At 60.2% G+C, this 56,645-nt stretch carries 51 protein-coding genes, 1 tRNA gene and 1 riboswitch (1 of these 53 running past the window's edge); of the genes, 31 read left to right on the top strand and 21 right to left on the bottom strand.

Annotation, left to right across the window (positions count from 1 at the left end; all coding sequences use genetic code 11):
- A protein-coding gene (locus tag CAY35_RS06965; protein ID WP_181377517.1) for a TetR/AcrR family transcriptional regulator crosses the window boundary here: on the bottom strand, positions 1–497 show its 5' portion. Its footprint begins 307 nt before the window's first position; the window shows 497 of its 804 coding nt (coding positions 1–497); the start codon lies at positions 495–497; its stop codon lies beyond the left edge, outside the window.
- Positions 498–755: 258 nt separating this feature from the next.
- Between CAY35_RS06965 and CAY35_RS06960 the strand changes: the two genes are divergently transcribed.
- The 4 genes from CAY35_RS06960 (at position 756) to CAY35_RS06945 (ending at position 6,944) form a co-directional block, all read left to right on the top strand.
- Complete coding sequence (locus tag CAY35_RS06960; RefSeq protein WP_109303923.1) at positions 756–2,030, top strand: MFS transporter; 1,275 nt, start codon at positions 756–758, stop codon at positions 2,028–2,030.
- A gap of 86 nt (positions 2,031–2,116) precedes the next feature.
- Positions 2,117–2,878 carry a phosphoribosylanthranilate isomerase gene (locus tag CAY35_RS06955; RefSeq protein WP_109303922.1) on the top strand — a complete coding sequence of 254 codons (762 nt, stop codon included), beginning with the start codon at positions 2,117–2,119 and terminating at the stop codon, positions 2,876–2,878.
- Positions 2,875–3,705, top strand: a complete 831-nt coding sequence (locus CAY35_RS06950; protein ID WP_109303921.1) for an ABC transporter ATP-binding protein — start codon at positions 2,875–2,877, stop codon at positions 3,703–3,705. The genes CAY35_RS06955 and CAY35_RS06950 overlap by 4 nt, the downstream gene beginning before the upstream one ends.
- Positions 3,702–6,944 (top strand): FtsX-like permease family protein, encoded by a 3,243-nt coding sequence (locus tag CAY35_RS06945; protein WP_109303920.1) that lies wholly within the window; start codon positions 3,702–3,704, stop codon positions 6,942–6,944. Before CAY35_RS06950 ends, CAY35_RS06945 begins: the two co-directional genes overlap by 4 nt.
- A gap of 75 nt (positions 6,945–7,019) precedes the next feature.
- Here CAY35_RS06945 and CAY35_RS06940 read toward each other — a convergent pair whose 3' ends face one another.
- Entirely contained in the window at positions 7,020–7,919 is a 900-nt protein-coding gene (locus tag CAY35_RS06940; protein ID WP_109303919.1) for a DUF7010 family protein, read from the bottom strand.
- A 35-nt stretch (positions 7,920–7,954) separates the two neighbouring features.
- Between CAY35_RS06940 and rlmN the strand changes: the two genes are divergently transcribed.
- Positions 7,955–9,193, top strand: coding sequence for a 23S rRNA (adenine(2503)-C(2))-methyltransferase RlmN (gene rlmN, locus CAY35_RS06935; protein ID WP_109303918.1), 1,239 nt, complete (start codon positions 7,955–7,957; stop codon positions 9,191–9,193).
- Between the two features lie 92 nt (positions 9,194–9,285).
- Positions 9,286–9,666, top strand: a complete 381-nt coding sequence (trxA, locus tag CAY35_RS06930) for a thioredoxin (RefSeq protein ID WP_109303917.1) — start codon at positions 9,286–9,288, stop codon at positions 9,664–9,666.
- A 294-nt stretch (positions 9,667–9,960) separates the two neighbouring features.
- Here trxA and purB read toward each other — a convergent pair whose 3' ends face one another.
- Positions 9,961–11,373, bottom strand: coding sequence for an adenylosuccinate lyase (gene purB / locus CAY35_RS06925; RefSeq protein WP_109303916.1), 1,413 nt, complete (start codon positions 11,371–11,373; stop codon positions 9,961–9,963).
- A 192-nt stretch (positions 11,374–11,565) separates the two neighbouring features.
- Between purB and CAY35_RS06920 the strand changes: the two genes are divergently transcribed.
- Both CAY35_RS06920 and CAY35_RS06915 read left to right on the top strand, forming a co-directional pair.
- Positions 11,566–11,808, top strand: a complete 243-nt coding sequence (locus tag CAY35_RS06920) for a hypothetical protein (RefSeq protein WP_143483939.1) — start codon at positions 11,566–11,568, stop codon at positions 11,806–11,808.
- Positions 11,808–13,109 (top strand): hypothetical protein, encoded by a 1,302-nt coding sequence (locus CAY35_RS06915; RefSeq protein WP_109303915.1) that lies wholly within the window; start codon positions 11,808–11,810, stop codon positions 13,107–13,109. Before CAY35_RS06920 ends, CAY35_RS06915 begins: the two co-directional genes overlap by 1 nt.
- 36 nt (positions 13,110–13,145) lie before the next feature.
- Here CAY35_RS06915 and CAY35_RS06910 read toward each other — a convergent pair whose 3' ends face one another.
- Positions 13,146–13,547 (bottom strand): phage holin family protein, encoded by a 402-nt coding sequence (locus tag CAY35_RS06910; RefSeq protein WP_101630892.1) that lies wholly within the window; start codon positions 13,545–13,547, stop codon positions 13,146–13,148.
- Positions 13,548–13,745: 198 nt separating this feature from the next.
- On the opposite strand from CAY35_RS06910, the gene CAY35_RS06905 reads away from it, so the two are divergent.
- The 7 genes from CAY35_RS06905 (at position 13,746) to CAY35_RS06875 (ending at position 21,055) form a co-directional block, all read left to right on the top strand.
- Positions 13,746–14,855 carry a histidinol-phosphate transaminase gene (locus CAY35_RS06905; RefSeq protein WP_109303914.1) on the top strand — a complete coding sequence of 370 codons (1,110 nt, stop codon included), beginning with the start codon at positions 13,746–13,748 and terminating at the stop codon, positions 14,853–14,855.
- Positions 14,856–15,089: 234 nt separating this feature from the next.
- Entirely contained in the window at positions 15,090–16,286 is a 1,197-nt protein-coding gene (locus tag CAY35_RS06900) for a thiamine pyrophosphate-dependent dehydrogenase E1 component subunit alpha (RefSeq protein WP_258265684.1), read from the top strand.
- A 17-nt stretch (positions 16,287–16,303) separates the two neighbouring features.
- Positions 16,304–17,269 (top strand): alpha-ketoacid dehydrogenase subunit beta, encoded by a 966-nt coding sequence (locus tag CAY35_RS06895; protein ID WP_181377522.1) that lies wholly within the window; start codon positions 16,304–16,306, stop codon positions 17,267–17,269.
- 21 nt (positions 17,270–17,290) lie between these two features.
- Complete coding sequence (locus CAY35_RS06890; protein WP_109303913.1) at positions 17,291–18,709, top strand: dihydrolipoamide acetyltransferase family protein; 1,419 nt, start codon at positions 17,291–17,293, stop codon at positions 18,707–18,709.
- A 131-nt stretch (positions 18,710–18,840) separates the two neighbouring features.
- Positions 18,841–19,686 carry an HpcH/HpaI aldolase/citrate lyase family protein gene (locus CAY35_RS06885; protein WP_109303912.1) on the top strand — a complete coding sequence of 282 codons (846 nt, stop codon included), beginning with the start codon at positions 18,841–18,843 and terminating at the stop codon, positions 19,684–19,686.
- Positions 19,686–20,801, top strand: a complete 1,116-nt coding sequence (locus tag CAY35_RS06880) for a lactonase family protein (RefSeq protein WP_146191934.1) — start codon at positions 19,686–19,688, stop codon at positions 20,799–20,801. The genes CAY35_RS06885 and CAY35_RS06880 overlap by 1 nt, the downstream gene beginning before the upstream one ends.
- A gap of 140 nt (positions 20,802–20,941) precedes the next feature.
- Positions 20,942–21,055 carry a glycine betaine ABC transporter substrate-binding protein gene (locus tag CAY35_RS06875; protein WP_258265683.1) on the top strand — a complete coding sequence of 38 codons (114 nt, stop codon included), beginning with the start codon at positions 20,942–20,944 and terminating at the stop codon, positions 21,053–21,055.
- Here the strand turns inward: CAY35_RS06875 and CAY35_RS06870 are convergent.
- The 5 genes from CAY35_RS06870 to CAY35_RS06850 all read right to left on the bottom strand — a co-directional run bounded on the left by CAY35_RS06870 (position 21,042) and on the right by CAY35_RS06850 (position 25,593).
- On the bottom strand, positions 21,042–21,695 hold the full coding sequence (locus CAY35_RS06870) for a DNA-3-methyladenine glycosylase I (protein ID WP_109303909.1): 654 nt from the start codon (positions 21,693–21,695) through the stop codon (positions 21,042–21,044). The two genes, CAY35_RS06875 and CAY35_RS06870, sit on opposite strands and share 14 nt — an antisense overlap.
- Positions 21,696–21,826: 131 nt before the next feature.
- Positions 21,827–22,333: a MarR family winged helix-turn-helix transcriptional regulator gene (locus CAY35_RS06865; protein WP_109303908.1), complete on the bottom strand. Its 507-nt coding sequence runs from the start codon at positions 22,331–22,333 to the stop codon at positions 21,827–21,829.
- A complete protein-coding gene (locus tag CAY35_RS06860) occupies positions 22,326–23,975 on the bottom strand; it encodes an MDR family MFS transporter (RefSeq protein WP_146191933.1) in 1,650 nt (549 codons plus the stop codon). Before CAY35_RS06860 ends, CAY35_RS06865 begins: the two co-directional genes overlap by 8 nt.
- Positions 23,976–24,209: 234 nt before the next feature.
- Positions 24,210–24,665, bottom strand: a complete 456-nt coding sequence (gene aroQ / locus CAY35_RS06855; RefSeq protein WP_109303906.1) for a type II 3-dehydroquinate dehydratase — start codon at positions 24,663–24,665, stop codon at positions 24,210–24,212.
- Positions 24,666–24,732: 67 nt separating this feature from the next.
- On the bottom strand, positions 24,733–25,593 hold the full coding sequence (locus CAY35_RS06850) for an NUDIX hydrolase (protein ID WP_109303905.1): 861 nt from the start codon (positions 25,591–25,593) through the stop codon (positions 24,733–24,735).
- Positions 25,594–25,750: 157 nt separating this feature from the next.
- On the opposite strand from CAY35_RS06850, the gene CAY35_RS06845 reads away from it, so the two are divergent.
- Positions 25,751–26,803, top strand: coding sequence for a YeiH family protein (locus tag CAY35_RS06845; RefSeq protein WP_109303904.1), 1,053 nt, complete (start codon positions 25,751–25,753; stop codon positions 26,801–26,803).
- Between the two features lie 39 nt (positions 26,804–26,842).
- On the opposite strand, the gene ald is transcribed toward CAY35_RS06845, so the two are convergent.
- On the bottom strand, positions 26,843–27,955 hold the full coding sequence (gene ald, locus CAY35_RS06840; RefSeq protein ID WP_109303903.1) for an alanine dehydrogenase: 1,113 nt from the start codon (positions 27,953–27,955) through the stop codon (positions 26,843–26,845).
- 306 nt (positions 27,956–28,261) lie between these two features.
- Between ald and CAY35_RS06835 the strand changes: the two genes are divergently transcribed.
- Positions 28,262–28,498, top strand: a complete 237-nt coding sequence (locus CAY35_RS06835; RefSeq protein WP_109303902.1) for a helix-turn-helix transcriptional regulator — start codon at positions 28,262–28,264, stop codon at positions 28,496–28,498.
- A gap of 94 nt (positions 28,499–28,592) precedes the next feature.
- Here the strand turns inward: CAY35_RS06835 and CAY35_RS06830 are convergent, their stop codons facing one another.
- Positions 28,593–29,450, bottom strand: coding sequence for a hypothetical protein (locus CAY35_RS06830; protein ID WP_109303901.1), 858 nt, complete (start codon positions 29,448–29,450; stop codon positions 28,593–28,595).
- 276 nt (positions 29,451–29,726) lie between these two features.
- Here CAY35_RS06830 and CAY35_RS06825 point away from each other — a divergent pair, with 276 nt between their 5' ends.
- Positions 29,727–30,971, top strand: a complete 1,245-nt coding sequence (locus CAY35_RS06825) for a variant leucine-rich repeat-containing protein (protein WP_109303900.1) — start codon at positions 29,727–29,729, stop codon at positions 30,969–30,971.
- A gap of 50 nt (positions 30,972–31,021) precedes the next feature.
- Here the strand turns inward: CAY35_RS06825 and CAY35_RS06820 are convergent, their stop codons facing one another.
- Positions 31,022–32,314 (bottom strand): CDP-glycerol glycerophosphotransferase family protein, encoded by a 1,293-nt coding sequence (locus CAY35_RS06820; RefSeq protein WP_109303899.1) that lies wholly within the window; start codon positions 32,312–32,314, stop codon positions 31,022–31,024.
- Between the two features lie 158 nt (positions 32,315–32,472).
- Positions 32,473–32,580: riboswitch (TPP riboswitch) on the top strand.
- Here CAY35_RS06820 and thiC point away from each other — a divergent pair.
- From thiC to CAY35_RS06800, 4 genes are all read left to right on the top strand, one after another.
- Positions 32,579–34,423, top strand: coding sequence for a phosphomethylpyrimidine synthase ThiC (gene thiC / locus CAY35_RS06815; RefSeq protein ID WP_258265682.1), 1,845 nt, complete (start codon positions 32,579–32,581; stop codon positions 34,421–34,423). It overlaps the preceding riboswitch by 2 nt.
- Before the next feature lie 225 nt (positions 34,424–34,648).
- Entirely contained in the window at positions 34,649–35,266 is a 618-nt protein-coding gene (locus CAY35_RS06810; protein WP_109303898.1) for a copper resistance CopC family protein, read from the top strand.
- Positions 35,267–35,293: 27 nt separating this feature from the next.
- On the top strand, positions 35,294–35,872 hold the full coding sequence (locus tag CAY35_RS06805; protein ID WP_109303897.1) for a copper chaperone PCu(A)C: 579 nt from the start codon (positions 35,294–35,296) through the stop codon (positions 35,870–35,872).
- A 60-nt stretch (positions 35,873–35,932) separates the two neighbouring features.
- The gene (locus CAY35_RS06800; RefSeq protein WP_109303896.1) at positions 35,933–37,195 is read left to right on the top strand and encodes a Dyp-type peroxidase; all 1,263 of its coding nucleotides are present in this window, start codon (positions 35,933–35,935) and stop codon (positions 37,193–37,195) included.
- Between the two features lie 27 nt (positions 37,196–37,222).
- On the opposite strand, the gene CAY35_RS06795 is transcribed toward CAY35_RS06800, so the two are convergent.
- Together CAY35_RS06795 and CAY35_RS06790 are read right to left on the bottom strand one after the other, a co-directional pair.
- Positions 37,223–37,828, bottom strand: coding sequence for a M48 family metalloprotease (locus tag CAY35_RS06795; protein WP_181377516.1), 606 nt, complete (start codon positions 37,826–37,828; stop codon positions 37,223–37,225).
- Positions 37,829–38,008: 180 nt separating this feature from the next.
- Positions 38,009–38,383 (bottom strand): BlaI/MecI/CopY family transcriptional regulator, encoded by a 375-nt coding sequence (locus CAY35_RS06790; RefSeq protein ID WP_109303894.1) that lies wholly within the window; start codon positions 38,381–38,383, stop codon positions 38,009–38,011.
- Between the two features lie 105 nt (positions 38,384–38,488).
- On the opposite strand from CAY35_RS06790, the gene CAY35_RS06785 reads away from it, so the two are divergent.
- Entirely contained in the window at positions 38,489–39,940 is a 1,452-nt protein-coding gene (locus CAY35_RS06785) for an NAD-dependent epimerase/dehydratase family protein (RefSeq protein ID WP_109303893.1), read from the top strand.
- A gap of 59 nt (positions 39,941–39,999) precedes the next feature.
- Here CAY35_RS06785 and CAY35_RS06780 read toward each other — a convergent pair whose 3' ends face one another.
- Positions 40,000–40,635 (bottom strand): mycothiol-dependent nitroreductase Rv2466c family protein, encoded by a 636-nt coding sequence (locus CAY35_RS06780; protein ID WP_109303892.1) that lies wholly within the window; start codon positions 40,633–40,635, stop codon positions 40,000–40,002.
- A gap of 199 nt (positions 40,636–40,834) precedes the next feature.
- Between CAY35_RS06780 and CAY35_RS06775 the strand changes: the two genes are divergently transcribed.
- On the top strand, positions 40,835–41,749 hold the full coding sequence (locus tag CAY35_RS06775) for a 3-hydroxyacyl-CoA dehydrogenase (protein ID WP_109303891.1): 915 nt from the start codon (positions 40,835–40,837) through the stop codon (positions 41,747–41,749).
- 103 nt (positions 41,750–41,852) lie between these two features.
- Here CAY35_RS06775 and CAY35_RS06770 read toward each other — a convergent pair whose 3' ends face one another.
- Positions 41,853–42,209 carry a DoxX family protein gene (locus tag CAY35_RS06770; RefSeq protein ID WP_109303890.1) on the bottom strand — a complete coding sequence of 119 codons (357 nt, stop codon included), beginning with the start codon at positions 42,207–42,209 and terminating at the stop codon, positions 41,853–41,855.
- Entirely contained in the window at positions 42,206–42,799 is a 594-nt protein-coding gene (locus CAY35_RS06765) for a TetR/AcrR family transcriptional regulator (protein ID WP_258265681.1), read from the bottom strand. Before CAY35_RS06765 ends, CAY35_RS06770 begins: the two co-directional genes overlap by 4 nt.
- Before the next feature lie 275 nt (positions 42,800–43,074).
- On the opposite strand from CAY35_RS06765, the gene CAY35_RS06760 reads away from it, so the two are divergent.
- Positions 43,075–44,232 carry an ImmA/IrrE family metallo-endopeptidase gene (locus CAY35_RS06760; protein ID WP_109303958.1) on the top strand — a complete coding sequence of 386 codons (1,158 nt, stop codon included), beginning with the start codon at positions 43,075–43,077 and terminating at the stop codon, positions 44,230–44,232.
- Positions 44,229–44,717: a DUF4411 family protein gene (locus CAY35_RS06755; RefSeq protein WP_258265680.1), complete on the top strand. Its 489-nt coding sequence runs from the start codon at positions 44,229–44,231 to the stop codon at positions 44,715–44,717. The genes CAY35_RS06760 and CAY35_RS06755 overlap by 4 nt, the downstream gene beginning before the upstream one ends.
- A gap of 36 nt (positions 44,718–44,753) precedes the next feature.
- On the opposite strand, the gene CAY35_RS06750 is transcribed toward CAY35_RS06755, so the two are convergent.
- A complete protein-coding gene (locus tag CAY35_RS06750) occupies positions 44,754–45,041 on the bottom strand; it encodes a YobI family P-loop NTPase (protein ID WP_219930461.1) in 288 nt (95 codons plus the stop codon).
- A gap of 761 nt (positions 45,042–45,802) precedes the next feature.
- On the opposite strand from CAY35_RS06750, the gene CAY35_RS06740 reads away from it, so the two are divergent.
- A complete protein-coding gene (locus CAY35_RS06740) occupies positions 45,803–46,096 on the top strand; it encodes an antibiotic biosynthesis monooxygenase family protein (RefSeq protein ID WP_109303887.1) in 294 nt (97 codons plus the stop codon).
- 53 nt (positions 46,097–46,149) lie between these two features.
- Here CAY35_RS06740 and CAY35_RS06735 read toward each other — a convergent pair whose 3' ends face one another.
- The gene (locus CAY35_RS06735) at positions 46,150–46,521 is read right to left on the bottom strand and encodes a hypothetical protein (RefSeq protein ID WP_109303886.1); all 372 of its coding nucleotides are present in this window, start codon (positions 46,519–46,521) and stop codon (positions 46,150–46,152) included.
- 29 nt (positions 46,522–46,550) lie between these two features.
- Positions 46,551–46,937 (bottom strand): TetR/AcrR family transcriptional regulator, encoded by a 387-nt coding sequence (locus CAY35_RS06730; protein ID WP_109303885.1) that lies wholly within the window; start codon positions 46,935–46,937, stop codon positions 46,551–46,553.
- Between the two features lie 263 nt (positions 46,938–47,200).
- Here CAY35_RS06730 and CAY35_RS06725 point away from each other — a divergent pair, with 263 nt between their 5' ends.
- A complete protein-coding gene (locus tag CAY35_RS06725) occupies positions 47,201–47,713 on the top strand; it encodes a hypothetical protein (protein ID WP_109303884.1) in 513 nt (170 codons plus the stop codon).
- A 152-nt stretch (positions 47,714–47,865) separates the two neighbouring features.
- Here the strand turns inward: CAY35_RS06725 and CAY35_RS06720 are convergent.
- Positions 47,866–47,938, bottom strand: a tRNA-Ala gene (locus CAY35_RS06720).
- 262 nt (positions 47,939–48,200) lie between these two features.
- Between CAY35_RS06720 and CAY35_RS06715 the strand changes: the two genes are divergently transcribed.
- The 3 genes from CAY35_RS06715 to CAY35_RS06705 all read left to right on the top strand — a co-directional run.
- The gene (locus CAY35_RS06715) at positions 48,201–49,748 is read left to right on the top strand and encodes an AI-2E family transporter (protein ID WP_109303883.1); all 1,548 of its coding nucleotides are present in this window, start codon (positions 48,201–48,203) and stop codon (positions 49,746–49,748) included.
- A 60-nt stretch (positions 49,749–49,808) separates the two neighbouring features.
- Positions 49,809–51,326, top strand: a complete 1,518-nt coding sequence (locus CAY35_RS06710) for an MFS transporter (protein ID WP_109303882.1) — start codon at positions 49,809–49,811, stop codon at positions 51,324–51,326.
- Between the two features lie 232 nt (positions 51,327–51,558).
- Positions 51,559–56,645, top strand: a 5,087-nt coding sequence (locus CAY35_RS06705) for a hypothetical protein (protein WP_146191932.1), incomplete at its 3' end; no start/stop codon positions are given.

The raw sequence follows: 56,645 nt of genomic DNA, 5'->3' as shown, positions 1-56,645 counted from the left end.
AGGAGCTGAGTGACGCTGTTTTCCCACGTGCGCAACGATTCGGCTCGAAGCTGGGCTGATGCGCGAGTCAGCAAGAGTGTGCGGGTTGCAGGGATCAGCAGTTCAAGCCGTATCGAAGCAGCGAGCGCTTGCGCGTAGTCAAGCGGTTCTCCGGCCTCGATGTGCTGGTCTTCAGACGCCGGGGCAGAATCAGGGTCGGCGGCGGGATCGGCAGAACCGCCGTTCGTGTCGGTGATTCGTCTAGGAGCATCCTGAATCATTACCGTCAGCGGATAGTGCACCGCTTCAGCCAGTGAGCTGAAGTAGTTGAAGAACGTCCGGCGGGAAATCCCTGCCCGCTCAGCGACCGCATCGACAGTGACGTCTTCCCATTCGATTTCCTCGCCGAGATCGAGGCATGCGTTCACAATCTTCTCGGTTGTGGCCATGCGGTTGAGCTCACGCCTACCGAGCGCTTTAGCTGCTTCATCGTGACGTGATGCAGGAATGTTGGTCATACAACCCATTTTACCAATATGTGCACGCCGTGCAAATATGCTCTGAATGCAAATATGCCCTGCATGCAAAATCGTGTCATGTATGTGTAATGTGCGTGCCGCGTAGGCATCGACCCCGTCGCGAAACCGTTCCGATCAAGAAAATCCGTAAATAACTGGCGCTCAAAATCATCAAGCCCATAGACTTCCTGTGTTCCGGAGGCCGCCGGGCGCGATCAACGCGCATACTCCGGAACCTGACGCTTGCTGAGGAGACGCATGCGCACGCAAACACACAACACTTTCTCCCGCACCTGGATTGTGATCCTGTGCTGGTTCACGGTAGCCCTCGAAGGCTTCGACCTCGTGGCGCTCGGCGCCACGACCCCAATCCTCACGGACCCAGCCGCACCACACGCGGGCCTCACCACCGAAACCATGACGGTGGTCGCAACCCTGTCACTCGTAGGCGTGGGCCTCGGCGCCGTCATGATCGGTCCACTCAGCTACCGATGGGGTCGCCGCCGCACCCTCCTGGCGTGCGTAGCCCTCTTCAGCATCTTCACGATCGCGATACCGCTCCTGCCCACCTGGGCCCTCATCGCGCTCTTCCGGTTCATCGCCGGCCTCGGCCTCGGCGCATCGATGCCTGTTGCACTCACCGTCATGCAAGAAACCATGGCAAGCGGACGCCGGGCACACGCAACCACCGTGACCATGACGGGCTACCACGCCGGCGCAGTCGGAGCATCCCTCGTCGCGCTCGCCGTCGCGGACGCATGGCAGTGGGTCTTCTACATCGGTGGCGGCCTCGGCATCCTCGTGCTGCCGCTGATCTACCTCTACTTGCCAGACCACAGCTCCGCCGAGGAAGCCGACGCAGCCGCCGCGGCCGAGGCGGAAACCAAGCCAGGCATCACCGCCCTCTTCACCAACGGACGCGCACGCTCCACCATCGCGATGTGGATCGCATCGTTCATGGGCCTGTTGCTTGTGTACGGCCTGAACCAGTGGCTACCTAAGATCATGGTCTCCGCCGGATACCCCGTCGCTGACTCACTCGTGATGCTGTTCGTGACCAACGTCGGCGCCGTCATCGGCCTGCTGATCGGCGGCGCAACCGCAGACCGCTTTGGCGCCCGCGGATCCATCGCCGTGTGGTTCCTGCTCGCGGCAGTCTTCCTGCTTTCGCTCGTCATCCGTTTCAACAGCGGCTTCGTGCTCAACGCGTTCCTGCTGGTCACGGGCGTATTTGTGTTCTCGGCCCAGGTGATGATCTACGGGCTCGTCGGCTACATCTATCCAGCCCACCTCGTGTCTACCGGCATGGGCATGACCGCCGGCATCGGGCGCTTCGGTGCCATCATCGGCCCCGCCATCACCGGTTGGATGATCAGCACAGGCAACGGCTACCCAGGCGTCTTTATCTTCTATGCGGTCGCGGCTCTTCTGGCTGTCGTCATGGTGCTCCTCATCCGGAAACCCGAACAGCCAAGTGCCAAGCGAAACTCAAGTGCCAACCGAAACTCACGTGAGACAATGACGCAAGAGTAAATAATGACGCAAGAGAAGCCAGCGCAAAACTAGCAGGGCAAAACTAGCCGCGTGACCCAAGCGCGGCGTCACGGGGGTACGTCACAGTGTTCGTCAAGATCTGTGGGCTGACCACAGCCGAAGACTCACGCCACGCCGTGAGATCCGGTGCAGACGCAGTCGGGATCGTCCACTACGAACCCAGCCCCCGCCACGCAGACCACGAGCAGTCCTTGCGCGTAGCGGAAACGGCGCGGGAAGCCTTCGCTGAGCATCAGCGTCCCGCGCACATCGTGCTGGTTGTTTTCGATACCCCGGCGGTTGCAGCGGCATGGGACGCGATCGAGATCGGCGCGAACGTGTTGCAACTCCACGGGAACTACGGGGCCGAAGACGTAGCCGCGGCACGCGACGTTTTCAGCAAAGCTCCCGAGCTGGGCGCCGAGTACGCGCCGCGGCAAGTGTGGTGGGCGACCTCCCTCAAACACCATCCGCACGTTGAAAGCGGGCAGAGCGGCGAAGACGTTCTGCTGATCGACGCCGCTGTCCCGGGCTCAGGAAGCACGTGGGACCTCGCGGCGCTCGAACACGCTAAGCTCGCGGAACCGTGGCTTCTGGCCGGCGGCCTCAACCCCGACAACGTCGCGCAAGCCATCACCGATGCACAGCCGTGGGGCGTGGACGTTTCCTCCGGCGTGGAATCTGAACGCGGCATCAAGTCGATGAACAAGATCGCCGAATTCATCCATAACGCCAAGACCGCCCACGCCCGCCTCAACGCCGGTTTCCACGCCGCGCACGCCCCGGAACACGGCGCTGGCGTAGATAAGGCCAGCGCAGAGGACACCGACGCGGAGGGCCGAGCATGAGCCCGCTGACCAAGCCAACAGCCCCTGTGAGGTCCGCGGTGGTCGTCGACCACGTGTCCAAAAGCTACGGCGAGGGTGACGCCCGTGCGGTCGCCCTCGACGACGTCTCATTCGATGTGAACCCCGGCGAACTCGTAATGATCACCGGGCCATCAGGCTCGGGTAAGTCCTCCATCTTGTCTCTCATGGGTGGACTGCAGCGTCCGGATTCCGGCCGCATCCACATCGTTGGCACCGACCTTTACGGCTTGAACCGCACGCAGTCCGCGCGTTTGAGGCGCCGAGCCATCGGCTTTGTGTTCCAGGACCACAACCTCATCAGCATCCTCACGGCGGCAGAGAACGTCGCGCTGCCGCTCGAGCTGGATGGTGTGCGGCCGCGTGCCGCGCGGAAAGCGGCGCTTGAAGCGCTCGACGCGGTGGGTCTGAAAGACGCGGCAGACCGTTGGGTCATGGAGTTGTCGGCAGGGTATCAGCAGCGGGTAGCGATTGCCCGCGCGATTACGGGCGAGAAGCGTGTGATCCTCGCGGACGAGCCCACGGGCGCACTCGATCAAGCCGCGAGTACAGAAACGATGAGATTGTTGCGGCAGCAGGCTGCTGCGGGCTCCGCGGTGATCGTGGTGACGCACGAACCGGAAACGCTACCGTGGGCTGACCGCGTGATTGAGCTCAGCGACGGGAAGATCGTGTCTGACACCACCGTCGTCGCCTCCGCCGGCACCTCCGCCGGTGCCACCGGCGCAGCCGACACCGCCTCCACTGACGCGGAACAGTCCACTGCTTCGCTGTTTGACGATGACGTCCTGCTGGGTGGAACCGAGTGAAGACCACAGAGTCCCGCTCACTGACCGTGGCTAACCCGCGCCGCAGTTTCAAGTACAGCGCGTGGCGGCTAGCCAAGCGCATCATCCGCAGGAATCCGTTGCGGCACGCGATCATCGCGTTCCTCATCGCTATCCCTGTGCTCCTGGTGGGTGCCATCGGAACCCTGTTTTATTCAGCGAGCAAGCCTTCGCCGACTGAGTACGCGAACCGGGTGTTGTCGGGCTTCGATGGAGTGCTGATTGACCCGTCTGATCCGACGTTCAACGCCGCTCAGGCCATGACTCTCAACACGGGCGGGGGTTCTGAATCTGATGCGGCGCCCCCTGGACCGAACCCGGAGGAGGGCGAGCGTTCCTCAACGTTCCCTGCCCCCGCCAATCCGAACATCCGGCTCAACGCCCAGAAACTGGCGGGCATGGGTATCGACGCGGAACAGGCCGCGAAAGAAGCCCGCAATCATGCGCTGTGCGGCGAGCCTCCGTGCGACCTGACGGCCGCGATCCCGCCGGGTGTTTCCGTCACGACCGTTGAGACGGTCTCGGTGGACCTACTCGGTATGGGGCAGTATTCGACGGTTCAGACGGTGATCGCGGATTTCCGTAACTCTAAACTCCTCGGCAAGGACGGCCGCTTCACTCTGCTCAACGGCGAGGTCGCCGACCCAGAAGCGGACGAGGTCATGGTGACCCCGCAGCTTGCGAAGCTCCTTGACCAGGCGCGCGAGCGTGCGGAGGCGCGCGGCAAAAGCACTACAGCCGAGGGCCAGGTGGGCATCCTCGACCCGAGCCGCACTGGCCAGGAGGGGACGTATCAGACGTTCACCATCTCGGGCCAGCTTTCGGATAATGCTGAAGGTTGGCCGCAGCTGAGCAACATTTTGCGGCTTGAACCGAGCTCTGTGCCGACGTTGTTCGTGCAGGAGGGCAGCGCGATTGCGAAGAAGCTCTCCGGTAAGGGCACGCAGCGCTTGTATTTGAGCGGCGACGTCCCGGACACGTACGCGCAGTTCCTCGCCTATGACCGCGCGGAGGTCCCTGCGCTGTTCCGTCCAGTGGTGGATGAATTTGGCCATTCGACGGATAAGAAGCCGTTCGATGTGCGCTATCTGCTCAGCAGTGTGATGGGTACGGAGCAGGCACTCCCCGTGGGGATTTTGGCGGTCGTCGCGTTCTCTGAAGCGATTGTCTTGAGCGGTTTCGCGTTGACGATTTCTGTGCGCCGTCAGGGCACGTTGCTGCGTCAGCTGTCGACGATGGGCGCTGAGCCTGGCGTTTTGCGTCGCGTGGTGCTGTTGGTGGGTATCGCATGCGGCACTGTGGGTGCTGTGCTGGGTGGCGCTGTGGGCGCTTTGGTGGGTTGGCTGTGGATTGGTGCGGCTGAGGCGCGGCATGTTGCTGTGTTTGGTCCGCATGTTCCGTGGGTTGAGATTCTCTCTACCGCGGTTTTGGCTTTGCTGGCGGCGTCTGTGACGTCGTGGTGGGTTGGTGTCAGGGCTTCGCGCCGTGTGTTTGCCAATGCGTCGGCGGCGGCTGAGGTTCAGCCGGTGCGTCCGTTGAGTCAGTGGGTCGGCTGGACGTTGCTGATCACTGGTTTGATTGCGTCCATCGCGTTGACGATCCGTGGCTTGTCGATTGAGACCGATGAGCAGTTGCAGGGCGCGCGGGTCATGTTGGGTGGCAGCCAGCTGTTGGCGATGTTCTTCATGCTTGCTGGCGTCATGTTTTTGATCCCATCGATGGTGAGTTCGTTCTCTAAGTGGGACCGCCATCTGCCGTTTGCGTTCCGTCTTTCGGTGCGTGACCTTAGCCGTCGTCGGGGCCGTTCTGTCCCGGTTTTGGCTGTGGTTGTTTCGATCACGGTGGTGGGTGTGTGTGGGATTGTTTTGCTTGCGGTGACGAAGGCGTCGTTGATTGCGTCGTCGATGGATGCGTTGGCTCCGGATGATCGCACTGGTTGGGTTGCGGTGGACGACCGGACGACGCTGGAACGTAAGGCGTTGACGCAGGGTCAGGTTGAAGGCCGCACGATCACGGTCGAGCAGCTGGCGTCGAGCGAGGGCATTTACGCGGGTGGGGCGGCGGGCGTTCACACGAAGATCGCTGATATCGCGCAGGTTCCAGGGGCTCCTCAGGCTGAGCGTGGCTGGGAGGTGTATCAGCCGTTGCCGACGTGCGCTACGCAGTTCTCTAGTTCGTGTACTGAGCTGTACCCGCTGTATCCGGAGGGCAGTCTGTGCAGTTTGCCTATCCCTACGAGCCCGACTCTTGAGGGTCGCGTGGGTGCGTTGTCGAAACAGGTTGGCGAGCTGACTCGTGAGCAGAAGTCTAAGTGTGGCGGTAGCGCTACGGGCGTCGTGACTGCTGTTGATTTGAATTATCCGACGCAGACTGTTGTGGTCGTGGATCCGGAACGTCCCGAGACGATGCCGAGCCCGCTGTGGGGCGAGGATGAGGCCGCTGAACGGGCTTTGCGTGAAGGGCAGGCGCTGGTTTTCGACCCGCAGTATGTTGCTGCGGACGGAAAGATCCGTTTGGGCGAGTTCAGCATGAACCCGGCCGACGAAGGCATCGACGTGGGTGAGCATGCTGACACCGAGGTTGGTGTTTCGTCTCTGAATATGCGGTGGCCGCTCTGGGCCCCGATGACCGAGCATCGCCTCCAGGCTCACGTGTATCAGTCGAAGGGTGTGGGTGCGCGCCCGATCGTTGTGATTCCTTCGTCTGCGCTTGAGGGGACGCATCAGCGGATGGGCTTGGGCGGTTTGCTTGTGAAGTTCAGTGCCCCGATCACGGATGCACAGACTCAGCTGGTCAACGAGGAGTTGTCGTCTTCTAATTTGCAGATGGATACGAACGCGAATCTGCAGCCGGTTGCGGATCCGTTCATATGGCCGGTCACGGGTGCCGCGGCGTTGATGATCATCACGCTGGCGTCGCTGACGGCTGGGATTGGGGTCACGGATGCGCGGCGTGATCAGCTGTTGGTTTTGGTGATGGGGTCAACGGGTGTTTTGCGTCGTGGGTTCTCTGCGATTCAAGCGTTCCTGCTTTCCACGTTGGGCGTGGTGTTGGGTATTGCGGTCGCTTTGCCGCCGCTGATCGGGTATGGCCTGGTGGAGCTCTATACGCTCAGCTGGATTCCGTGGCCGCAGCTTCTTGCGTTGTTGCTCGCTGTTCCTGTGGGGTCCACGCTGGTTGGGTGGCTCTTGGTTCCGCGTTTGCCGTTGCAACGCGTGTAGACCTCGGATGCAGACGCAAGCGGGCCCGCCGGAGTGATTCCGGCGGGCCCGTTGCTTTAGATGCTGATGTTGCGGTTATGGGCGCGGCGGCTGTTCCCCACCGAGCTTGCCTTCCGGCGCGCTCTTGCCCTCTGGCGCGTTTTTGCCCGGCTCCTGTGGCTGCCCTGCTTCTTGAGGCTGTGGAATTGGCTGTGAAGCGGGCTTGTCAGCAACCTGCTTGCCAGTTGGCGCCTTCGGGCCGCCAGCGTTCTTTTCAGCAGCCTGAGCGTTCTTGCCGCCCACCGTCGTAGCATCCGCCTTCTTGCCAGCCGACTTACCGTCCTTGCCGGCAACCGGCTGAGCCGACGCCGAGATGTCAGCGGCCTGCGTCATCGAAGGAACACTGCCGTCGGCGGGCAAGAGGTTGCCTGAACGCAAGATCAGCGGGCCGAACAGCGTGAACATGACCACGCCGATCAGGCCAGCCCACGGAAGAACGGTCGGCATCGCGAACCACAACAAAACCGGAATCAGAATCAGCAGGCCACCGAAAACCCAGTGGATCCGCATCCCGTACAGCGTCGCATCAGGCAACGCAGCGGCGGCCCAACCGACCATCGCGGCGGCGAAGAAAGCCTCCGGGATCTTCGTGGCCATCGCCATCGCGGCCAAAACGCACACGACAGGGATTGTGGCATTAGCGAGTGCGAGCCCTCGCAACGGGTTCTCGCGAGGAAGCCACGCAGGGCCGCCCAGGAGCTTGAGGATCGCCCACGTGATCGGCTGCGCCACCACGGCACCGATCAACAATGCGATCTGGCCAGCAATCGGGGTTCCCCACTGGAACAGCGCGGCAGCAACGCCCCACCACGCAGCCAAAACGAGGAAAGATATACCGCCACCACGCATCACGGCGCGAGCCTGGCGCTGCGCCGGTTCGAGCGTGAAAGCACCAGAATGAGTGGGCTTCGTGGGAAGAGCTTGTTCCTTGATCATGTCTCCAACCTACCTCGTGGGATGATAGAGACACCATGAACACTTCCAAGAAACCTTCGCAGAAGCATCCGCAGTCCGCTCCATCTAAGAGTCAGCGCCCGCAGGTTCGACCAACTGCGGAGGGCTGGAAGCAGCCGATGGGGCCCGATGGCCGCCCGACTCTCCAGTTCGCGCAGCGGCCGCGCGTCAAGCAGCCGCCGCAGCATCTTGCCGATATGACGCTTGCCGAGCGACAGGAAAAGATGAAAGAGCTGGGTCTGCCGGCGTTCCGAGCCAAGCAGGTCTCGACGCACTACTTCCAGCACTACACGGACCAGACGGAAGAGATGACCGACCTTCCGAAAGACAAGCGTGAAGCGATCGGGGAGGCGTTCTTCCCTCCGTTGCTGGCCGAGGTCCGCAGGCTCGTGACCGACGACGGCGCGACCATCAAGTTCTTGTGGCGCCTGTTCGATGGCGCCCTGGTTGAGTCTGTGTTGATGCGGTACCCGAACCGCATCACGCTGTGCATCTCATCCCAGTGCGGTTGCGGTATGAACTGCCCGTTCTGCGCGACGGGCCAGAACGGCTTGACCCGCAACATGTCTACCGCCGAGATCATCGACCAGATCGTCAAAGCTAACCGCGTGATCGCCGAGGGTGGGCTCGGCAAGATCCGCGGCGACGATCAGCCTCAGGCCCGCGTCAACAACATCGTTTTCATGGGCATGGGTGAGCCGCTGGCCAACTATAAGCGCGTCATGAACGCGGTGCACCGTATGATCGCCGATGCGCCGGAAGGGCTTGGCATGTCGGCTCGAGGCATCACGATCTCGACGGTGGGATTGGAGCCGGGCATCCGCAAGCTCGCGGCAGAGAACCTGCAGGTGCGTTTCGCGTTGTCTCTGCACGCGCCCGACGATGACCTGCGTGACGACCTGATCCCGGTTAACTCCCGCTGGAAGGTCGACGAGGTCCTGGATGCGGCCTACAACTACTTCGAGACCACGGGCCGCCGCGTTTCGATCGAGTACGCGCTCATCAAGGACATGAACGACCACGCATGGCGTGCCGACCTGCTCGCTAAGAAGCTCAACGAACGCGGCCGCGGTTGGGCCCACGTGAACCCCATCCCACTCAACCCGACCCCGGGCTCGATCTGGACGTCCTCAACTAAGGAAGTCACGCGGGAGTTCATTCAGCGCCTCGAAGCGGCCGGTATCCCGACGACTCTGCGTGATACCCGCGGTAAAGAGATCGACGGGGCGTGCGGCCAGCTCGCCGCCGCCGAGTAGACGGGGTGGCCGGCGTGGCCGGTGGAATACGAGGCGTTGCTGGCGGGTTGTACACCTCAGGCATGTTGTGTCGACCACGTTAGGAGCAACCCATGGCGACGTTTGATCTTACTGCTGACAAGTTCCAGGAGACGGTCCAGGCCGAAGGCATCACGGCCGTCGACTTCTGGGCAGAATGGTGCGGTCCATGTAAGCAGTTCGCACCGATCTATGAAGCCGTGTCTGAGAAGCACCAGGATGTGCGTTTCGCAAAGGTAGACACCGAGGCCGAGCAGGGCCTGGCATCGGCCGCTCAGATCACGTCGATCCCAACGCTCATGGTTTTCCGTGACGGCCTTCTGGTGTTCCGTCAGGCAGGTGCCCTGCCGGCTTCCGCGCTCGAGGATGTGCTCGAGCAGGTCAAGGCGCTGGATATGGACGATGTGCGCCGCCAGATCGCTGAGGCTGAAGCTCAGGAGGATTCCGCGCAGTAGCGGTCGCGTTGCGCTGTGCAGCGCAGGGAACGCTTACGTACCAGCTGAGCTTTACCAACCAGCTGAGTCTTAAACGACGAAGGCCCCGGCCGATTCTTTCGGCTGGGGCCTTCTGCGTCATCACTCGCACCCTTGAGGTGTCTTCGACATTACCTGCGCATCCTGGTGAGATCCTTGGGTACTCCAGAGTAAATGTGTAAAAGCACCTGGGAGCTTCCTGGGAGTCGCTGTTTGTGCGGCCGGAAGCCGGGCGTGCAAGGCTGAGCCGCGCGAGCCTAGCTACGCTGTGACAACCTAGCTACGCTGTGAAACCCAGTCGACCAGCTGATCCGCGATGCCCGTGTAGGTCTGCGGGGTCAGGTTGAGCAGGCGCTCTTCGGCGTCCGCGCTGAGGCCCAGGCCCTTGACGAATTCGCGCATGCGCTCGCCGTCAACGCGGTGACCACGGGTGAGGTCCTTGAGGCGCTCGTATGGGTTGTCCATGCCTTCAACACCCGCGATGGCTTCTGCGCGCATCACAGTCTGGACGGCTTCGCCGAGGACCTCCCAGTTTTCGTCGAGGTCAGCGGCGATCACGTCGACGGCGGTGTCGAGGCGTTCAAGGCCCTTCGATACGTTGCTGATCGCGAGTAGCGAGTGCCCAACGGCGGTTCCGATGTTGCGCTGGCTCGAGGAGTCGGTCAGGTCGCGCTGCCAGCGGGACTGCACCAGGGTAGATGCCAGCGTGTTGAGCATCCCGTTGGAGATCTCGAGGTTGGCTTCCGCGTTCTCGAAACGGATCGGGTTGATCTTGTGCGGCATCGTGGAGGAGCCGGTTGCGCCTTCAACAGGGATCTGCTGGAAGAAGCGGATAGAGATGTAGCTCCAGATGTCGGTGCACAGGTTGTGCAGGATCTGGTTGAAACGTGCGATGTCTGAGTAGAGTTCCGCCTGCCAGTCGTGGTTTTCGATCTGGGTTGTGAGCGGGTTCCAGCTCAGGCCGAGGCTTTCGACGAAGCCGCGCGAGATGGACTGCCAGTCCACTGCGGGTGCTGCGGCGAGGTGGGCCGCGTAGGTTCCGGTTGCACCGTTGATTTTGCCGAGGTATTCGGTGTTTTGGATGCGGCGCAGCTGGCGGGCGAGGCGGTAAGCGAAGACCGCGATCTCTTTACCGAGCGTGGATGGGGTTGCTGGCTGGCCGTGCGTGCGCGAGAGCATCGGGGTCTTGCGGTCGGCTTCACCCATCTCGGAAAGCTGGTTCACGAGGTCCCATGCGGCAGGCAGCCACACGTCCTGGATCGCGTCGCGGATTCCGAGTGCGTAGGAGAGGTTGTTGATGTCCTCTGAGGTGCACGCGAAGTGCACGAGTGCTTTGAGGTTCTCGAGGCCGAGCGCTTCGAGGCGGCGGCCGATGTAGTACTCGACGGCCTTGACGTCGTGGACGGTTACGGCTTCGATCTCTGCGAGCTCAGCGACCGAATCGGTGTTGAATTCGGTCACGATGGCGCGCAGGCCGGTCTTCTGTTCGTCAGTGAGCGGGTTCAGACCAGGCAGGACACTGTTTTCGCACAGGTAGATGAACCATTCAACTTCCACGTGGACGCGGTTGCGGTTCAGCGCGGCTTCAGACAAGTGGTCAATGAGGCCAGCGACTGCGGAACGGTAGCGGCCATCGAGTGAGCCGAGCGCGAGGGTGGATTCTGACAAGGAAACACGTGAGGCAGACATGCCCCCATTGTCCCATGATTCGGGAGTGGGCGGGTTTCGTTGCACACAGACGTGCAAGCCGGAGCAACTTCTCCACAGGCTGGCCCAACGTTTCGCGCGAGTTTTTACCGTTGAGGAAACGCCACTCAAGGGGAGGTCACGTTGTTTGAGCTGAGTTCTTTACGTTTCAGTGTCGAGTCCTATATTCACTCGGTGTCTGCCATGGTCGCCGATGTCGAGGCCGCTCACGCTGCCGTGAACCGATGCCAGATTCCCGATTGGAAGGGTCAAGCTAAGCGTCGCTACGACGCGGCGCGAGACGAGGCTTCACAGACCATGTACCGCACGCAACAGTCCTTACACGATCTGTTGGCTTGCGCATCGGCAGCCTTGCGTGCCATCGAGGATCAACATGTGCGGCAGGTCTCTGGCCTGGACTTGACGGGAGTGCGGTAGTGGCAATGCATGTCTTGGCCGAGGGCGGGCAACAGATCGAGGTTTTCGGCGGCGGTCATTCGATTGAGGTCGTCACGGGGTCGCTCAAATTGGCCGCGGGGGAGCTGGGTGCATATCAACCGGACTGGGCGCGTTTGAGCGCCACATGCTCTTCTGCGCCGAGTGGATATGGGCTGCCGCCCCACTTCATCGAGGTCACGGGTGCGCTGCATCGGCTGAGTGCCGCGGCCCAAGAGACTGCCGCGAAGATGCGCCTGGCCCACAACCGCATCGAGCATCTGGAAGAGGATTTGGTGCGTGCCGCGGAGCAGTATGAACAAGCGGAGTCAGAGAACCTGGGAACCATCGGGTTCGCCGATGATGACGCCACGTGGGGCACAGTCATGAACATGATGGAAGCATCGCCGAACGCGAAGTATGCGATTGGCGCTGGCGCCGGGCTCACGTACGTGCCGGGGCTCTTGATCCTGGCTCTGCAGGGCAAATTGAACCCTGAAGGAATCAAGGAGCTCGGGGCCAAGAACGTGAAGGGCCTATTCTCGACTGCTTTCCCCTCTGCGCCGAAAATCGAGATGGAGGGCAAGGAACGCCGCCCTGTTCACCGAGCGGACGCCTCCAAGCTGAGCACGTGGATTGAACAGCAACAGTTGGCAGGTCAGGGCCGCGGTTCGATCGTGGTGAGCAAAGTCGTTACGGATTCCGGGAAACACGCGTGGATTGTCACGCTCCCGGGAACCAACGATTCGAAGGGCACCGTGTGGGGTCTGCCGCGCATGAAGCAGGCTTTCAACCGTGAAACCGACGATGTGCGCAAAGCCGTCGATGCGGCCCTCAAGGACGCTGGTGCGAAGCCGGGGGAAGGGGTCTACCTCAACGGCCATTCACAAGGCGGAAGGCATGCCCTCAACTTGTCCGAAGATCAACAGTTCAAGGCGAAGTACACGCTCAAGGGGGCGTTTACAGCCGGAGCCCCTCACGGGGATGAGGACCCGCCGGCAGATGTTCCGCAGCTCATGCTCATTGACCCGGACGATGCGATCCCAGCGCTCGGCGCGGCTGGCGCACTCAAGGTTTCAGCGAATCGCGTGGCGCTGTTCTCTAAGAGCGGGCAGCGTTACGAGACGGACTCTCCATCGTTGCTGGGCCCGGATCACGGTTCCCAGAACTACCTGAACCACGCTCAGGCCGCGGACGGAGTTGAAGACACCGCGTTGCGGGACATCAAGAGGCGGATGCAGATCGAGGACCTCAAGATCACCGAAACTTATCGATTCAAAACCTCTACCGGCTCCGGCAAGTGAGTCGAGCAGGTGAGCTGCGGGCTGAACGAGCCGCGGTTAGGCGCCGATGCGTGCCGTGCGTAGCACGAGGCCGATCAGCGCGGACACGACCGAGACGATGAGAGCCCCGAGGATGCCGTCCCAGAAGAACGAGTCAATCGAGAACACGATCAGGCCGGTGAGGTTAGAGAGCCACGCGGTGATCTCGAACAGCAACGCGTTGACCACGAGCGCGAAGAGGCCCAACGTCAAGCAATACAGCGGAATGGAAAGAATCCGAATGAACTTCCCCAAAGCGGCGTTGACGAGACCGAACAGCGCACCGGCCAGCAGGTAGGAGGCCATAACGGAACCCGAATTGTCCGCGGCGCCAATAGGGCCGATGTGAATGCCGTTAACGAGGGCCGCTGCCGCTGCGAGAGCAAGAGCGTTGACGATGGCGCTGATAATGAAACGCATACCTACAGCATTGCACGTGAGACGTTCGCTGTTCCACGTGTTGGGCGTAACCCGCTATGCGGCCTGTCATAGACGAGATGACATCTTCGGCATCGGAAACCGTCGCATCATGTGGAGGCGTCCATATACAACTGGCAATGTGTCCACCGTCACAAAGATAAGGTGCGAGGATGTCCGCAGAAGGCATACCCTAGCGGTATGTCTGATGTCACCGAAAATGCCGCAACCCCTACTCCACGCCCAGTGATCGGCCGCCTGCCTGACTATAAAGCAGGCAAGCCGCCCGTGGTCATCCCAGGGCTTCAGCCTTATAAGCTCTCCTCGAATGAAAACCCTGGCACCCCAGTCCCATCTGTCGCCCAGGCCATCAAGAGCTATGACGACTACAACCGCTACCCGGACCCACTGTCCACCAAGCTACGCAACCGCCTCGCCGAACACTTTGACATCCCGGCAGACGACATCGTCACCGGAACCGGCTCCCTCGGTGCGCTGACCCAGATCATCAACGCCTTCGCCGGAACCAACGAAGACGGCACCGGCGACGAAGTGATCTACCCATGGCGCTCCTTCGAGGCCTACCCGATCATCGTCGAAACCGCTGGCGCAACCTCGGTTCAGGTTCCACTGACCGAAGACCACCGCATCGACCTCGACGCGATGGTAGAGGCCGTCACGGAAAACACCTCCGTCATGATCCTCTGCACCCCAAACAACCCGACCGGTCCAGTGCTGCGCACCGCCGAAGTCGAGGATCTGCTGAGCAAGGTCCCGACCAGCGTCCTCGTAGTGATCGACGAGGCTTACCTCGAATACCTGCGCGACGACGAAGCCGTCAACGGGCTTGAGCTGTACCGCAAGTACCCGAACGTCGTCGCGCTGCGCACCTTCTCGAAGGCGCACTCGCTCGCGAACCTGCGTGTCGGATACTCGGTGTCCCAGCCGCACATCACCCACTCCCTGCGCAAGGTCGCGGTCCCATTCGGTGTCTCCTCGGTCGCCGAAGCGGCCGCAGTGGCCTCGATCGACGCGATCGACGAAGTGCTCGCACGCGTCGAAGAGACCGTCCAGGAGCGCAACAAGGTCGTCGCCGCGCTGACCGAACAGGGCTGGGACATCCCAGAGACGCACGCGAACTTCGTTTGGCTCCCACTCGGTGAGCGCGCCGCAGAGTTCGCAGAGGCCGCCGGCCAGCAGGCGCTCTCGGTGCGTGCTTTCGAAGGTGAGGGCGTGCGCGTTTCCATCGGCGAACCAGAAGGAAATGCGCGCTTCATTGAGCTCTGTGCAGAGTTCATCAAGCGCAGCTAACCGCTAGATATTCCAAAAGAGGAATATATAGGGAGGCAAACTAAATACAGTTTTGGGCCGCAGAAACACGCGATTTCTGCGGCCCAAAGCACTTCCTTTTGTGCCCCAAATGCGGGTAGGCTCACAAGGAATGTAAAAGCTAAGAAGTCATATTCTGCAGACGGAATATGACTAGCCTGTGCGGGATTCGGTTGCATCACATACGCCGCTGAATCGAAGCACGTGAGGAGCGGTATGACGGTCACCCCAGCGAACAGCGGGCCAGACTCTCGCCAGGTCATGCAACAGGTCCTGAACTCGGAGCCTGTGCAGATGCTGGATGCAGAAGGTCGGCGAATCGCCAACCCTGATTGGGACCATTGGGTCACGGACCTCACGGTCGAGGACTATCAAGAGTTCTATCGGGACATGGTGATCGCTCGCCGTGTTGACCAAGAAGGTTCAATCCTTCAGCGACAGGGTGAGCTCGTCCTGTGGGTTCCGTTGCAAGGCCAAGAGGCCGCGCAGGTCGGCGCCATTAGCGCTGCACGCTCAAGCGACTTTGTTTTCCCGACCTACCGTGAACACGCGATGGCGCTCGCTCGCGATGTGAGCATCACTGACCTTTTCCGTCTCTTCCGCGGTGAAGGCCACTCCGGCTGGGATCCTAACGAGCACAGTTTCCAGGTCTACACGCTCGTGCTCGCGGCTCAAACGCTGCACGCAACCGGCTACGCGATGGGCATTCAGCGGGACCAGGATGGATGGGATCCAGCCAAGCTCGCGCAAGATGGTGAGGCCGTCATCGCATGTTTCGGTGACGGTTCGTCGTCTGAAGGTGACGTGCACGAATCCATGGTTTTCGCGGCGAGCAACCAGTCACCCGTAGTGTTCTTCTGCCAGAACAACCGGTGGGCCATTTCGGTTCCGTTCGAAACCCAGTCCAAGGTCCCGCTCGCTCAACGCGCCGCTGGTTACGGTTTCCCGAGCGTCCGCGTTGATGGCAACGATGTGCTCGCAGTCCACGCGGTGACTCAGTGGGCGCTCGAGCATGCGCGTAGCGGCAAAGGTCCGGTCTTGATCGAGGCAGAAACCTACCGCCTCGGTGCGCACACGACCGCCGACGACCCAACCAAGTACCGCGGCCGCCCGGAAGAGGAAAGCTGGGCTCCGCGTGACCCGCTCGTGCGTGCACGCACGTTCCTCGAGGAATGCGGGGTCGATGAGTCTTTCTTCGACGAGGTCGAAGAACAAGCCGCGGCCCGCACCGCCGAGGTCCGCGACGCCGTCCTGAACTTTGCCGGCGCGACGCTCGACGAGCAATTCGAGCACGTCTATGCCCACCCACACCCGCTCGTCGAGCAAGAGCGAGCCGAGCATCGGGCCTTCATGGAATCGCTTGGAGACGATGAAACTGACCAGGCCGACGCCGACGCCGGGAAGAGGGCGTGAACGTGACCACGCAACGCATGACTATTGCTGGCGCGATCAACGCTGGCCTGCGCCGCATCCTTGAAACCAACTCGCGCTCGCTCTTGATCGGTGAGGACATCGGCAAGCTCGGCGGCGTGTACCGCGTCACCGACGGCCTCCAGAAAGACTTCGGCGAAGACCGAGTCGTGGATTCCCCGCTCGCGGAATCCGGCATCATCGGCACGAGCATCGGCATGGCGATGCGCGGCTACCGCCCGCTCGCAGAGATCCAGTTCGACGGCTTCATTTTCCCGGCCTTCAACCAGATCACGACCCAGCTCGCCAAAATGTTCGCCCGCACGCGCGGCAAAGTCAACCTCCCCGTCGTGATCCGTGTTCCGTACGGTGGCGGGATCGGTTCGGTTGAGCACCACTCCGAATCGCCTGAGGCGCTGTTCGCGCACACCGCGGGGATCCGCATCATGACGCCGTCCTCGCCGCACGATGCGTATTGGATGATCCAGGAAGCGTTTGAGCTGGATGATCCGGTGATTTTCTTTGAGCCGAAGCGCCGCTACTGGCTGCGCGGCGAGGTCGATACCGAGAACCGCGAGGCCGCGCCAGATCAGGCGATGGTCGTCCGCGAAGGCACGGATGCGACGCTGCTCGCGTGGGGCCCTGTGGTGCCTACCGCGCTCGCCGCGGCAGCAGCGCTGGAGACGGAGGACCTCGACGTCGAGGTGATCGACCTGCGCTCCCTGAACCCGATCGATTTCGACGCGATCGAGGCCTCCGTGGCTAAGACCGGCCGCCTCGTCATCGCACACGAGGCCCCGACGTTCCAGGGTCTCGGAGCGGAAATCGCGGCGCGCATCGGGCACCGTTGCTTCTACGCGTTGGAGGCCCCGATCGAGCGCGTGGGCGGCTATCACATGCCGTATCCGCCGTCGCGGGTTGAGGCAGATTATCTGCCGAACATTGACCGGATCGTTGATGCGTTGGACCGCACGTTCGAACACTAGGCACTTTGGAAGGATTTTGAGATGACGACGTTCAATTTGCCTGATGTGGGCGAGGGCCTCACTGAGGCCGACATCGTTGAGTGGAAGGTTGCGGTGGGCGATGATGTCGCTCTGAATCAGCCTTTCGTTGAGATTGAGACCGCGAAGTCTCTGGTTGAGTTGCCGTGCCCGTTTGAGGGGACGGTGACTCGCCTGCACGCCGAGGTTGGTGAGGTAGTTGAGGTGGGTCAGCCGCTGATCGATATCGCTCGCCCGGGTGAGGATGCCGCCGACGACGCGGGTGACGGTTCCGCTGCGTCCGCGGCTCCAGCTGAGGCTAGCGAAGCCGGTGCGGCCGAGGAAGCTGGCCCGCTGGTGGGCTCTGGTCCGGTTGCGGATAAGGCGTCGTTACGTGCTCGGCGTAGGCGTGCTCCGCAGCGTTCTGCTGAGCGTGGCGTGGACTTTGATGGTCCGGCAGCACGGGCGCAGCGTTCACTCCCAGGGGCGGCGGATGTTCCGGCGCTCGCGAAGCCTCCGGTGCGTAAGTTGGCGCGCGATTTGGGTGTGGATCTGCGCGATGTCCCGGCGACTGGCCCGCGTGGTGAGGTCACGCGGGAGGACTTGGCGTCGTTCGCGGATAAGCGTTTGGGAACCTACCGTAGCTCGGCCCCTGCGGCGTCGAGTGAGGTTCCGCGGGGTGCTGTTGCCGCATCGTTCGGTGCGGGCGCTCAGAATGGCGTTTCTGCGGAGCCGCCTGCGGGCGAGGTCACGGTGGTCCCGGTGCGCGGCGTGCGCAAGGCGACCGCAGCGGCCATGGTCCGTTCTGCATTTTCGGCACCGCATGTGTCGCTATTCGTGGATGTGGACGCGACCCGCACCATGGAGTTTGTGCGCCGCTTGAAGGCTTCGCGTGACTTCGAGGGCGTCAAGGTCACCCCGCTTTTGGTGGTCGCGAAGGCCGTGATGTGGGCGGCGCAGCGTAATCCGGAGATCAACTCGACGTGGGTTGAGACGGAGAACGGCGCGGAGATCCACCAGAAGGGCTACATCAACCTTGGTATCGCGGCGTCGACGGATCGCGGCTTGATCGTTCCGAACATCAAGAACGCTGATGAGTTGAGCCTCAAGGAGCTCGCGATCGCGTTGAATGATCTTGCGCTCAACGCCCGCGACGGCAAGACCCAGCCGGAGGATATGCGCGACGGCACGATCTCGATCACGAACGTCGGAACGCTCGGCATCGATACGGGTACGCCGATCATCAACCCTCCAGAGGCGGGGATTGTTGCGTTCGGTACGGTGCGCGAGCGCCCGTGGGTGGTCGATGGCGCGGTGGTTCCGCGGTATGTCACCACGGTGGGTGGCTCGTTTGATCACCGAATTGTTGACGGCGATAAGTGCGCGGTGTTCTTGGCGGATATCGCGGCGATCCTCGAGGAGCCGGCGCTGCTTCTCGACTAGTCCGGCGGGCCCTGCGCGGGGCCCGCCTGCGCCCCGCGCCGCCCTTGTCGGACTATCCGCATCTGCTTGTTGTTTCTTCATCCTTACGGCTAAGTGTTCACGCGGCCGTGTTGTCCTTATAGGGTTGAGGTATGCCCATCCGTAATATTCGTGCTGCTGCTCTTCCTGCCAAGCTTTCGAGGTCTTGGCTGCTCGTCAACGCGTTGAAGCCTGAAATTTTCGGCAAGGCGTTGGCGTCTGAGTCTGATTCGGTGATTTTCGATATGGAGGCGCCGATTCCTGAGGATCAGAAGGAAGAGGCGCGCCAGAATGTCGTGGAGGCCTTGCATGCGGGGATGAGCGGTTGGGTTCGTGTGAACCCGATTCGTTCTGAGATTTGGGCTGATGATTTGAAGGCTTTGCAGGGTGCTCCGGGTTTGCGTGGGGTGATGCTTGCGGAGACTGAGAAGCCTGAGCAGGTTGCGTTGACTGCGATGCGGTTGGCGGCTGGTACTCCGGTGTTGGCTTTGATTGAGTCGGCATTGGGGATCGAGAATGCGACGGCGATCGCGTCTGCGCCGGGTACGTTCCGGTTGGCGTTCGGTGTGAATGATTTCCGTAAGGATACGGGTGCTGGTGGGGATCCGTTGGCGTTGGCGTATGCGCGCGGCAAGCTTGTGGTGGCTTCGCGTGTGGGGCGCTTGCCTGGCCCGATTGATGGCCCTTCGGTGCCTTCCGCGGGCGATGCGGAGGTCATCGAGGATTGCGCGGTGACGTCGAAGATGGGTATGACTGGCAAGCTGGTTTTGAATGTTGATCAGGTTGACCGTGTGAACGCTGGGCTCTCGCCGAGCGAGGATGAGCTGAAGTGGGCTCATGAGTTGTTGGATCAGCATGCTGAGGGCGCGCCGATGACGGACGGCTCGTATTTGCCTCGTTTGAAGCGTGCGCAGAAGATTGCGCAGCTCGCGGATTCGTATGGGCTGTGGAACGCCTGATGTCGACGACGTATACGTATGTTGCGTGCCGTGACGAGGGCAGCATCGAGGCCTATGTTTTGGATGAGGCTGAGGGCCGACTGAACCGTTTCGCGGTCATCGAGGGCCTTGATGATGTCGCTGTTGTGACGATGGATCATCGTCGCGGGATTTTGTATGCGGCGCAGGGCGGCTCCGAGCATGAGAACCCGCTGTTGTGGGTTTTCACTGTGGTGGCTGGCGGCCGTTTGGCGTTGCGTGGGACTGCGCATTTGCCGCGTTCGGTTGCGTATTTGGCGTTTGATCCGACGTCGGGGGATGAGCATCCGGCGGTCACTGGTTCGGTGGGCCGGGATGGCTTGCTGGGGGCGAGCTATTTCGGGGATGCGGTGTTCCGTGTCATGTTGGATTCCCAGGGTTTGCCTCAGGAGGGGCAACCGGCGTGGATCGATGATGCGGCTGGCCGTGCGATGAATTGCGTGGTGCCGTCGCCTGATGGCCAGCATGTGTATGCGGCGAGTTTGGGCGATGACCGTTTGGTGATGTATCGCCGGGGCGCCTCTGGTGAGCCGCCGTTGGTGCGAGCGGGTGCAGTGAATGTTGCTGAGGGTTCTGGTCCGCGGCATGTGATGGTTCATCCGGATGGCACGTATGTTGCGTTGTTGACGGAGATGAGCGGTGAGGTTTCCACGTTCCATCGCGATGCCGAGACGGGCGAGTTGGCTGAGTTCGCGCGGGTCCGGATTGATGAGCCGGAGGATCAGCTTGCCCCGGGTGTCGCCCGCGGTAGCGGCGACGCTGGCTTGGTAGAGGGTGTTGAGGTTCCGGAGCGCCCTATGTGGGCGGGTGCGCTGATGCATGGGCGTAACGCGAGCTATATTTTGGCTACCGAGCGCACGACGAGCGCGTTGACTGTGTTTGATACGGGGGCTCAGCCTCGCCGTAGGGCTAGGACGCGGACGGAGGAGCGTCCGCGTGCGGCTGCTGTTGCGCCGGGCCGTGAGCTGGTTTTGGTGGGCGGCGAGCTTTCGGGGCACATCAGTGTGTACCGGATTACGGAGCATGGGGTTTTGAATCCGACGCAGCGCGTCGCGACGGGTGCTGGTCCGTCTGCGTTCGAGTTCTATCGTCAGTAATCGAGTGTCCTAGGCGGAGTTATCCAAGCCGTTTTCACGCCGGTTGCCACCTTTGTGTGGCAGCCGGCGTTTGCGTTCTAAGGGGGGCGCCGCATCGGGCCGTGTGGTTGAACATGTTGCCCGCCCGAAGGGTTTGTGAGATGAACAACGAGACCTTCCAGGAGTTGAACCTCAAGGTCGACGTTGAGGGCCAGGACCCGGCGGATGTGGCTTATGACTGGATGGGCGAAGAGGGGTACATCAGCGAGAAGTAACGGTTAGGTCGTATACAAAGCGCCTGCCATCTTCGGTCAGCTGGCCGGCGGCGTCGCGCAGACCGCACACGCCACGTAGGTGGGACGACGTGACGTGGGCGTCGACCATCCCGACTGCACACATGAGCGCGAATGCGGTGACTGGCCCGACGAAACGGAACCCGTGCTTACGAAGATCCTTCGCGAGTTCGCGTGACTCCACGCTCTGAGACGGGATCTCATCTTCGGTTGTAGGTACGCAACTCTGTTCGGGGGTGTGCCGCCACACAAACGCTGGCAACCCTCCCGCATCACGCAGAGCAACCGTGGCTTGAGCGTTGGTGATCGCGGCCTCGATCTTGGCACGGTTGCGGATGATCCGAGCGTCGTCCAGCAACCGGTCGATGTCCTCTTCCGTGAACTCGGCGACAGCATCTGGATCGAAGCCTGCGAAGACCTCGCGGAGGGCATCGCGCTTCTTCAAAACCGTGAGCCACGAAAGCCCTGACTGGAAAGATTCGAGCACGATCCGCTCATAGAGTCCACGCTCGCTCGTGACGGGGCGGCCCCATTCGGTGTCGTAGTACTCGGTGAGAAGCGGGTCTTGTAATGCCCATGTTGTGCGGGGGCGGTTCTCGCTGCCGGTTGCTGGCTGATCCACAGTGGTCTCCTGGAGGTCTGAGTTATGCGTTGGACTTCCAGCTTCTCAGTACGGTGAGGGGCCGGAATAGGCTGGCCTCATAATGTGGATAAAGCTCTCGTGAAAGACCAGTGTGGAACACCGAAGCCCGTTTACTGAGGCTCTTTGCCCAAGGGGCGGACACGACTGTCGTTGAGTTTCTTCATGAGCGCTGCGAACGTCGAAACTTCTTCAAGAGTCCACTCTTCAAACATGGCTGCCGACTCTTTTTGCCGCTTCAGAGCATATTCCTGGAACCGCTCCCGGGCTACATCGCTGAGGGACAACAGGAAGCTTCGGGCATCCTTCGGATCCGTGGTCCGAACCAACAGGTCCGCCGATTCCAGCCGCTTGATCGCACGCGAAACCATCGACTTATCCGCGTCAACAACCTCGGATATCTCAGTGACCGTCATCCCGGCATCAGGGGTCTCGCTATCGGTCTCCATGCACTGGCGGTACAGCGCCGAGGCAACAGCCCCATCGAACGGTTGAAGTGACGCATCCAAAGCCGCCGCCTGCTCGCGGAAACTCCGGCGCGCCGCAGCCAACAAAATCCGATACTCGCGGGTCAGTGAACGTAGCTGCTCTGCGAACTCATCGCTATGCACATCAGACATCGCCGCGCACCTCCTGCCGTGCTACTCGGCCGTCAAGCTCTTCAGCTTTGCCGCTATGATCCGCAACTTTATCGGCAGACTCTCCAGCCGCGCGAGCTAGCTCTTCATGACGGGTGTGCGTCGACAAGCTCAGGTTCGGAATAAAGATCGCCGCCAGCAAGCCAAGTGCGGCAATCGGGGCCGCATACAGGAACAGATGCGCAATCGCTTCGCCGTAGGCGTGCTCGATGATGGTCGCAACCGAATCCGGCAACATGCTTGGCGCCGGAAGCTCGCCAGAACTCTGCATCTCCATAATCGAGGCCCGCTCACCGGCAGGAAGCTTAGCGATAGCGCCCATCAGATCCTGCTGACGATCAGCGATCAAAGACGGCGCAAGGTTAGCGAGCACACCGCCGAGCCACGCGATACCAACGGTTCCGCCCATCGAACGGAAGAATGCCACCGCAGACGACGCGACCCCCATCACCCGCGGATGCACAGCGTTCTGAGTCAAGAGCACAAAGTTCTGCATCGTGCCGCCCATGCCCGCGCCCATGAGGAACATGAGCGCCGCCATGAACCAGTAATTCGTGTCCGCGCGAACCACAGACATCAATCCGAGGCCCGCCACCAACACGACCGAGCACGCGATCACATACGGTTTCCACACGCCCGTGCGGGTGATGATCAAGCCGACGACGTTGCCGGAGATCATGCTTCCCGCCATGATCGGGATGGTCATGACACCCGCCATGGTTGGGCTTGCGCCGCGGGCCATGATCATGAACTGAGACAAGTACACGGTCGCGCCGAACATCGCGAGCCCCACCGCAATCGAACCGATGACCGAAAGAGTGAACGTACGGTTCTTGAACAGTCGCAGGTCCAAAAGCGGCTCATCGGTGCGTAGCTCAACGAACACGAATGCGATCAGCAAGATAGCCGATGCGCTGGTCATCCACAGCGTCTCAACGGACTTCCAAGGGAACATCGCGCTGGGGCCGCTGCCGCCCATCGTGACCCAGATGAGGAACAAGGAGATGCCGCCAGAGAGCAGAACCAGGCCCCACACATCGAGGCGGAAACGACGACGTTCTTGCTCCGGAAGGTGCAGGCGTGTTTGGAGCATGACGAACGCGACGATCGCAACCGGGAGCGCGATGTAGAAGTTGTAACGCCACGTGAACGTGTCGGTGATCCAGCCGCCCAGTAGCGGACCGCCAACGGTAGCGAACGCCATTACGGCGCCGAAAACACCCATGTACTTGCCGCGTTCGCGAGGCGAGATGACGTCCGCCATCACGATCTGGGACAACGTCATGGTTCCGCCGATGCCGATGCCCTGGAATACGCGGGCACCGATGAGCATGTCGATGGATTGTGAAAAGCCGGCGAACGCTGTTGCTGAGACGAAGATCGCGAGCGAAACCTGCATCAACATTTTGCGGTCCAGCAGGTCAGATAGCTTGCCCCAGATGGGGACGGTGACCGTCATCGCGAGCATTGAAGCGGCGATGACCCACGAATACTGTGCCTGTGTACCGCCGAGGTCGTGAACGATGCGCGGCATCGAGGTTGAGACGACCGTGTTGGCGATCATGCCCACGAACATCGCGATGATCAGCGCTGTCAGCGACTGGATCTTGGCGCGGTGAGACATCGGCGTTGTCTCAGTTGCAGGCGCGGAACTATCGGTAGATGCAGATTTTGATTCCGGCGCTGGGTTTTTGGCCACTCAACCTCCTGGAAGGGTCACGGAGCCCATGACGTATGTTGTTGACGAAAGTCAACAATAACCCAAGGTAGTTGCATATTGTCAACTATCTCTAGGAGGGGGAGGTTTTCTGAGGCCTTACTGCGCCCGCCGGCCGGGTTCTACTGTGTGAGCCGGCCCTTACTTTGCGAGCGCGCGGATCCCCAACTCGAAGCCAGCAACCCCGAGTCCCACGATGATCCCCTTTGCTACAGGAGAAAGGTAGGAGTGGTGGCGGAACTCTTCACGCGCGTGAACGTTGGAGATGTGAACCTCGATCGTGGGGCAGAAGGAGCCCGAGATCGCGTCCGCGAGCGCAAGTGACGTGTGCGTGTATGCCCCGGCGTTGAGCACAACGCCCACCGCGTTTCCGTCCTTGACGGCGGTCCCGGCTTCGTGGATCCAGTCGATGAGCTCGCCCTCGTGGTTGCTTTGCCGGAAATCCAGAGTCAGCCCGTGCTCGGTGGCAGCGGCCTCGCACAGGTCCTTGACGTCGCTGAGTGTCGTGGTCCCGTATGTTTCCGGGTCGCGGGTACCTAGGAGGTTGAGGTTGGGGCCGTTGAAAACGTAGACGGTACGTGGTGCTTCGGTGCTCAAGGTTTCGCTCGCTTTGCGCTGTTCGTTCGGGTGGAGGTCGGATTGGTTGGGATAGATGCAGGGCAGGTTAGCTGTAGATCGGTTTTCCGGCTTCCCGGTAGGCGTCTTCGCCCCAGAATTCGATGCGGGGTTTAGCGCCGGGTTGGCGCGTGATGCTTGGCATCGTCACGCCGGTGGTCGCGGGTTTGAGGGCGTCCTCAACGGTTTCTGCTCGCGCTAGCCGCTCTAACTGTGCCCATGTGGGTGCCATGACCATCAGCGTGCCTTCCTTATAGCGGCGCAACGCTTCTTCGGGGCGGATCCAGAAACTATCGACCGATTCGCTCGTGTGGCCGTCTGCGATCTGCCCTTCCGGCAGAACTGCCGCGAAAAACCGGGTGTCATAGCGTTTAGGTAGCCCCGCCGGGGTAATCCAGCGGTCAACGCACACGATGTTCTCAAGGTAGGGGACGGCATCGAGCGCGGTCATGGCCTGGTTGATTCCGATGCGGTGTTCCTCTAGCGCGCGACGCCGGGCTTCCCTGTCGGGATGCAGCTCAGTGCCGGTGGCCGGGTTAGCTGGCTCGGCGAGCAAAACGCCGCATTCTTCGAAGGTTTCCCGTACTGCGGCAGCCACGAGGGTTTGCGGCGTGACCGGTTCACCACGATCAGCCGCGGTGACACCGGAAGCTTCCGCGGCGTCGTCGGTCAGTGAGGCAGCAAGGGCATCAGGCAAGCTCCACGAGGCGGTTCCTTCCGCATCGCTCGGATCAACGCCTCCGCCGGGGAACACCACCGCGCCCGGCGCGAACTCCATGCTGTTCGCGCGGACGTGAACGAAAACCTCAACGCCGCTACCGGCCCCAACGCCGCTATTAGATTTAGCGGCCGGGCGGACCAGCAATACAGAAGCCGAGTTCTTAGCTCGCACGGAAGTCGAACCTGTCACACCGGAACCTTTCTCTTGTCGCCGCCGTTCGGCCGGGTATGGGCTTGAGTCTAGTTCTTTTGCAGAATCATGAACCATGCCTGTGGAGAAAGAACAAGGCAAGGTCTAACCTGAAGATCGCGACACTTCCAGCCCGCCACCTTCGAAGGAGCGCCACGTGGCCCAGATCCAAGCCCAACAAAGCGGCAATGCAGCCGCGAAACCATCGGTGTGGTGGGGGCTTGGGCTCGCGTTCGCGGTGGGGACTGTGTGTATCGGATTGGGCGCGTTGAACGCTTCGATCCCGGTCATGCTCATCGCGATTCTACTGGGTGCGGTGTGGCGTAATGTTGCGCCGGTTCCCGCGATCTTTGACCCCGGTATCGCAGTTGCCGCCAAGCGGATCTTGCGGCTTGGTGTTGTGCTTCTCGGCCTGCAGCTGTCCGTCACGCAGGTCATCGGCTTGGGCTGGGGCGTGGTTGTGGTCGCTGTCGCGGCGGTGGCCATTACCTTTGTTGCGACGCTGTGGTTTGGCAAAGCGCTTGGTATCGAGAAGGATCTGCGGATGCTGATGGCCGCTGGTTTCTCGATTTGTGGTGCCGCGGCGGTCGCCGGGATGCAGGGTGTAACTCGCGCTAAACAGGAGCTGGTTGCGGCTGCGGTCGCGATGGTGGTGGTGTGCGGAACGCTCATGATTCCGCTTGCTCCGCTGTTGGTTCGGTTGCTCGGTTATGACGATGGTGCGGCCGGCATGTTCATCGGCGGTACGGTTCACGAGGTCGCTCAGGTGGTCGCGGCCGGCGGTATCGCGGGAGGCGGGGTCATCTTGTCGACGGCCGTGACGGTCAAGCTGGCGAGGGTCCTGATGCTGGCGCCGATGATCGCAGCTGTGTCGCTTGGCGCTCGCCGTGCCGCAGGGAACGGCTCAGACGGTGGCGCGGGCGCGGACACGAAGCTCCCTCCGATCATGCCGCTGTTTGTGCTCGGCTTCATCGTGATGGTCGTGATCGCTTCGCTGCATATCGTTCCGCAACCGGTGCTGGATGTAGCAAAGATCGCGCAAACGTTCCTGCTGGCGTCAGCGATGTTCGCACTCGGCCTTGGTGTTCACGTGAAGTCGCTCATCAAGCTCGGTGGCCGCCCGCTCGTGCTCGGTGCGGCTTCGACCGTTGTGATCGTCCTCGTGGTGATCGTGTGCATCGCGCTCGGCGCGGCACCGGCGCTCAAGTAACTCGGCGCGGCACCCCAGCTTTAGCCAGCCAGCCGAGCTTTAGCCGGCAAGCACGTCGGCGGGTGCAACAAAGTCCATTCCGTGTGCCTCAGCGACACCGCGGTTGGTGACCTTCCCGTCGTGCGTGTTGAGGCCGGATGCGAAGCCTTCATCAGCTGCCAGCGCTTCGCGCCATCCGTTGTTCGCGAGCTTCATGACGTACGGCAACGTCGCGTTGGTCAGCGCGGCGGTTGAGGTTTGCGGGACGGCGCCCGGCATGTTGGTCACGCAGTAGTAGAGGGTGTCGTGGACGCGGTAGGTCGGGTTGTCGTGGGTGGTTGGCTTGGAACCTTCGAAGCAGCCGCCTTGGTCGATCGCGATGTCCACGAGCACCGAGCCTGGCCGCATCGTCGCGACCATGTCGAGCGTCACGAGCTTCGGGGCCGCCGCCCCTGGGATGAGAACGGAACCGATCACGAGGTCGGCGTCCGTCACGAGCTCAGCGATCGCGAGCTTGGTTGAGGCCATCGTCTTGATGTGGCCGCGCGCGAGGTTGTCGATGTCGTGCAGCCTTGAGGCTGAAATGTCCACGATCGTGACCTCGGCACCCATGCCTTGTGCGGTGCGCGCTGCTTGTTCGCCCGCGTTGCCGGCGCCGATCACCACGACCTTCGCGGGCCGGGTTCCGGGCACGCCGCCCATCAGGATTCCGGAGCCGCCGGCTGGCTGCTGCAGCAGCGTCGCGCCGATCTGTGCGGAGAGGCGTCCCGCCACTTCCGACATCGGCGACAGCAACGGCAACGTGCGGCCTTGGGTCACGGTTTCGTATGCGATCGCGGTGGTTCCGGCTTCGAGTAGGGCTTCGGTGCAGGCGCGCGATGCGGCAAGGTGCAGATATGTGAAGAGGATCTGGTCTTTGCGCAGCAGGTCGTATTCGCTCGCTTGTGGCTCTTTGACCTTGAGGATGAGTTCGGCGTCCCACGCTGGGGCGGCGCCGTCAACGATTGTGGCGCCCACATCGGTGTAGTTTTCGTCTGCGTGGCCTGCATGGATGCCTGCGCCTGACTGGACTAGAACCTCGTGGCCTGCGGCTGTCAGCTCGGATACGCCTGCAGGGGTGACTGCTACACGGGATTCGTTGTTGAGGACTTCGGTGGGGATGCCGATGCGCATGTGGACTCCAGGATGATGGCGGGTGTTAACTCCAAAACGAGCTGTGATCTACCACACATCATGCCTTAAGGTGGGTCGTAATGTTCAGTCGGGGATGCCTCAATGTGTCATCTGAACGCTTTGTCCCCCTTTTATGTCTTTAGCTCTTTCTTGGTGGCGTCTGACGGTGCTATTCTGTATTCAATTCCACAAGAAAGAACCTGGTAGGTGCACCGACATCGCTCTGCGAGCGCTTCTTCGCGTGCGTATTCAAGCTGTTGGTGAGCCCTGACTGCCAGGGTGCCGTGACCGTGAGGGAGAGCCCTAATGGAGAAGAAGCAGCCTCGTTTCCTGCGTCTTGAAGATGTAGCTGACGAGTTGAACGTCAGCATGCAGCAGGCCCGTTCGCTGGTGCGTACGGGTGCCCTGCCAGCCATCAAGGTGGGCGGTCGCGGCATTTGGCGCATCGAACGCTCTGAGCTGGAGTCCTATATTCAGCGTCAGTACGCCTACACTCGCGAGGCCGCCGAGAGGGATGCCCTCGCTGAGGAGTTTGCCGACTAAAGGCTTAAAGCATTAGCTTTCGGTAGTTACCGCAGACGACCTCCGCGTCTGGTTGCTTCAACGCCCGTCAAATAGATGACGGGCGTTGAAGCAATTAGAAGACGCGGAGGTCGTCTTTGCTCATGAAGATGGTGCGGCCGGTTTTGGTGTTCCAGCACGTGAGGCCAACTTTTTCGGACTGGCATACGTAGTCGCCGTGCTTCACCACGGTCCCGTAATCGAGAACCTGGCCCTCAAAGCCCTTTTCGCATACGTCCTTCTTGTAGCACTTATCGCCTACCAGGCCGGTGCCGTAGTACGGCGTGCGGTCGACTTGGTTGATGGCAACCAGCGCGTCGTTTTCTGGTGAGTGGTGCTCCACGTTCTTGGCGAACAGCTCCGGTGGGTTAGTTTTCCACGAGTCGACGGTGCACATGATCTGGTTGCCCATGCGGTCGTTATCGGCAGCAGGCTTGTAGATGTTGCAGCCGATGTTGCCGCTAGGTACCTGGATCGAGGCGACGAGGCTACCTTTGTCCTCACGGGTGCGGTTCGCGTCGATCGCGTTGCTTGGGGCGGGATCGCCGGCTTTCGGTAGCTTCCCTTCAAGGACGTTGATGCCGGTGCCGGGGTCCTCGGCCGAGTCGCTGCTGTCGTCGGATTCGCTTTCTTCAGATCCGCTCGGGCTTTCAGAAGCGGAGTCCGTGGCAGACGGTTGCGAGTCGGACTCCGAAGGTCCTGTGCTATCTGAGGCCTCGTTGCTTTCTGTGGTGGTTGACGAGGCTTCAGGTGAAGGCTGGTTCGGTTTGTTTTCGTCTCCGCCGCGGGTTGTGATCCAGATGATTCCCGCAACGAGCACGATGACGGCGATCGCGGCGCTGATACCCGCGATCCATGGCGTTGCTCGCTTCGATCCTGCCTGTTGCTGCCCAGCGGACTGAGGGCCTGGGGTTTGAGGGTTGTGACCATTCATGATGCTGTCCTCCCGGAGGGGAAACTGACATTGCTTTTGGTTTCGTACTGGTCTTTCAGCGGGTTATTGGTACCAGCGATTTCAACTCCTTGCGTTTTCAACGATAAAACGCTCGCGGCGGTGGCGTCTAGAGAAGGCAACGGCGTCTAGAGAAGCTAGTGGGTGCGATGTGTCCTGAATCTCTTGTTAGCCTTCTACAATCGGTATTTGCATCGAGGCCCAGCAGTGAGAGTTGGGCGGCAACATAGTTTGACTGTGATGTTCGAGGATGGAGACATGGACGAAGCGCGTTTGCGTCTGGAGGATCCGCAGCTTTCTGCTGATGAGCTAGTGCGTATCGCTACGGAGCACCCTGAGCTGAGGAGTAAGGTTTTCATGCACCCGAACTGCCCTACTGGGCTCGTGGTGCAGATCCTCTCGGAGGTGCCCGGTCCTCCGGCTCCTACGTCGGAATCTCCAGCGACTGATGTGCTTGATGCGTCGGATGATGCGGATGCGACGCAATGGTCCGTTCCGCCTGTCCCCCCGGCGTCGGCTTCGCCTCTACCGGACTCGATTAGCGAGGAGCCTGGGATTCAGGAGCCTGGCGCATCGGGTGGCGGGCCGTTATTCGTTCCGATTTTGCCGCCGGTATCTGCAGAGGGTGCCGCGGAAGAGGCCTCAGCCGCATCGCGTCATAGCGGGCAACCGCAACCGTACCTGATGCAACATCCGCCGCATCAGCAGTATCCAGAGCAGTCTCACGATGCAGGGCAGCCTTACGACCCAGGCCAACCCTTTGACTATGAGGAAGACGACGACCAGCCGCGCCCCCGTGGCGGGGCCTGGTTGGCCATTGCGCTGGTTGCTGTGATCGCGATTGTTGCCGTGGTTTTCGCTGGTAAGTTCTTGTTGGGTGGGAGCACTCAACGTACCGCCCCGGATGCGGTCGCTGAAGCGCCGGGCTCTAGCAACACGGAAGATGCTGGCGAGAGCTCGGAAGACGAGGGCGAACAAGGCGGCGAGGACAAGCCGAAGGAACCGCTGCCATCTGAGGCGTATCAGGGCGCTCGCGGGGCGGCCCCGTCGGGTTCCTTGGAGCCTAGCGAGACGGTCTCTAAGAGCGGGCTGAAGATCGCCTCGATCGCCACCCCGACCGGCAACATCGGTTGCGACATCCGGTTGACGGACAATTCGGAAGACCCGGAGGACCACTCGAAGGATTCGATCATTTGTGCCGTCAAGTCGTGGAAAGATGACGCGCCTGTAGCCGCGGACCCTAAGCCCGATAAGGGCACAACCCCATACGTCTACCTGGGTTCGGAGGACAAAGAGCCAAGCTACGGCGGCTCACACAAGGGAAAGTTCTGCTTCGAAGAAGACGGCTGCGAAGACGGCTTCAAGGGGCAGAAGCTGGAATACGATAAAGCTGTCACGTACGGTGATTTCGTATGCGTTTCCGAAATGCACGGCCTGACGTGCTGGAACACGAAGACGGAGCGCGGCGTCTTCTTGAGCCGCGATCACTTCCTCACGTTCTAAGGGCTCACGTTCTAATCCCCGTAGCCGTGCCCTGACACCGTCGTGAGGCCTTAGCTTTCGGTCTCGTCTGCTGTTTCGTCTGCGGCTTCGGCAGCAGTGGGCTGCACATCGAAGTGCTTCAGTTTCTCTTCCCGCTCAGCAATGAGCTTCTGGACGGTTTCGATGAACGCGACGCGGGATTCGCCGACGCCGTAATCGCCGAAGTACAGCGCACGGGCTTGTGCTCGCGCGTCCTTATCGCCGCCGTTAGCGAGCGCATCGGCGATCATCTCGGGCAGCGAGTCCACGGTGTCCGCATCGATCACCGGTACAGCCGAGGCGATAGGGGATTCATCCGTGAGCTGTTTGCGGTTGGTGCGGCGGTCGGTCAGCAGCATCGGGCTGTCGGCTTTGAGGTACAGGAAGTCGAGGCCAACGCTGGAGATGTCGGTGATCATGAGGTCGACGTCGGAGAACATCGCGAGGATGTTGCCCTCGTTGAGGACCAAGTGTTCGCCGCCGTCGGCGTTCGCGGCTTCGATCAGCTCAAGGATCCGCTGGTGCCCGGCTTGCATCTCTGGTTGCCGCGCACCCGCAACGCGCGGATGCGGTTTATAGATGAGGCGCGTGCCTTCGGTAGCGAGGGCAGCTTCTACGATCTGTGGGCCGTAGTAGTCGATCGATGTGTAGTTGTTGTTGTCGTTTTCGCCTTGCCAGGTGGGTGCGTACATGATGGTGCGCAACTGGCTGGCTGGAAGCTCGTCTTCGTAATCGAGATCAAGCTGTGGGCGGCCAACCGAGATCAGCTTCGATTCGTCGAAGTCGATGAGCGCGCGGCGGTGGCGGCGCAAAGCTGCTGGGCCGGCGATGAAGACGGAATCGTAGGCTTTCGCCTGGTTAGAGACCATCGAGAGTTTGTCTGATTCGCCGTGGTTGATGTGCACGTGCACGGCTGGCGCGTAGCTGAGGGTCTGGAAGTTTGAGCGGCCGTTGTTGACGTAGAGGAACAGCTTGGGCTTGTGCTCTTCGTAGTAGCTGATCATGCGGTCGAAGCTTCCGCGGTACACGATCGGCAGGTTTGTCATCTCTTCGACGGCCTTAATGGCCGATGGGCGGCGCAAGAAGATCGCGGTAGGCACGGTTTCGTTGAGCTCTTCGAGCACCGGGATCCACTGGCGTAACTGGTAGAGCTTGGCCTGGGTGTCACCGAAGTAGGCGAGCACTTGAGCTCCGGGCGCCGCGGATTCTGCGTGTTCTTTGGCGGCGATGTTGTATTGGCGGGTTCCGCGGAGCCATTGGCTACTCGCTTTCCAGGCTTTAGACCTGAAAATTTTGCGTGCGATCTTCTTGAGCTGCTTTTCCACGGATCTCCTGCAAGACGTCAAAGTAGACGCCCTCAACGTAGGGGCGAAAACTAGGTGACCGGATAATGACCTTTATCTTACAAGCGTGAAGTAGCGACGGGCGGCTGGCGCGGGTGTGATCTGTGTTGGCATCTGCTCGCGTAGTGTGTTCGAATGGTGAGCATCCATACGGGTGCCCCTGCGAGGGGCTGAGACAAAGCTGTGAGCTTTGGACCGTCGAACCTGATCCGGGTCATACCGGCGTAGGAAAGTGAGGATTGCGCTATGTCTGTGCGCCCTGACGACGTCATTGAATCAACGTCCACCATTGAAACTGCCGAAACTGCCGCCGCATCGGATGCGACCACATCGGCTGCCGACATCCAGCAACGCGAACAGTATGAATCGCATCGGCTTGCATGGGTCGAAGACAAGGAACATGGCATCCGAGTTCCCGTCACCGAGATTTCGCAGCTCGATTCGCCAGATGGAACTCCGAACCCGCCGTTGCAGGTTTACCGCACGATGGGGCCTGGAAGCGTCCCGGAGGAAGGGCTCGCGCCGTGGCGTGAGCAGTGGATCCTCGAACGTGGCGATGTGGAAACCTACGAGGCCCGTGGGCGCAAGCTGGAAGACGATGGCCGCTCGGCCGTACGCCGCGGTGCGGCTTCGCAAGAGTGGAAGGGACGCCGGCCTGTTCCTTTGCGGGCAAAGCCAGGCCGCCGCGTAACGCAGATGCACTATGCGCGGCAGGGGATCATCACCCCTGAGATGCGGTATGTGGCGTTGCGTGAGAACTGCGACGTCGAGAAGGTGCGCACCGAGGTGGCGGCTGGGCGCGCCATCATCCCTAACAACGTGAACCACCCGGAGTCTGAGCCGATGATCATCGGCCGGGAGTTCCTCGTCAAAGTCAACGCGAACATCGGAAATTCCGCGGTGACAAGCTCCATTTCCGAAGAGGTTTCCAAGCTCGAATGGGCTGCCAAGTGGGGCGCCGATACCCTCATGGATTTGTCCACAGGTAACGACATCCACACTACGCGCGAGTGGATCATCCGTAACTCGCCGATCCCGATCGGCACGGTCCCGATCTATCAAGCGCTCGAGAAGGTGGACGGAGACGCGAACGCGCTCACGTGGGAGATTTACCGCGACACCGTCATCGAACAGTGTGAGCAAGGCGTGGACTATATGACGGTGCACGCGGGTGTTCTGTTGCGTTACGTTCCGCTTGCCGCGGACCGCGTTACCGGCATCGTGTCCCGGGGTGGTTCGATCATGGCCGGGTGGTGCTTGGCGCATCACCGGGAGAACTTCCTGTACACGCACTTCGATGAGTTGTGTGAGATTTTCGCGCAGTACGACGTCGCGTTTTCGTTGGGTGACGGCCTGCGGCCGGGGTCGATTGCGGACGCGAACGATGCGGCTCAGTTTGCTGAGCTGGATACGCTCGCTGAGCTCACGAAGCGTGCGTGGGAATATGACGTGCAGGTCATGGTCGAGGGGCCCGGGCATATTCCGTTGCACAAGATCCGCGAGAACGTGGAGCGTCAGCAGGAACTGTGCGACGGCGCGCCTTTCTACACGCTGGGCCCGTTGGCCACGGATATCGCTCCGGGTTATGACCACATCACGTCGGCTATCGGCGCCACGGAGATCGCGCGTTACGGAACTGCGATGCTGTGTTATGTGACCCCGAAGGAACACTTGGGCCTGCCGAACCGTGACGACGTGAAGACGGGTGTCATCACGTACAAGATCGCTGCGCACGCAGCGGACATCGCGAAGGGGCATCCGGGAGCGACCGAACGTGACGATGCGTTGTCGAAGGCCCGCTTTGAGTTCCGTTGGCACGATCAGTTCGGTTTGGGGCTGGATCCTGTGACCGCGCTTGAGTACCACGATGAGACATTGCCGGCTGAGCCCGCAAAGACCGCGCATTTCTGCTCGATGTGCGGGCCTAAATTCTGCTCGATGCGCATTTCGCAGGACATTCGCGATACCTACGGCAGCCGGGAGGCTCAAGAAGCCTTGGTGGGTATGCAGAAGAAGAGCGAAGAGTTCTTGGCCTCGGGAGGCAAGGTCTATTTGCCGGCTCCGAAGGTTGGCGCTCCCGCTGCAGAATAGTGCCCTCGTCAACCCCGGTGTAACCCCGCCATAAACCCCGCTCTGTGAGGGGCATTTAAGTATGGACTGCGTCTCGTTCGAGGCGCAGTCCATACTTAAGGGGGTGGGTAAGTGCGGTGATTGCGGGTTCCGCAATAGAATTTATCTACTACATCTTGTAGAGTAAGCGGCGTACCCACTACGACAACGTCCAAACTCGTCGAGCTACTGGGAGAGATCAAAGCAATGACACGAACACTGCCGAGGCCTATTGCTGCACTGAGTGCTGTGGCGTTCGCGCTGTTGTTGGTCATCGCATCGGTCTTCGGTGCATCGGTCTTTGGCGCATCGCCCGCGCAAGCTCACGACCGTTTGGTCAAATCAACACCATCCAGCGAAGCCGCCCTCGATCAATCCCCAGGGAACATCACGCTCGAGTTCTCGGGCCGCCCGATGGACCTGGGAACCATGATCATGGTCGTAGACGCTGAACAGAAGAACTACGCCGAGGGCCTTGACCCTGAGTTGAAAGACTTTAAGGTCACTCAGCCCTTGACGGAAGACCTGCCAGACGGAAACTACGAAGTCCGCTGGCGTGTGGTCTCTGAGGATGGACACCCCATCTCGGGCACCATTCCGTTCTCTGTAGGTGATGTCACGAACGCTCCGAAGGTTCCTGCCCTTGAAGGAAAGGACGTCGATAGCGGCAGCATCTACGACGGTGCTGCCGAAGCCGCAGACGGCGCCGATTCCAGCAAGGAGTCCGGTGTCCCTGTCTGGGTTATCGCGGCCGCTGGAGCTGGCGTGGTCATTGTGGGTCTGGCCATCTGGTACTTCGCCAGCCGTGGCACGAAAACCAACTGAGGCAACCTCTCTTCGTAAAGGATCAGTATGAACCGCCGCATTTCCGCCGCAATCGCGCTCAGCGCAGCTGCCGTTCTTGGCTTGTCAGCATGCTCGGGTGACACCAAAGAAAACACCAAGCAGGAAAGCTCGCAAGAAGCGCTCACGACCAAGGAAACCTGGGTCAAGGCGGCTTCCGAGGGCATGACCGCCGCATTCGGTGTCATCGAAAACAAGACCGATAAAGACATCACGATCGAGTCCGCGTCCAGCGAGTACGCGAAGAAGGTCGAGCTACACGAAGTTATCGAGACCCCGGACGGCGCCAAGAAGATGCAGGAGAAGGAAGGCGGGTTCGTCGTTCCAGCTCACAAGAGCATCAACCTTGAGCCAGGTGCAGACCACTTGATGTTCATGGGCCTTGAGAAGGAAATCAAGCCAGGCGACACCATTAAGATCACGCTCAAGACCACGGATGGCGACACCTTCGATTTCGAAGCCCCAGCCAAGGAGTTCACGGGCGCTAACGAAAACTACGATGGCGACATGGACCACGGCGACATGGATCACGGTGACCATGGCGACCATGGCGACCACGATCACGGTGACGACCACAGCGATCACTAAGTAAGGCAATCCGCCTCAGCATGCACACGCATCGACGTCGATAGAAAGGAAACGCACGTAATGACCCGCGCGGAACAAGACGACCAGAAAGGTCGGGGTGGCTTATCGCGCCGCTCGTTGCTCTTCGGGGGAGCCGCAACCGTAGCGGGAGCTGCGGCCGTCGTCGGCGTCGATGCGTTTGCAAGCAACCGTGAACAACAGGCGAGGAAAGAAGCGCTCGCCGAGGCCGACGTCATTCAGGGCGTCAAGAAGTTGCCGTTCTATGGCAAGCACCAAGCGGGGGTTGAGATGTACCCGCAGGCGCATCAGACGCTTGTGGGGCTCACCCTCAAGAAAGAAACGGACCGCGACGGTCTCTATCGTTTGCTCAACATTCTCACCGACGATGCGGCACGCCTTACGCAGGGGACCGGCGCGTTGGCAGATACCGAGCCGGAGCTCGCGTTCTATCCGTCGCGACTCACTGTGACCTTTGGGTTTGGCTCCGAGATGGTCAAGCGGATCAATCCGGATCCGAAGGCCATGCCGGACTGGCTCAAGCCGCTGCCTGAATACAAACGGGATACCCTCAAGCCGGAATGGACCGGGGGCGACTTTCTGATTCAGGTGGCCGCGGACGATCCGGTGACGGTCGCTCACGCAACCCGCATGCTGCTCAAAGACTCGCGCCACTTTATGGATGTCGCGTGGGTTCAGCAGGGCTTCCGCCGCGCATACGGATCGCAAAAGGAAAACCACACGCAACGCAACCTTTTCGGCCAGTTGGACGGCACCGTCAACATGGCGCCAGAAACTGACGACTTCGCGTCAGTCGTGTGGGAAGGCCCGGACAAGAACCCTGCCTGGCTTGACGGCGGAACGAGCCTCGTGATCCGCCGCATCGAAATGATGCTCGACAAGTGGGACCGTCTGGACCGCGACGGCCGCGAAGCGTCGGTGGGTCGGCGTATGGCCTCGGGCGCTCCGCTCACGGGACATAAAGAACACGACGAGCCGGATTTCGAAGCGAAGAACGCTGCGGGCTTCCCCGTTATCGCGGAGTTCGCGCATATCCGCCGTGCACGCTCCGATAATCCACACGAGCGGATCTTCCGCCGCGTCTACAACTACGACGTGCACCCTACCGGGACTGAGGTCTCAGATTCCGGACTCATTTTCACTGCGTTCCAGCACAACCCGGTGACGCAATACCATCCGTTGCAGAAGCGGCTCGATGACCTCGACCTGCTCAACGAATGGATCACGCACATCGGCTCCGCGGTGTTCGCGATCCCGCCAGGTTGCAAGGATGGCGGGTTCATCGGGGACACCCTCTTCGGGTAACCACCCTGCCGCAGGCCGGAAGCGCCGCTAGGTAGCGGCGGCCGCCTGCATCTGCAACCTGTGCGCCCGCGCAAGCATGCCGGCGTCACCAAGTTCCGTGCCCATCGTCGTCAGCGCCCCTGCTAGCGCGGCGGAACTTGTGGCTTTAGTTGCCGCGTCATCGGCGGCTAGCTCAACCAGCAAGAGCGAAGCCCTGCGCAGCTCACGGCCGGCCCGAAACGCGCCAAGAGCAATCGAGTTCACGTGCGCGATCCGCAACGCGAGCCCATGCCGTTGCGTCAGGTGGGCGTGCTCGTGGGCGATCACCGCATCGAGCTCAGCATCCGTCAGCGCCTCACGCAGTCCCGAGGAAACGAACACAGTCGCGCGTTTGAGGGGGACAGCGCACGCAAGCAGCTCATCGGCGTGGAACAGGATCAGCTCATAATCACGATGCTGGGTGCGGCTGTAGCCCGCGGACTCAAGGTGGGAAACCGTGGACTTCTGGATCTCCACTAGCGGTTCATTTGCCGTGTAAATCAAAGCCGTGACCGCGCCGAGGGCGAGCAGGCCGATCCAGGCGAGGAGCGAAAGGGCCAGCGATTCGAGCCCAGTTTCTTCCGGGGGAGTGGACACCGCCGCGCTTGCGCTCAAGATCAAACCAAGCGCGGTGAAGCCTAATCCCGTGAAGAATGCCCCGAACCACAATGAAAGACCGAGCCGCGGGCGTCGCACATGCCAATGTCCTTTGGTGAGGACGATGGGCGCTACAAAAGCTAGGAGCGTAGAGACGCCGAAGCATGCGAGAACCCACCAGAGCATAGGCACAGTATGTCAGGATTTGCGGCGTTTCTTAGAGTTGAAGGCTTCATTGAGAAGGGCTACATCTGCGGCGTCGAGGTTACCTGCGAAAGCAAGCAAGGCGGCCTTGCGGTCGTTGGCCTGACCAAGTGCTGCGAGCATGCCGTGGCTTGCCGCATCTTCGTCGCTGTGGACAGCTTGGAACGTGGTCTTGCGAGGAGACGGACCTCCGCGGGTCACCTGGCCCTTCTTTTCGAGGCGGGCGAGCACCGTCATGATGGTCGTGTAGGCAGGTGCTGGCTCGTCGAAGGCGTCCTGAAGCTGGCGAGCGCTCATGGGTGAAACGTTCTCCCGAAGGAGATCTAGCACCTCGCGTTCAAGCTGGCCGCGTTCGCGAATGGGCGTCATGGGGTCACCTCCTTGCCTGTTATTGCCTCTCATTGCTTGCTTAACTCTACAAGATGTAGCGCCTGCGGGTGTGTTTGGCGGGTGGACGATGGGTAGGCTGGTTTTATGAGCTTTCAGCGTGTTCAGCAGGTTCGTGTCGCCGTCCCTCGTGAGGCTATGTGGGGTGCCTTGATGACCCCGGATGTGTGGCCGGTTATGGACGATGCGGTTCAGCGTTGCGCGCCGGTTGCTGAGGATGGCACGGTTCTGGACGATGTAGCTGCGGGCGAGGCCGGTGACCTGACTGTGGGTCAGCGGATCATGGTGGTTCCGCGGGCGCTCGCGCGGGGGACGGTGCATGCGTTGACGGCGCCGCCGGCCAGGGTTGTTGAGGTGGTTGAGGGGTTCCGCTTCGCGTGGCAGCAAGATCAGCCGGGTGGTTTTACACGGGTCACGTGGTCGCTGATTGATTCGGCGGATGGCCGCGGGACTGTGGTTGAGCGGCGGATTGAGGCGGAAGGCCCGCTGGGTTCCGCGGCGGGTGGCGCGGCCTTCGGGGGCCTACTTGACAGTGACCTGTCAAAGGTGGGTGCGCGGTTATTCGAGATGCTCGCCGATGAAACTGACCGCGATGCGGCGCAGGCTTTGCCACTCGTTGTGATCGCGGGCGGCACAGGTTACTTGGGCACCCGGCTTGCCCATACATTGTTGGCGCGCGGCCGCCGCGTGGTGGTTTTGAGCCGTCAGCGCAGCACGGATGCTTTGGTTCCGCGGCGCGAATGGGATGGCGTGAGCCAGGGGGAGTGGACGGAGTTGTTTGCTGACCCGGCGGGTGTTTCGGTTGTGAACATGGTGGGGCCGCGCATGTTCAAGAAGGCGACCGCGGAGAAGATGGCGGAGCTACGCGTTGCCCGCGTGACGGCGGCACGGGCGCTGAGCCAGGCTGCGCTGAAGGCGAGGCGTGTGACGGGCTGGATTCACGCATCGGCCCTTGCGTTGACTACGGATGCTAACGCCGCGGAATATACCGCGCGCACCTCGCCGGGGTGGGCGCCGGAATCGGTTTCGGGGATGGCGGCGTTGCTGCGCGAATGGGAGGCTGCGGCGCCGTCTAACGCTCTGGTGGTCCGGACCGCGCCGGTTTTGGGTTCCGGGATGCCGGGGCTGGCCGGCCTCAAGGCTGTTGCGGGGGCGAGGGTTCGCCCTGATGTGGATCCGTGGTTGTCATGGATTCACGTGGAGGATTGGGCTCGGATTGTTGTGCACGCGTTGCTCATGCAGGAAGAGCAAGCAGTAGCCGAAGGACGTGGCTTCGGAGCTTTGAGGCACCGCGTTGTGGTGGCGGCGGCGCCGGAGCCGATCAGGCTTTCGGAAGCGCTACGCCTGCTGGGTTCGGCGTCGGGTAAGGGCTGGCAGTTCCAGGTTCCTGCGGGGCTGATGCGTGCGGCGGGGCAGTTGGTTGGTTTCGAACCGGAGCTTTTGCTGACAGGCGTGAAAGCCCGCACGAACGCCACCGAGGTTCTGGGGCCTGTGTTTGAGTATCCAAACTTTGAGCGGGCCGCGGCGAGCTTCCGCTAAGGGAAAGCTCGCCGGACCCGCTCAGAGTGCTCGGCTGTTGGCCGGTTAGACTGTCTCGGCTAGATGCTCTCGGTCCCTGTCTTGTCTGGGCCGCCCTTTGGGCGGGTGCGCTTGAGCTCGTAGAACGAAGGAACTGGGGCGAGCTTCTCGAGGCCGTCCCACAGGTCGAGGCCTTCTTCGCGGCTTGGGAGGGCGTTGAGCACTGGGCCGAAGTAGCCCTGTGGTTCCGCGCCGTCCTTCGTGAAGAGAACGATCGGCACGCCGACGTCGTTACCGACAGCATCGAGCGCTGCCTGCTGTTCGGCTTCGAGGTGAGCGTCCCAGGAGTCATCGTCAGCGGCGTCAGCCAGCGATGCGTCGAGGCCGTGGTCCTTCAGCACGGTTGCGATGAGGGCGTCATCCATCGCGCCATCCTGCGTGTGGTAGGCGCGACCGAATGCGGTGTAGAGGGCGCCGGCGTCTGCTCCAGCCTTTTCAGCGGCGGCGATCACGCGTAGCACGCGGTGGCCGGCGACGTGGCCGCGGCCGTTGTGGTTTGCGGTGCCGTTGCCGAGCTCGTCGTTCTTGATTGCGAGCGAGAACGGACGCCACGTGATGTCGATGTCGCGGTCCTCTTGGGCGCGGACGAGCCAGCGGCTGGTGACCCAGCAGAAGGGGCAGGAAGGGTCGTAGTAGAAGTCGACGGTGGTGCTCATGGTGCTCCTTCGGTTGGGGCTTGAGATAGATGCTTGCGCAAGAGGCAGGCTTGTGTGTTTTAACCGGTTCCGGGTCCGGGTTTATTCCGTTGGAATTGAGTTTCGTGGCTGGGTTCGCTGTGAGTTGAAAACGGTGCTAGCGCGCCACCAAAGGAGTAAAATTACAGATGTAAAGTTAATCCTCCTGAAGGAGCGGAAGATGTCTGAAACTAACAACGCAGCTGAATTCACAACCGTCACAGTTCTGGGCGGAGGCGTGCTGGGGTCGCAGATCGCGATGCAGGCCGCTTACCACGGTAAAGACGTCACTATTTACGATCCGTTCCAGGAGTCGATCGACAAGCTGCCTGCCCGCTGGGCGTGGATGCGCAAGGGCTATAGCGAGGACCTGGCCGACTTCGCGGAAGAGAAGTTCGAGGAAGCCGTAGCGCGCATCAAGGCGACGACTGACCTTGAAGAGGCGGTTTCCGACGTCGACATCATCATCGAGGCTGTCCCGGAGAACCTCGAGCTTAAGCGTGAAACCTGGGCTAAGGTCGGCAAGTTGGCTGATGAACGGACCTTGTTGGCGACCAACACGTCGTCGTTGTTGCCGTCGCTGTTCGCTGACTCGACGGGCGCTCCGGAGCGTTTCCTCGCTATCCACTACGCGAACCGGATCTGGAAGCAGAACCTCGCGGAGGTCATGGAGACCCCGAAGACGGATCAGGCCTTCGTGGAGAAGGCGCTGACCTTCGCGAAGGAGACCGGCATGGTTCCGGCTCACGTGAAGAAGGAAACCCCGGGTTACTTCCTGAACTCGCTACTGATCCCATGGCTCAACGCCGGTAGCGATCTGTACATGAACGGCGTGGGTACCCCTGAGGATATCGATAACGCGTGGAAGCTCGGAACGGGCTTTGCTCGCGGCCCGTTCGAGGTGTACGACGTGGTTGGGTTCCATGTGGCTTCGAACATCGCAAGCACGTCCGAGGATGAGACCCGTCAGCGTTTCGGCAAGAAACTCAAAGAAGCGATCGATGCCGGGTTCAGCGGTATCGCGGACGGCAAAGGCTTCTACGTCTACGACGAGAACGGCAAGCCGGTAAGCCCGAACGAGTTCTTCGCCAACTAACAGCTAAGGCGGCGAAGATCCGCAACAGCTAAAGCAAGATGCTCCAGGATCTGGACGATCCTGGGGCATCTTCTGTTGTAGGTAGCTTCCGGGCGAGAACTTTCTAGATGAAGCTCCACACGAGTGTGGCACTGGCTAGGGCGAGCATCCCCAGGCAATTGTTCCAGAAGGCTGAGCCTGTTGCTTTTGCGCGGATATGGGCTACAACAGCACAGAGGAAGTAGGCGATTACACCGCTGTTTGCCGCGAAGGCTAGTCCGGGAACCCAGATCCCTGCGATGAGCCCGGCTGCGGCTAGCACCTTGATGACGAGCAGGGACCACCACCATTCTTCAGGAAAGCGGACACCGTGGAGGCAGTCGCGAATAAATTGGACCGGCCGGATTGATAGTGCCACATCGAGAATGAGAGCGGTTGCTAAGAGCGCTGGTGGTAGCTCTGATGAGGGAATCAGGATCATGAGTTGCTTCCTGTTGGCGGGCAGATTGCGGTGAAGACTTTGCGTAGCTGAGTGAGGAGGTCGGCGCCGGACTGTTCGGTGGTGGATGCCCAGATGAATAGGTTGCCGATATAGGCAGAATGAAGGGCTTCGGCTCGTCTATGTGTGTCTGCCCGGCTTGTGCATCCGTGGGCGGTGATGAGTTGTTCAAACACATCGATGAGTCGGCGTGCAAGGTCGGTGAAAACGACGGAGGTGTGGCGGCCGCGCACTAGGACCGATGCATAGGTGCGGGCGAGTTCGCGGCGTTCCTCGAAGAGAGCGACGAACGGTTCCACGATGGATATAGCACTGTCGCCGCACGGCTCGCTGGTATCTAAGTCGAGGGAATCGATGTGTTGTTGGCGTTGATCGATGAGGTCATCGAAGAGCTCAACGAGGAGGGCTTCTTTGTCCCCGGCGGCCATGACGGTGCCGACGCTCACGCCGGCTTCTTGAGCGATCTCACGAATCGTCGTGGAAGCGAACCCGCGCTCGCCGAATAGGCGACTTGTAGCTTTCAACACGGCGCGGCGGGTTGCTTGTCTAGTTTCATTTCGGCTGCGGGGCACGAGTAACTCCTGAACGCGTTCACTGAACATGTTCAGTTTACACCTGACCGATCTCGTCTCCGGATGTCCAACCTTTCTAGTTGCGACGCCCTGGGGCGCAGGCTGGCGACTACCTCGGGGTTGCAGCGTGGATGAGGGTTAGCGTCAGGACTGCAGGCGCTTTAGCCGAACCGAACTTCGCTCTGTGAAAGAAACCGCCCATGTCGTTGTTTCGTCTCCAAGGTAGAATTTGATTCAGGGTTGTCTTCGATTCAAACCCGTTTGGAGGTGGCGTGGTGAGTGTTCGCGTTGAGGTCGCTCCCGATCTGCTCCAGTGGGCTGTCGAGAGGGCGGGATGGGATGTTGAAACTGCTGAACGGCGTGCCCCTAAACTTGATGCCTGGATCTCCGGCGCTGTCCAGCCGACACTAAAACAGCTCGAGAAATTCGCTGACGCCACGCATACCCCGTTCGGGATGCTGTTCCTCCCTGAGCCACCCAGCGAGGAAGTTCCCATCCCAGACATGCGCACCATCGGGAATGTTGCTGTCCCGCAGCCATCGGCTGATCTGCTGGACACGATCTACATGTGTCAGTCCCGACAGGACTGGTACCGAGCCTACGCACAAGAGTGCGGCATGGTTGCCCCCGACTTTGTCGGATCCGTAACCACGGACACGTCCCCGGAGCTAGTGGCGGATGAGATGCGCCGTTTGCTGGACCTCGGCTTGTCCCGAAGAGAAGAGTTTTCCAGCTGGGAAGATGCTCGTCGAAGCCTGATTGATCGGATCGAACACATCGGTGTTTTGGTAATGATCAATGGGATCGTAGGGGCGAACACTCACCGGAAACTCAATCCTGAAGAGTTTCGGGGGTTCGCACTGTCTGACCCGCTTGTGCCACTGATTTTCATTAACGGCGCTGATACGAAAGCAGCGCAGATCTTCACTCTGATCCACGAGCTCGCTCATGTGTGGCTGGGGAGAAGTGCGCTCTCCGACGCGGCGTTGACTGCCAGTACTGGCTTAGCCGAGGAACTGTGGTGCAATGAAGTTGCGGCAGAAGTGCTGGTTCCGCTTGATGCATTGCGAAGAGATTATCTGGGCGAAGCGATCCTTGAGGAGCTGGAACGCCTGGCAGGGAAATATCGAGTCAGCACCCTGGTGATTCTCAGGCGCATTTTCGACGCCGGACTCCTGACATGGGATGGCTACCGCCAGCGTTATCAGGAAGAGCGGGATCGCGTTATCAAAATCCTCGCCGAGAAACACGGTGGGTCGGGTGGAGGCAACTATTACAAAACGCAACCGCTCCGGCTAAGCCGCCGGTTTGCTCGGGCTGTAATTGCTAGCGCCTATGAAGGAAACACTACCTATCGGGACGCTTACAGGTTGCTCGGCACTAAAAAGCACGAGACATTTGAGAATCTAGCTACCGAGCTGCAGGTGGCATGATGTATCTACTCGACACTAACGTGTTTATTGAAGCCAAGAACCGTTATTACGCCTTCGATATCGCTCCTGGATTCTGGACCTGGCTCGATACAGCTCACCAGAAATCGTTAGCTTGCAGTATCGAGGCGGTCCGCAAAGAACTCCTTGCTGGTGAGGATGAGCTCGCGAGGTGGGCTAGGGGTAATGCGGCCTTCTTTCAGCCTATCGATCAAGGTACAACGCGACACTTCGCCGCCCTCACTACTTGGGCAAAATCGAGGAACTTTACTCAAGCTGCATTAAACGAGTTCACCGGTGCCAACGCCGACTACCTTTTGGTGGCCTACGCGCGGGAGCATAAGTATACGGTGGTTACCCATGAACGCCCTCAACCTAATTCTCGGAAGAGGGTATTGATTCCGGACGCTTGCATGGCTATGGACGTTGATACGCTGGACACTTTCCAGATGCTCCGCCAAACCGGGGCCCAATTCCACTTACAGTAGCCTCGGTTTAAGTCCTGTAACAGTCCGTTTTTCGAGTTATCTTTCTTCGATATCGCGAGGCTTGCCTAGCCCCAAGTTAGCTGTAAGGGCTTTTCGAAGGGAAATGTTGAGAAGATCTAGTGAAAGCTCCATGACGCGGTCCTTTTGTCTCCTGGCAAGCTCGCGAAGGATGCTGCTCTTTCCGACACCGTAAGGCCCGGAAAGAGCGATGTTGCGGATTTCATGATTCTTGAGCGCGTTCTCAAGCTCCGACACGTAGCCGCCATGCTCATTTTCAATGTATTCAGGCGTAAGCGGCACCAGGTTCCATTTTGCTTCGCTCATCAAACCCTCCGTCGCTGCCAGCTTCCCGCATTCAACAGCCGAACCTTGACGGTCGTGGAAAGGTGGATGCCACTAGCTATACGAACGAAGGTGAGCTGCTGAGATTTGCTCTCATGCTAAGTGATAACTGTGTGCAAGCAGTACGTTTTGTCCCGCCGGTCCCAGTACCCGAATTCGACTACACCGCGCGAGTCCCCGACGGGTGGAAAATATATGTCTCCCTTGACGATTTCGAAGATACGCCGATTACGTCTTACGGGCAGGTCAGGTGGGCGCTAGAAGAAATCCAGGAACTGGCGTCAAACAATGACCAAGTCTTTCGTGATCATCAGCAATGACGCTATCCTAAACGGTTCCGTCCAAACTCTTTGCTTCAAGCCAGATAAGCGCGGGCCAGAAAAGGGCATACGCTTCTACTGAAATGAAGTACAGCTCCGTGGCGAAGGATGCTACCTCTACTGGAGACCCACAAAGAAAGGAGACAGTGTCCTAGAAACTAAAATCGATGACACGGCTCTTATCTTTTGCACCTTCATCCGAGATGGCGGCAAACTCCCCGAGTTTCCACACTTGGTAGGGATCTACGAGAAGTACTAAATCGTGTTCCCTGAGCATCCAACAGCACATATCCAATCCCACACCGGAACCTGAGTGGAACCGCGGGTACCACTCGGCGAAACTTCAGGAAGCTTCGATAACCTTGTTTAAAAGGTTGAATCATGTAGCGGCGCGTAACACCGCCGCCGTCTAGGGAGGTTCAGATGACGTTCGTCAACATCACAGCACTCACATACCCTGAAGGGGCCGAAGCCGAGATCGAACAGCGTTTTGCTGCACGGAAGAAAGCCGTGGATACCGCTGAAGGTTTCCAGGGTTTTGAACTGTTGCGTCCGCAGATCGGGGAGGACCGCTACTTTGTTGTGACCCGCTGGGAAACCCGCGAGCACTTCCAGGCATGGCTGGATGCGCGCCCGGCCCGCGATCACGGAGGCGACGAGCGACGCGGCATGAGCGTGGAACTCCTGGGCTTCGACGTCGTCCCGCTCGACGACTAGCCAAGCCTTCCTCTAACTAAGCCTGCCTCGAGTCTGTCCGCGGCCGCCATCATTCACTGTGCGCGGTCGTGGACAGCCTCGTTAATGCGCCGTTCCAAACCAACCGGATCATCAACCGAAAGAATGAGGCGGCTGTATTCAAACGTCGGACCCAACTCAACCACGAGCACATCCGATGCACCAGTCACGTTCCAGTAGTGGCGTTCCCCGTCCTTGCGGTACCTCGCTGACACCTTTTTGCCCAGCGTATTCAGCCCCGGTGAACGGAACCCCTTCGGTTCCCTCACCACGCCCGGGTCGAATGTAGCCCCGCGAACAAGTGACAGCGGCACACGGATTTCTCTCTTGAACGACCACATCTTGTCTAGGCCGCGCGGGGTGACGATGAGCTCCCCATCCTGAATTTCAACCTTGTTGCGAGCCATGCGTTTCTCCTTCTTCAATACCTATAGATCTAGCCGGTTGCCTCGGTGAGGCAAGCCCGCTCGAGCGCTCGCTGACCAAGTGCTTGTGCTGTAGTCCCAGTGGTGTTGATGATGCGCTGAACCAATTCCGCGACGTCACGGTTGTGGGGAGCGATCTCGAAAATAGCGACGTTGAGCAGGTCAAGCAACACCTCGGGATCCGAGTTGTCGCCACCGCTGTGTTCGTCTGCGGCATGTTTGAGGGCTGCAACGAAAATGCCCTGCTTCGACCCGAAGATCGAATACAGGCTGCCCCTCACCACCCCCGTGGTTTTCACGACCTCGTCGATCGAGGTCGCAGTGAAGCCCCGCCTAATGAACAACTGACCCGCCTGGTGCAGGAGAGCCGCCGTATCAAACTCCCGTGGTCTTGCCATAGTTTCAGAATAAGAGTTCTAGAACATCTGGTCAAGAATGTTTGTGGGTGTCTTGAGGCGTCCGGAAATCTTGCTGAGTCTGGCCAGAAGCCCTCCGAGAGCGGCTACTCAGTGTGCCAGAGCTTGTCATGCACCCCAGCGGAACATGGCGACACGCTTTCCTGGAAAGAAAGAGGTGTGAACCGGGCTGTCCAAGAGTGTAAATGTAAGGGGTAGTACTATGGCGCTGTGGATGCCAACGTAAAGGGGGATGGGGCTTGGTAATGGCGGAACTAGACAGCATGGCCAGGCTGGCGCAGGAGATTCTGGCAGTGCCAGATGATCGTTTCTCTGCTGCGCTCAAGATTGCGGACGGCATGTCGATTTCTCACGTGAAAGAAGCGCTGGAGGAGCACGTCGCACCGGCTGATTCGGCGCTTTGCCACCGCTTCATCGAGCAGTGGATTGAGCGCTTCGAGCCTGTGCAGAAGTTAGCCGCCGCTCTTGCGGTGTCGGATCTGTATGTATTGGACCTGGTGGATGTTCCGCACGCTGAAGACCTCATACTTTTGCGCGCACTAGAGAACGGCGCGGACGCGCTTGAGGCATTGAATTCGGAAATTTTTTCGTACCGCGAGGTGGCGCGGAATCCAGACGCTAGTTTCGGACCGAGCTTCGTCAAAACTGTCGAGGCGGAATGCGGCGCCGCGTTGGAGGAAGCTATCGAGAGACTGCGCTTGAACGCCGAGCGGCTCGGTGTCCTAATCCGGCGCGCAGACGATGAGGCACAGGGGTGAAGATAAGGCACAGGGGTGGTGAAGCACAGGGCGATCAAGCGCATGCCGGGGGATAGTTGCCCATCACATCGATCCGTATGGGCCGCAACTCACCCTAGAACAAAAAAGTCTCGGGACACCGTATGAACGATGTCCCGAGACTTAACAATTTGTGGAGGTAAGGGGATTCGAACCCCTGACCTTCTCCATGCCATGGAGACGCGCTACCAACTGCGCCATACCCCCGCAAGCGATGTTCAACAGTTAAGTTGTGGTGCTCGCGTTGTTCACCTCGCTGAGGCGAACAGATGAAACCATACCACGGCTTCGATGCAGAACCCAAAACGTCCCTGGCTGGCGAAGAAGAAGTGCCGTCGCGGCAACAGGCCCGGCAGTAGACCCGGTATCAGGCGCGCAATAGTCGCGACAACAGGCGCGCGCCTTTGCGGGCGGAGCAATAGAATAGAGCCGAATGTGTTGAGAAGCTGATGTAGCTGGGGAGAGACGTATGGCTGAGCGCCAGGAGCCGTCAGAAGAGTTCACAGCGGAATCGAATGACGCCGTGACGGGCGAAATCCCGATTGTCCCGGACACTGCTGTCCCGGACGCCGCTGGTCCTGATGCCACTGTTCCGGATGCCGCTGACCCGGACGCGCCTGCTGCTTCCTCACCGGAGGAAGACGAACTGACAGCCACCGCGTCGGTGGCCACATCGTCGGCGGAATCAGAGCCCGATGCGGATCAGCCCGATGCGGTTGTCGCCTTGGATTCCGATGCCCCAGAAGACGCCGCTGAATCCTCAGCGGATGAAGCACGTAGCGACGCCGATGAAGAATTCACCCCGGCTCGGAGTATCGGCGTGATCCCGCTTGATGAGACCGGTAAACCTAAGGATGAGTTCTCAGCCTCGGCTGGGCAGGCCCGCAAATGGGAAGAAACCCAGCAGGCTGGGATCCCCCGCTTCATCAAGGTCACGCTCGGGCTCGCGGCTACCTGTATCATCTTGATGTTCGTGCGGGACCTGCAGGACATCATCGCCCCGGTTTTCCTGGGACTGAACCTCATGATCGTGGTCTATCCGGTGCAGAAGTTCCTGCAGCGCTGGGTCCCACCGTTCGTGGGCGCCGTCGTCTCACTGCTCTTAGTGCTCGTGATCCTGGTCCTGTTCGTGTGGCTCATCGTGTGGTCGTTGCTTGCATTGATCCAGCTCATGCCGTCGTATAACGATCAGTTCGTTGAGGCGTGGCGGTGGATTCAGGAGATCGCGGTCGAACTCAACCTGGACTTCAGCGAGATCACGAGGTCGCTTCAGGCCATCCAGCCGAACGACGTCATGTCGCTTGTGGCGCCGCTGTTCTCGAACGTTTCCTCGATCCTCGCGCTGCTCACCACCTTGGTGATCGCAACGCTGTTCTTGGCGATGGACTCCGCCGGCCTGCATTCGCGCCAGCAGTTGCTGCGCATCACCAAGCCGCGCGCCTTCATCATCACCAACGACTTCGCGCAAGGTGTGCGCCGCTACTGGCTCGTGACCACCGTGTTCGGCCTGATTGTGGCTATCGCAGACGTCGGGGCTCTGTGGCTCTTGGGTATCCCGCTCGTGTGGGTGTGGGGCATCCTCTCGTTCATCACCAACTACATCCCGAACGTCGGCTTCTTCATCGGCCTCATCCCGCCGGCGCTACTGGCGTTCCTTGAGAAGGGCTGGGGTTCGGCCGTCGCGGTGATCGTCGCGTATTCGGTTCTGAACTTCGTGATCCAGTCGATCATCCAGCCGAAGTTCGCAGGCGAATCCGTGGGCGTCACCCCGACCGTTTCCTTCTTGTCCCTTCTGTTCTGGGTCTGGGTCCTGGGCCCGCTGGGCGCGCTTCTTGCACTTCCGGCAACGCTACTGCTGAAATCCTTCCTCATCGACTCGGATCCGAACGCTCGATGGCTCAACACGTTCATCGCGGTCCCCGCGGACTCCGCGTTGCCTGAGGATGAGCGGCCGATGCCGATGTCAGAACGCAAGGCCCGCGCCTGGAGGGAACGTAAAGCAATCCTGCGTGGCTAGCGTTCTCTGAACCGAGACCGTTGCCTTGCCACTTCTATTCTCTGTTAGTCGAAAAATTTCATGTCCCCTCAATACGGTAAATATGAGCAGCTAATCCCGAGCGCCCGCCGGCGTTGGGCGGCTTTGGCGCTGCTCATGATTGTTGTCCTGCTAGTTTCCGTCGATAACTCCGTGATGGTGCTGGCGTTGCCGGAGATCGCCGTCGAGTTGCACGCGAACGCAACCGAGCAGTTGTGGGTGCTGGACATTTACCCGTTGATTTTGGCGGGCCTCTTGGTTCCGATGGGGAACCTGGGTGACCGGATTGGCCGCCGCCGCATCATGATGATTGGTGCGGTGGGTTTCGCTGTGGTGTCAGGTATCGCGGCGTTCTCCGTGAGCCCGACGATGCTGATCGTGTTCCGCGCTCTACAGGCGGTGTTCGGTGCCGCGCTCATGCCGGCCACGCTGTCCCTGATCCGCAACATTTTCCCTGACCCTCGGGAGCGCACGACGGCGGTTGCCATTTGGGCGGCCACGTTCTCGGCGGGCGCGGCGCTCGGCCCGATCATCGGCGGCGTTCTGTTGAACTTCTTCTGGTGGGGCTCGGTTTTGCTGATGGCGGTGCCTATTCTGGTTCCGTTCCTGGCGGGCGCGCCGTTCTTGCTTCCGGAATCGAAGGACCCGAATCCCGGCCCGCTCGATGTGCTCAGCATCCTGCTGGCGATGGCGACGTTGCTGCCGCTCACGTACGGCATCAAGACCCTGCCGCAAGAACCGTGGGTTGGTGTGGGCGCGATTGCGTTCGCCATGGTTGCTGGGTTTGTTTTTGTGCGCCGCCAGCTCGGCGCGGACATCCCGTTTTTGGATGTGCGTTTGCTCTCGCGTAAGGCGTTCGCGCTGCCGCTCACGATCAACCTGCTTGCGATGTTTTCGCTGGTCGGTTTTCTGTACTACTTGTCGCAGCATCTGCAGCTGATTGAGGGGCGTAGCCCGGCGGAAGCGGCGCTGTTCATGCTGCCTGGCATGGCGATGACCGTGGTGGCTGGGTTGGCTGTTGTTCCGGTGGCGCGGCGCACGGGCCCGGTTGCTGCGATGGTCGCGGGCGTGCTGTGCAGCGCGTTGGCGTATGGGATTCTTGCCGTGTTCGTGGGTAGCGGCGACTGGGTTCCGATGGTCGCGTTCCTGCTGATCGGTGCTGGCGCGGGCATGGCGGAGACGATCTCGAATGACTTCGTGCTGTCTGCCGTTCCGTCTGAAAAGGCGGGTGCGGCGTCTGCGATGTCCGAAACTGCGTACGAATTCGGCACCGTGATGGGCGCCGCTGTTTTGGGCGGTCTGCTCAATGCGCTGTACACAGCCAAGTTGGTTCCGCCGGCCGGCTTGAGTGAGGCGCAGGGTGTTCAGGCGGCGTCCTCGCTAGCCTCGGCTCACGATGTGGCTGCAGGGCTTCCTCATGAGCGCGCGGCTGAGGTGCTGCAGGCGGCATCGCACGCGTTTGATGCGGGAGTCACGGTCACTGCGACGGTTGCTGGGGTGCTCGCATTAGTGGTTTCTATCGCCGTCTATTTTGGGTTGCGTTCTTCGAAGAATCAGTGAAGCTGTGACTCATTGATGCCTAGCCGTAGGTTTGCTATGGCGTGCAATTTCACGCCTATTTACTGAGCACCGTCTTGTCTCATTCTGTGGAAATTCTGAAGAAACTGTTTCACATGCTTGTTACGGGCTGGTAGTTTGTCAATCAGCTTGGCTGGTAGGAGCCTGAGAAACTCTAGCCAGTTGAGAAAGTACCACCCGTTCGCCGGGTGGTAGGGCTAGCAAAGGTATATTCATGAATCACTCCACTGTTAAACGGCGGGGTGCCCGGAACAAGTGGCTGATTTCAGCCGCTAGTGTCGGGTTGGCTTTTGCCATGGTTGGCCCGGGTGCAGCGGGGGTTTCCGCCGCACCCGGCGAAACCCAACCAACCGATTCCGCACACACATCAACGAAGACTGCATACACGGCCGACGGCAAGAAGCTGGACGGCAACTCTGTGGTGACTCAGGGTGACGAGATCACCTACGCCGTCTCGGATAAGGTCCAGAGCGGGCCGAACCTTCCGGACCCTCGGGTGCTGACTGACACGATGTCCAGCAACCAGTCTTACGTGAAGGGCTCGTTGACTGAGCTAAACGAGGGCAACCCTGGACTGAAGGTGTTTGAGCCTTCTGCTGTTGACTGGTCGAAGGGTCAGCGGATCGCTGCGTTCACCCCTACTTATGGCGAACCGGCGACTGAAACCGACGCAGGGACCAAGCGAACCGCAGATCCGCTGTTCGGTCAGAACGCCCAGTATGCTGAAGGTGTTGCGCCGAAGGTCTCTGGTGACAAAGTCGTCCAGAACAGCGACGGCTTCAACCCTACGATTGCGTATAACAAGAAGGGTGAGCAGATCGTTTGGTCGATCACTCACCACGAAAAAGATGCAACTCTTGGCTGTCAGTTTGTTGGCTCGCGGGATAACTGCTCGAGCGCAAAGAGCTACTGGGGCTCGGAGTTCTGGACGCAGCAGAACGTCCCAACTATCACTCGTAACCGGACCACTGGTCTCATGAGCTTGAACAAGGGTGTTGGCAACTACTTTGTGGGTGTTGTTGACTTCGCCGATGTTGCTCCTGGTGTTCCGCCGAAGAAGATCACGAAGGAACCTGTCCAGATCCTCTCTGGTACCCGCGGTGAGGGCATCGTCAACTTCCAGGCCAGCGGCCTGTTTGAATCGGACGGCAAATACTACATGATTGGCCGTACCGAAGGAAGCAAGAGCCAGTTCAAGCTTGGCTGCTTCGATGCCGACACCAACGCGGTGTGTGAGGGTTTCAGCCCTGAAGGCAATCTCGTCGCGACGGATGACTTTGTTGCCAAGGCCGCCGAAATGCGGGTCTATTCCGAGATCCACTTGGCCGGCGGCAAAATCGCATTCACGACTGCACCGGCTGGAAATAATGCTCAGTCCGCACTGTGGTGTGTCAAGCCAGAAGGCAACACCATGGTCAACTGCGACGGTTCAGCAACGATTAAACCGCTCAAAATAGGCGATTCATACACCGCCGTCCCGGTCGTTTCGAAGGACACCTCGGGTACCACGATCGTGCCTGAGGTAGTCAACGAGGGCCAGGAACGCCAGCGGGTCTCTGGTTTCTGTTCCGGCCCGCTTGGCAACAACGCCAAAGCGAAGGAATGCTTCGACCTGAACGGTAAGTCCATTGGCATGCCGTACCCGGGCCTTCCGGTATACAACGTTGCCCACACGCGTCTTCACGATGCTTTCGCCTACCCAGCAAACTCAGCGCAGGCTATTTACCCGCTCAGCTACGGCAACAACCGGGCTACCTGCTACGACTTTGAAAAGAAGGCACTGTGCGATCGCTCCGTGAGTGTCCCGGGTAACAGCGACACCACGTGGCTGGATGAGCAGACCATCAAGGGCACGAAGTATCAGGGCAAGATCTACGGTGCTCGCATGATTCCGGGCAGCTCGAACTGCATGGTTTCGCTTGGTGACACCGCAACGTTCCTGTTCTGGACGGTTGATGCCAACGGTAAGGTGACCCCGGCGGGCAACAACTGCCAGCCGCTTTCGGTGAACTTTGTTGACCAGGACAAGCGTTACTGTGCTCCGGGCGACAACGGTATGACTGAGTGGGGCGAGCTTAAGCTCCGCACGGTCAAGACTGGCACTGCTAAAGAGGGTGTCTCGGTTGATGCTCCACAGCTCGAGTTCTACGAATACGACGCAGTTGAGGGTAAGCAGACCGACAAGCTGATCGGCCGTGCCACCATGCAGGGCTCCGGGTCCGAGTGGACGCTGGCTAAGCCAGAGTTCCTCAATTACAAGAGCACCAAGAACTTCACGGTTCGTGTTGTCAACGCGCATGAAGGTGCAACGTATCAGTTCACGCAGCACCACGATGCCGATGCTCAGCCTTCGGTTTGCTACAAGGCTCGCGTGATCCAGAACTGCGCGCCGGAAGCTGACATGAAGCTGACGAACAAGGCAGTGTGGTCGACTGGATCGCTTGAGACTCGTGCCCCGCTGGAAAAGACTGCTGAGACGGAGATTGAAATCCCAGCTCAGCCAGGTGAGGGTTGCTTCAAGGTTCAGAAGGAATCCATCACCGAGCAGGTGAAGACTAAGGAAGGTGGCACGTGGTCGGCTGATTACAAGATCACCGTCACCAACACGGATAAGCCGAACCTGACCTCGGAGCCGGTTACCGACAAGCCGACTGTTCCAGCCGGCTTCACGATCACCGAAGTCAAGGTTGATGGCAAGGCTGTAACCCGTCAGAGCGACGGTATGTTCACCGTGTCTGAAGGCGTCAACCTCGACGGTGGTGCTTCGAAGAGCTTCACCATTACGCTCAGCGGCGACGTCGCAGAATCCGGTGTTGACTGGACTGCAGCTGGCGAATGCGACATCACTGGTGAAGGCAACCCGAAGAAGGGTCTGTTCAACCTGGTTGTCATGAACGGTGACGGTGACGGCCCAGAAAACAACGACGCCTGTGTACCGGTCATCAAGGAAGACGATCCTGTCTTCAAGGTGAAGAAGGACTCGGCTTCCGCTGGTGCGAAGGCTGAGAACGGTGAGTGGACTTCCGCTTACACCGTGACTGTCACCAACGATGGCGAAATCGAGGGTACCTCGAAGGCTGTCACTGACACCCCGAGCGTTCCGGAAGGCTTCAAGCTCGAAGGTGCGACCGTTGACGGTGAGACCGTCGAGCTGGTTGATGGTTCGTTCACGGTGACCGAGGGCGTTGAACTCGCTGCCGGTAAGGACAAGGTGTTTGAGGTTGTTCTCTCCGGTACCTACGACGCAGCTTCTGCTGACTGGGTAGCCGTTGGCGAATGCGAGACCGAGGGTGAGGGCAACCCTGATAAGGGCTTGTTCAACAAGGTCACCTTGGAGGGTGATTCCGATGGTCCTGAGAACAATGACGCCTGCAACCCTGTCGGTAAGGATCCATCGTTCAAGGTGAAGAAGGACTCTGCCGAAGCTGGCGCTACGGCAGCTGATGGTGAGTGGACTTCTGCTTACACCGTGACCGTTACTAACGATGGTGAGATCGCTGGCACGTCGAAGGCCGTGACCGATACTCCTTCGGTTCCTGAGGGCTTCAAGCTCGAAGGTGCGACCGTTGACGGCGAAGCTGTTGAGATCACTGACGGCACCTTTACGGTGACGGATGGTGTGAAGCTCGCAGCCGGTAAGGAAAAGCAGTTTGAGGTTGTTCTCTCCGGTACCTACGAAGCCGACAAGGCTGACTGGGTAGCCGTTGGCGAATGCGATGTCACCGGTGAAGGTGATCCTGCGAAGGGTCTGTTCAACAAGGTGACCATGGAGGGTGATTCCGATGGTCCTGAGAACAATGACGCTTGCAACCCTGTCGGTAAGGATCCATCGTTCAAGGTGAAGAAGGACTCGGCTTCCGCTGGTGCGAAGGCTGAGAACGGTGAGTGGACCTCTGCTTACACTGTGACCGTCACTAACGATGGCGAAATCGAGGGTACCTCCAAGGTTGTCACTGACACCCCGAGCGTTCCGGAAGGCTTCAAGGTCACCGGCGCCAAGGTTGACGGTACCGAGGTCGAGATCACTGACGGCACCTTTACGGTGACGGATGGTGTGAAGCTCGATGCTGGTAAGGACAAGCAGTTTGAGGTTGTTCTTTCCGGTACCTACGACGCCGACAAGGCTGACTGGGTAGCCGTTGGTGAATGTGACATCACCGGTGAGGGTGATCCTGCGAAGGGTCTGTTCAACAAGGTGACCATGGAAGAGGATTCTGATGGCCCTGAGAACAACGAGGCTTGTAACCCTGTTGGTAAGGATCCGTCGTTTAAGGTGAAGAAGGACTCTGCCGAGGCTGGCGCTACGGCAGCTGATGGTGAGTGGACTTCTGCTTACACCGTGACCGTCACTAACGATGGTGAGGTTGCTGGCACCTCGAAGGCCGTGACCGATACTCCTTCGGTTCCTGCTGGTTTCAAGGTCACCGGCGCCAAGGTTGACGGTGAGGCCGTCGAGCTGGTTGATGGTTCGTTCACTGTCACTGATGGTGTGAAGCTGGCTGCTGGTGAGAACAAACAATTTGAGGTTGTTCTCTCCGGTACCTATGAGGCCGACAAGGCTGACTGGGTCGCCGTCGGTGAATGTGACATCACCGGTGAGGGCGACTCCTCCAAGGGTCTGTTCAACAAGGTAACCATGGAGGGTGATTCCGATGGACCTGAGAACAACGACGCTTGCAACCCTGTTGGTAAGGATCCGTCGTTCAAGGTGAAGAAGGACTCCGCCGAAGCTGGTGCTAAGGTAGCTGATGGTGAGTGGACTTCCGCGTACACCGTGACTGTCACTAACGATGGTGAGATCGCTGGCACCTCGAAGGCCGTGACCGATACTCCTTCGGTACCAGAGGGCTTTGAGCTGACTGAGGCCAAGGTTGACGGTGAGACCGTCGAGCTGGTTGATGGTTCGTTCACTGTCACTGATGGTGTGAAGCTGGCTGCTGGTGAGAACAAGGTCTTCGAGGTTGTTCTTTCTGGTACCTACGAGGCTGGTAAGGCTGACTGGGTAGCTGTCGGTGAATGTGAGACCGAGGGTGAAGGTGATCCTGCAAAGGGTCTGTTCAACAAGGTCACCATGGAGGGTGACTCTGATGGCCCTGAGAACAACGACGCCTGCAACCCGGTATCGAAGGATCCAGCGTTTGCTGTGAAGAAGGATGCAGACACCACGTCTGTCGTGACTTCTGAAGGCAAGACTTGGAAGGCCACCTACACGGTGACCGTTTCGAACACCGGCGATATCGCTGGCACCTCGAAGGCCGTGACTGATACCCCTTCGGTTCCAGAGGGCTTCACCGTGACCGG

Source organism: Pseudoglutamicibacter cumminsii (assembly GCF_003143995.1).
GTDB classification, from domain to species: Bacteria; Actinomycetota; Actinomycetes; order Actinomycetales; family Micrococcaceae; genus Pseudoglutamicibacter; species Pseudoglutamicibacter cumminsii_B.
The sequence above is the reverse complement of the archived record's forward strand: the minus strand, read 5'-3'. Positions and strand labels throughout refer to the sequence as shown.

What these genes read in the sequence shown, in the direction of transcription:
- CAY35_RS06940 (WP_109303919.1), bottom strand. Translation starts at nt 7,919, where the DNA reads ATGATCAAGGAACAAGCTCTTCCCACGAAGCCCACTCATTCTGGTGCT.
- CAY35_RS06885 (WP_109303912.1), top strand. Translation starts at nt 18,841, where the DNA reads ATGCCCATCCGTAATATTCGTGCTGCTGCTCTTCCTGCCAAGCTTTCG.
- ald (WP_109303903.1), bottom strand. Translation starts at nt 27,955, where the DNA reads ATGCGCATCGGCATCCCCACCGAAGTCCTCAACAACGAATCCCGTGTA.
- purB (WP_109303916.1), bottom strand. Translation starts at nt 11,373, where the DNA reads ATGTCTGCCTCACGTGTTTCCTTGTCAGAATCCACCCTCGCGCTCGGC.
- CAY35_RS06800 (WP_109303896.1), top strand. Translation starts at nt 35,933, where the DNA reads ATGACCCGCGCGGAACAAGACGACCAGAAAGGTCGGGGTGGCTTATCG.
- CAY35_RS06780 (WP_109303892.1), bottom strand. Translation starts at nt 40,635, where the DNA reads ATGAGCACCACCGTCGACTTCTACTACGACCCTTCCTGCCCCTTCTGC.
- CAY35_RS06910 (WP_101630892.1), bottom strand. Translation starts at nt 13,547, where the DNA reads ATGCGTTTCATTATCAGCGCCATCGTCAACGCTCTTGCTCTCGCAGCG.
- CAY35_RS06875 (WP_258265683.1), top strand. Translation starts at nt 20,942, where the DNA reads ATGAACAACGAGACCTTCCAGGAGTTGAACCTCAAGGTCGACGTTGAG.
- CAY35_RS06710 (WP_109303882.1), top strand. Translation starts at nt 49,809, where the DNA reads ATGTCCCCTCAATACGGTAAATATGAGCAGCTAATCCCGAGCGCCCGC.
- CAY35_RS06865 (WP_109303908.1), bottom strand. Translation starts at nt 22,333, where the DNA reads ATGTCTGATGTGCATAGCGATGAGTTCGCAGAGCAGCTACGTTCACTG.
- thiC (WP_258265682.1), top strand. Translation starts at nt 32,579, where the DNA reads ATGTCTGTGCGCCCTGACGACGTCATTGAATCAACGTCCACCATTGAA.
- CAY35_RS06775 (WP_109303891.1), top strand. Translation starts at nt 40,835, where the DNA reads ATGTCTGAAACTAACAACGCAGCTGAATTCACAACCGTCACAGTTCTG.
- CAY35_RS06905 (WP_109303914.1), top strand. Translation starts at nt 13,746, where the DNA reads ATGTCTGATGTCACCGAAAATGCCGCAACCCCTACTCCACGCCCAGTG.
- CAY35_RS06950 (WP_109303921.1), top strand. Translation starts at nt 2,875, where the DNA reads ATGAGCCCGCTGACCAAGCCAACAGCCCCTGTGAGGTCCGCGGTGGTC.
- CAY35_RS06725 (WP_109303884.1), top strand. Translation starts at nt 47,201, where the DNA reads ATGGCGGAACTAGACAGCATGGCCAGGCTGGCGCAGGAGATTCTGGCA.
- CAY35_RS06860 (WP_146191933.1), bottom strand. Translation starts at nt 23,975, where the DNA reads ATGTCTCACCGCGCCAAGATCCAGTCGCTGACAGCGCTGATCATCGCG.
- CAY35_RS06900 (WP_258265684.1), top strand. Translation starts at nt 15,090, where the DNA reads ATGACGGTCACCCCAGCGAACAGCGGGCCAGACTCTCGCCAGGTCATG.
- CAY35_RS06715 (WP_109303883.1), top strand. Translation starts at nt 48,201, where the DNA reads ATGGCTGAGCGCCAGGAGCCGTCAGAAGAGTTCACAGCGGAATCGAAT.
- CAY35_RS06735 (WP_109303886.1), bottom strand. Translation starts at nt 46,521, where the DNA reads ATGGCTCGCAACAAGGTTGAAATTCAGGATGGGGAGCTCATCGTCACC.
- CAY35_RS06755 (WP_258265680.1), top strand. Translation starts at nt 44,229, where the DNA reads ATGATGTATCTACTCGACACTAACGTGTTTATTGAAGCCAAGAACCGT.
- CAY35_RS06785 (WP_109303893.1), top strand. Translation starts at nt 38,489, where the DNA reads ATGAGCTTTCAGCGTGTTCAGCAGGTTCGTGTCGCCGTCCCTCGTGAG.
- CAY35_RS06960 (WP_109303923.1), top strand. Translation starts at nt 756, where the DNA reads ATGCGCACGCAAACACACAACACTTTCTCCCGCACCTGGATTGTGATC.
- CAY35_RS06890 (WP_109303913.1), top strand. Translation starts at nt 17,291, where the DNA reads ATGACGACGTTCAATTTGCCTGATGTGGGCGAGGGCCTCACTGAGGCC.
- CAY35_RS06825 (WP_109303900.1), top strand. Translation starts at nt 29,727, where the DNA reads ATGGACGAAGCGCGTTTGCGTCTGGAGGATCCGCAGCTTTCTGCTGAT.
- CAY35_RS06835 (WP_109303902.1), top strand. Translation starts at nt 28,262, where the DNA reads ATGGAGAAGAAGCAGCCTCGTTTCCTGCGTCTTGAAGATGTAGCTGAC.
- CAY35_RS06750 (WP_219930461.1), bottom strand. Translation starts at nt 45,041, where the DNA reads ATGAGCGAAGCAAAATGGAACCTGGTGCCGCTTACGCCTGAATACATT.
- CAY35_RS06880 (WP_146191934.1), top strand. Translation starts at nt 19,686, where the DNA reads ATGTCGACGACGTATACGTATGTTGCGTGCCGTGACGAGGGCAGCATC.
- rlmN (WP_109303918.1), top strand. Translation starts at nt 7,955, where the DNA reads ATGAACACTTCCAAGAAACCTTCGCAGAAGCATCCGCAGTCCGCTCCA.
- trxA (WP_109303917.1), top strand. Translation starts at nt 9,286, where the DNA reads ATGGCGACGTTTGATCTTACTGCTGACAAGTTCCAGGAGACGGTCCAG.
- CAY35_RS06810 (WP_109303898.1), top strand. Translation starts at nt 34,649, where the DNA reads ATGACACGAACACTGCCGAGGCCTATTGCTGCACTGAGTGCTGTGGCG.
- CAY35_RS06790 (WP_109303894.1), bottom strand. Translation starts at nt 38,383, where the DNA reads ATGACGCCCATTCGCGAACGCGGCCAGCTTGAACGCGAGGTGCTAGAT.
- CAY35_RS06740 (WP_109303887.1), top strand. Translation starts at nt 45,803, where the DNA reads ATGACGTTCGTCAACATCACAGCACTCACATACCCTGAAGGGGCCGAA.
- CAY35_RS06770 (WP_109303890.1), bottom strand. Translation starts at nt 42,209, where the DNA reads ATGATCCTGATTCCCTCATCAGAGCTACCACCAGCGCTCTTAGCAACC.
- CAY35_RS06805 (WP_109303897.1), top strand. Translation starts at nt 35,294, where the DNA reads ATGAACCGCCGCATTTCCGCCGCAATCGCGCTCAGCGCAGCTGCCGTT.
- CAY35_RS06895 (WP_181377522.1), top strand. Translation starts at nt 16,304, where the DNA reads ATGACTATTGCTGGCGCGATCAACGCTGGCCTGCGCCGCATCCTTGAA.
- CAY35_RS06730 (WP_109303885.1), bottom strand. Translation starts at nt 46,937, where the DNA reads ATGGCAAGACCACGGGAGTTTGATACGGCGGCTCTCCTGCACCAGGCG.
- CAY35_RS06830 (WP_109303901.1), bottom strand. Translation starts at nt 29,450, where the DNA reads ATGAATGGTCACAACCCTCAAACCCCAGGCCCTCAGTCCGCTGGGCAG.